This is a genomic window from Xanthomonas sp. AM6 (assembly GCF_025665335.1).
Taxonomy (GTDB): domain Bacteria; phylum Pseudomonadota; class Gammaproteobacteria; order Xanthomonadales; family Xanthomonadaceae; genus Xanthomonas_A.
In genome coordinates, this window is the sequence record NZ_CP106869.1 from 1549812 (window position 1) to 1603715 (window position 53904).

Sequence of the window (53904 nt, forward strand, 5' to 3'; positions counted from 1 at the left end):
AGTGGATCCTCTACACCGCACGGCCGCACAACAGCCGTGCCACCACGCTGCTCGGGTCCGCGCAGAAGCGCGCGGCGTGGGCGGCGCGCGAGCACGGCAGGATCACGCCGGCACCGGCCGGCCCGTAGCGTTCTCGAGCGTCCGGGCGTCGTTGGCGATGAAGGCGGGCCGGCATCGCGTGCGCCTGTCCATGCTGCACGCGCAACATCGGCCGCATGCAAGGCAGGCGTGGCGATGACGCGCGATTGTCTCCATCGCTGAGCGAGCGCGCTCGGCCGCTGGCGCAGAGCGGCGTGCGCACGACGCTGCGTCGCGGTTCTTCGTCGTATCTGGCACGGCTGCAGCGTCGCGCGCGATCGCGTTGCGGACGCCTGTCTTCGTCTGTCGTTGTCTGTCTCCATCTGTCCGTTCGTGTCTGTTTCGCATGTCCTGCAGCGCGATCGTAGCTGCGGATCTAGCTTCCCGATTTGAGCGATTGCGCCCTGCGCCGGCTCGGGCGAAGACTGCGCCCGGCCCCACGCCCCGTGCCATCGCCCGTCGCATCCCGCGCCGGGCGCACGCACTTATCGCTGCAAGATGGGAGAGTCTGATGAACATCCAGCCACTCAAGGGCACGCTCGCGCTTGCCCTGGTTTTCTGCGCAGCCCCGGCCGTCGCCGGCCCGGTCGGCTACGGCGCCGCCACCACTGGCGGCGGCAACGCGATCCCGATCAACGTCGCCACGATGGAGGCGATGCAGGCCGCGATCGACAACCATTCCGGCAGCGGCGGCCTGGTGCTGAACTACACCGGCCAATTCAACTTCGCCAGCATCGGCGACGTCTGCGCGCAGTGGCAGCTGCCGGCCAGGACCGTGCAGATCAAGAACAAGAGCAACATCACCATCCAGGGCGCCAACGGCTCGTCGGCGAACTTCGGCCTGTGGGTGGTGGGCAATGCGCACAACATCATCATCCGCAACATGACCATCGGCCTGCTGCGCGGCGGCGAGGACGCCGATTCGATCTCGCTGGAGGGCAATTCCACCGGCGAGCCGTCCAACATCTGGGTCGACCACAACACCTTGTTCGCCTCGCTGACCAAGTGCGCCGGCGCCGGCGACGCCTCCTTCGACGGCGGCATCGACATGAAGAAGGGCGTCCACCACGTCACCGTGTCGTACAACTACGTGCACGACTACCAGAAGGTCGCGCTCAACGGCTACAGCGACAACGACACCAAGAACGCCGCCGCGCGCACGACCTATCACCACAACCGCTTCGAGAACGTGGAATCGCGATTGCCGCTGCAACGCCGCGGGCTGAGCCACATCTACAACAACTACTTCAACAACGTGCTCACCTCCGGCATCAACGTGCGCATGGGCGGGGTGGCGCTGATCGAGGCCAATTACTTCGAGAACGCCAAGAACCCGGTGACCTCGCGGGACAGCACCGCGATCGGCTACTGGGACCTGGTCAACAACCATGTCGGCAGCGGCATCACCTGGACCGTGCCCGAGAGCACCAGCAAGCCCTACGCCAACGCCACCACCTGGATCTCGTCGAAGGTGTTCCCCGAGCCGTTGGGCTACCTGTACACCGCGATCCCGGCCGCGCAGGTCAAGGCCAAGGTGATCGCGACGGCCGGCGCCGGCACCAATCTGGCCGAGTAGCGCACCCGTCCACCCTGGGGGCGTTCCGGGCAACCGGGGCGCCTGCGTGCGCAGCGTTCGCCGCGGACTCGCACGCCACCATCGGGATGCGCTTTCCAAGCCGCGGCCTGCGCACTTGAGCCGGGCGCATGGATCTCCCAGAATGGGCCATCGACGGCGGAAGGAGCCACGTCCCATGTCCGACGCCAGCTCCATCGCACTGCGCGTGCGCTGCCGCGTCGTAGGCGCTGCAGGCCTGCGAATGCCGATGCGCCGATTGCGCCGCGCCGCCTTGCTGATCCTTTCTCTCGTCTCGACCGCAGGATGCGTCATGGCCGATCCGCCGCTTTCCAAAGAGCAATTCGCGCAGCATGTCGCCACGTTGCTGGGCGGCAGGGACGCCGTGGAGGTGCCTGCCTCGGCGCTCACCGCATTCCCGTGGCAGCGCCTGTGTTTCGAGCGCGACGACGCGCTGCTGCTGAAGTTCACCGTGGACGGCGACGAGCGCGTGCTGTCGCTGCCCTACGAGGAGTTCTTCGTCGACGAAGGCCACGTGCAGGATTCGCTGGAGGATGCCTGCCTTGGCCCGGGTGACCGGATCCTGGTCAGGAAGAAGTACCCCGGGTACGCCGGCCCGGTGGAATTCCAGAAGAGCCGCCAGGGAGGCTAGCCATGGTGGACATCACCGACCCGAAAGGCGCCAAGCGGGAGATCGAGCAGGAAGCTTATCGGTACTACGAACAGTTGAGCGGCACGCCGCTGGCCAGGCGGCCCGACGGCAGCTTCGCCGCGCAAGGCCACAACGACGCGCTCGATGCGTTCCGCCACGCCTATACCAGCGGCCGCGTCACCCAGAGCGCCGGCGGCATGCAGTGGGTCGCGCGCCATTTCGGCAACGACGCGGAGATCGGCGCGGCGCATCCCAACGATCCGTACGAACACCGCATGGACCTGTGGAACAACGAGGCCGGCCGCCGCCTCGGCGATGCCGCCGCCGACGCTCCCGACCTGGCCCAGCGTGCCTACGCGGCGCTGCGCAACGGCGAGCTGGCCACCGGCCTGTCCGATCCGCGCCTGCGCCAGCTGTATCCGGAAGATCCGCGCCTGCAGCTGGCGCAGGGCGACCCGCAGCGCGACCTGGTCACCGGCAGCGACGTGGACCGCATCAACCGCGACGTCTCGCGGTTGCAGGATCAGGCGCAGGATCGGTTCCCGCCCGGGCATCAGGATCGCGCGTATTTCGACGCCTTGCGCGCGCAACTGCCCGCCCAGGTCTCCGATACCAAGGTCGCGCAGGCGATGCTGGCGGCCAAGTCCGAGGGCATCGAGCGCGACCAGTTCGGCGCGGCGACGCTGCACAACGACCAGATCTTCATCAGCGGCAGGACCCCGGGCTTCCGTGCACAGGTGGATGCGAATGCACCGGCGCCGGACATGCGCGAGACCGTCTATCAGACCGACCAGCACAACCTGGTGCGGGCGTACGACGAGCAGAACCGTGCGCAGGCGCAATCCCACCCGTCGTACGCGGGGCCGGCCGGGCCTTAGCACGTCGCGTGGGCGCCGGGCGGCGACGTTCCGCCATGGCGTCGCGCAGTGCAGCGGGCTTCGCCCTGGCCTGCCGCGGCGATGCCGGCGGGCGTAGCTGCTGCTTTTGCCTCTCCAGCGCCGCCGAGGCCCTGATGGCATGCGGGCGCCGCCTGGGAATGCCTGGGCGCTACCGGCACGCCGACGCGAACGTCGCGGCCGGCGCCGGAGCGCTGCGATTTTGGCTATATTTGCCGCGGGGACGCCGGCAGGGGGCGGGCGTCGCAGATCAAGGGACGATCGTGGAAATCAAGCAACGCCGTTTTTCGAACCGTATCGGCTATGTCTTCGGCGACGACGAATTGCACTATTCGGTGCAGGACGGCTCCGGCAGCCGCAGTTTCTCGGTGGGCTACGGCGACATCGGCCGCGACCGCCAGACGCTGACCGAGCGCAACCAGTGGCTGCGCAATGCCGGCATGCTGTGGGGCGTGTTGGGGCTGGTGCTGACGGTGATGGCCTCCTTGAAAGCCCATGCGTTCACGCCTTCCTTCTGGCTGTGGATCGGCATGATGTGCTATGCCGCCTATCATCTCGTGGTGACCCATTACCTGATCATTCCGACCGGGAAGGGCGATCTGCTGGTGATCAGGAATGCGGACGGCGAGCGCATCGTCGCGCAGATCGAACAGCGCCGCGCCGACTACCTGCGGCGCGAGTACGACGTCATGCTCGCCGAAGAGCATCCCGAGCAGCGCCGCAACCGCTTCAAATGGCTGCATCGCGAAGGCGTGCTGAGCAGCGAGGAGCTGGAGCAGCGCCTGCAGCAGGTGGATGCCCGCGATCCGGCGCTGCTGGTGGTGCAACAGGTCCTGTCGGGAAACCAGCTGCACTGAGCCGGCGCCGCCGCCGATGCGGCCGCCCGTGCCGCGACGCCGATGCATGCATCTGGCAGCGTTCGCGTACCTGCAGCGTTGGCACGCCTTTGCGGCGGCCCATGGCACACGCGGCGACGGATCGCGTGTTCGCGGTTTTTCGCATCCGCGCGGCTGGGCCCGAACGAAAACGCCGCGGCCGTCGCCGGCCGCGGCGCTGGTGCAGGTGCAGGTGAGCCGGGTTACTGCGGCGCGCTCGGCGCCTTGGTGCGCGGGAGCACGTACGAGGTGATGTACTCGCCATTGGAGCCGTAGACCACGACGATCATCTGGTTGGCGTCCTGGTAGACCACGGTGGCGCTGCACGGGCAGCTCGCGGCGGCGGTGACCATGCCGAGCGGGCGGTCCTTCTCGTCGTTGACGGCGATCAGCTGCTCTTCGGCGGCCAGGCCGATCGGCAGGCGCGATTCGGCGCCCGGGGTGATCGCGAGTACCGTGATCACCTCGTCCTTCGACGAGTTGATCTGGGCGAATTTCAGCCCGGACTTCTCGAACGTATAGACCTTGAACAGCGGCGACAGGCTGACGTTCTTCTTGCCGGCCGGAACGCGCTCGCCCATGCCCTGGACGACGTCGTTCGCTTCGAGCTTCTGCCCGGCGGCATGGGTCTGCGCCGCCGCGAACGCGGCGGCCAGGACGGCCAGGGTCAACAGGGGTTTGAACATGGGTGTCTCTCCTTGTCTGGATTGTCTGGATGCAGCGGACCGTTGCGCCAGGGGCCGGGCGGCAGCCGTGGTCCTTTCCGGCCGGGCCGCTCGGTGCAGGCCGTCTCCCGGCCTGCCATCACGCGTGCGGGTGGAGGGGTCGCAGCGCGACCGGGGCAACGCCATGCGCGGCGGTGCGGCGGTCGTCGGGACGGGCTTCCAATTCGACGCAAGTTCAGTATTTCTGACGTTAGTATCGCTGTCAATATCCAAAATCAAAGACTTAGCGGCACAGAGGCCAAGAATTTCTTGTTTTGTATCTCCGTACCTCCTGTCGTCCGCTACGCCGGGCATGGCGGCGGCTTGGCGATGCGTGGTCTGCAGGCGGAGCAGGGGAGGCGAGGACGTAGCCAGGCCTCGCACGTCCGGGGCGTGATGCGCTCGCTGCGCGACGCTGGCTCGCGATGGGGCAGGGCACTGGCCACGCGCTCGAGGCCGTGCCGTCGACGCGCACGCGGTGTCGTTGCATCGCCGGCGGCCGGCAGGCGGCGCGATCGGCCGCGAATCGCGCCCGGCGTGGCCCGTCCGCCCGTGCCGACAAACGGCGGACGCGCACGCCGCCACCGCGCACGGTATCGTGTCGGGATTCCTGCTCTCGACCATCCCGATGCCGCATCCGTCCCTGCCTCCCGGTCCCGCCGCCACGTCCGCCACGCCCGCGCTGCGCCATGCGCTGAAACCGCGGCAACTGATCATGATGGGCCTGGGCAGCGCGATCGGCGCCGGGCTGTTCCTGGGGTCGGGCGTGGGCGTGCATGCGGCCGGGCCGGCGGTGCTGATTTCCTACCTGGTCGCCGGCGCGCTGGTGATCATCGTGATGAACGCGCTGGGCGAAATGGCCGCGGCCAAGCCGGCCAGCGGCGCGTTCTCGGTGTATGCCGCCGACGCGATGGGCGCCACCGCCGGGGCCACGGTGGGCTGGCTGTGGTGGCTGCAGCTGGTGATCGTGATCGCCGCCGAGGCGGTGGGCGCGGCCGGCCTGCTGGCCACGGTGTGGCCGGCGCTGCCGGTGCCGCTGGTCGCGGTGGTGTTCATGGCCGCGTTCACCGCGATCAACCTGCTGGGCGTGCGCAATTTCGGCGAATTCGAGTTCTGGTTCGCGATCCTCAAGGTGGTGGCGATCGTCGGCTTCATCCTGATCGGCGTGGCGCTGCTCGCCGGGTGGCTGCCGAACGTGGCCGCGCCGGGCTGGTCCAACATCACCGGCAACGGCGGTTTCGCGCCCAAGGGCATCGCCGGTATCGGTGCGGCGCTGCTGGTGGTGGTGTTCGCGTTCGGCGGCACCGAGATCGTGGCGGTGGCCGCGGCCGAGACCGCCGATCCGGAGCGCAGCATCGCGCGCGCGATCCGCACCGTGGCCTGGCGCATCCTGGTGTTCTACATCGGCTCGCTGAGCGTGATCATCGCGGTGGTGCCGTGGCAGAGCGAGGCGCTGAGTTCGCCGTTCGCCGCGGTGCTGCAGACCGCGCGGATCCCCGGCGCGGCCACCGGCATCACCCTGATCGCGGTGATCGCGCTGCTGTCAGCGCTCAACGCCAACCTGTACGGCGCCTCGCGGATGATCTTTTCGCTGGCGCAGCGCGGCGAGGCGCCGCGCGCGCTGGCCTTCACCAGCCGCCAGCAGGTGCCGCTGCTGGCGGTGCTGGCCAGCGTGCTGTTCGGTTTCGTCGCCGCGGTGCTGGAATTCCTGTATCCGAACCGGGTGCTGCCGGTGCTGCTGAACATCGTCGGCGCGACCTGCTTGCTGGTGTGGACGATCTCGCTGCTGTCGCAGCTGATCCTGCGCGCGCGCGCCGACCGCGCCGGCACCCGCTTGCCGTTCCGCATGCGCGGCTATCCGGTGCTGACCGTGCTGGCGCTGGCGATCCTGGCGCTGATCTTCGGCCTGCTGGTGGCCTCGGCCGACACCCGCGCGCAGTTCCTGTCGATGGCCGCGCTGACCGCGGCCATCGCGCTGGTCAGCGGCGTGGCGCGGCGGCTGCGCGGCTAGGGCAGGGCAGGGAACCCGCTTTCTGTAGGAGCGGCTTCAGCCGCGACCGGAAGGCGGGGAAATACGATCAGGCCAGCAGGACGCCGGGTTTTTTGCGAGAACGGAAAGCACCTGGCTCCGTTCGTCGCGGCTGAAGCCGCTCCTGCAGAAAAGCGGTGGGGCCGCTCAGCCCAGCAGCAGGCGCGCGCCCAGCGCGCACAGCAGGGCGGGCGGCATCACCAGCGCGCCGACCTTCAGGAAGCGCCAGAAGCCCACGTCCTCGCCTTCGCGGCGGATCGCGGTCAGCCACAGGATGGTGGCCAGCGAGCCGGTGATCGACAGGTTCGGCCCCAGGTCCACGCCGATCAGCAGCGCGTCGACGACCAGTTGCGGCGGATGCGCCTGGGCGACGGTGGTGCTGGCGATCAGCCCGGCCGGCAGGTTGTTCATCAGGTTGGAGGCGAAGGCCAACAGGGCGCCCGACGCGCCGGCGGTCGCCACCGGCGACTGCGCGGCGGCATCGGCCAGCTCCTGCGCGAGCAAGCCGATGATGCCGGTGCGCTGCAGCGCCTCGACCAGCACGAACAGCCCGGCCACCAGCGGCAGCACCGCCCACGACACCGCCCTGGCCAGCGGCAGCGGCGATCGCCGGCCGCCCAGGCATACCGCCGCCAGCGTGGCCAGGCCGGCCAGGCAGGTGGGCAGGCCCAGGTCCAGGCCCAGCGCGGAGACGCCGACCAGCAGCGCCGCGGTGGCGAGGATGCCGGCCAGCGCGAAGGCGCCGCCGCGGCGCAGCGGCACCGTGTCCACGCGCTCGGCGCAGCGCCCGCGCAGGTCTTTGCGCTCGGCCCAGTACAGCATGCCGAAGGTGACGCCGATCGCCAGCAGCGACGGCAGCGCGAACGCCGCCATCCACGCGCCCAGCGTCGGCATGGTGCCGCCGTACAGCACCAGGTTGGCGGGATTGGAGATCGGCAGCACGAAGCTGGCGGCGTTGGCGATCAGCGCGCAGGCGAACAGCAGTGGCAGCGGCTTGGCCCCGGCCTTGCGCGCGGCGGCGTACACCGCCGGGGTCAGTACCACCGCGGTGGCGTCGTTGGACAGGAACGCGGTGACCACGATGCCGACCCCGAACACCAGCGCGAACAGGCGCCGCGGCGAGCCCTTGGCCAGGTTCACCGCATGCATCGCCACCCAGTCGAACAGGCCTTCGGCGCGCGCGGTTTCCGACAGCAGCATCATCCCGATCAGGAACAGGTAGACGTCGTAGCCCTTCAGTACCGCACGCCAGGCGTCGATGCCGGGCATCAGCCCGAGCACCATCAGCAGCAGCGCGCCGCCCACCGCCCACAGCGCCTCGGGCAGCTTGAACGGCCGCGCGATCACTCCGACGGTGGCCAGCGCGCAGATGCTCCAGGTGGCGAGGTTCGCCGCGTGCCCGCTCAGCATGCGCGTGCCGCCGCTGCAACTGGGCAGGGCGCGTGCCCGCTGCGCCGCCGGTGGCCGACGCGGGCGCTATGGCGGTGTGCGGCGGACGCGTGGGGAAGGACGGACATGGCGGCAATCGGCGCGCGCAGCGGCGAGGAGGAGCGGGCCGGCAAGGATAGCAAGCCGCTCGCTGCCGGCCGGGCGTTGGACGCAGCGCGCGGCGTTTGTGCGCGCTGGCATTCAGCGGCGAGGCGGCAACGAAGCGGCGACCGTAGATCCGCGAAAGCGGGTGCCAAGGCATGGTTGCGTCGCGCGCACGCAGCGCATGCGGCGACCGCCCGCATGTTCCTGCCGGACTTCAGAAACAGGCATCAGGTCTGCGGATGCGCTGCCAATACGCGTTGCAGACAGCAATCGCCCCGACCATGCTTTGCCAATCCCCAATCCCCAATCCCCGCCGCTAAGGCACATGCCTGTCGATCCAGCGCTGCAGGAAGTCGCTCAGGCTCAGCTTGGTCGGCGGCGATAGACCGGCGCTGCGGACGAAGCCGGCCGCGGCCTGCGCGAAGTCCTGTTTCGCGCGCCGCGTCGCCTGTTGCGCCGCCGCCTGCTGCTGGCGCAACTGCACGAGGTGCAGCGACGGCCGCCCGGGCGGGGCGAACTTCTGGTCGCGGCGCAACGCATCGGCGGACAGGGTGGTGGCGTGCGCGGCGTGCAGCAGCGCCTGCTTGGCCTGCAGCAACTGCAGCAGCCATTGCCCGGTTTCGCTGAGCCGCCACGGTGCGGCGGGATCGGAGGTGGCGGTCAGCAACGGCGGGACCGCGGTGTCGGCGAGGCTGGCGGCGCTGGCGTCCAGGCGCTGCAGCCGCGCGAGAAAGTCGGCCTGTGCGAAGGCGGCATCGGTTGCCATGGGCGGCCCGGGAAGAAGCGAGGGCGGACTGTACGCGGTTTTGCCGTGCGAGTGGAGGCAGCGCGGCCGCTGGAGCGCACCGCTACCGTTTCTGTGCTGCCTTCGTCTGGCCTGATGCGGGTAGCGTCAGGCGCATTCCGGTGCTGACGTTGTCGCGCGGGGGGACGGTTTCGGTCGCGGCTGAAGCCGCTCCTACAGGGAGTAAAGGACCGAAACCGCCGGTCCGCGGTTCAGCTGCCGCCGGTCGCGGTTTCCGGCGCCGCGTCGGCGGTGTCGCCGCCCCGCTTCTGCGCGAACAGCCACTGCCACATCTTCGGGTCGCGGTAGGTGGCGTCCCAGGCGTTGTGGTTGCCCTGCGGGTATTCGGTGTAGCGCACGTCGGCGTCCAGGTTCTTGAACGCGCGGTAGATCTTGCGGTCGTCGTGCGGCAGCACCACGTCGTCCTGCGCGCCGTGGAAGATCCACACCGGGATCCGCTGCAGGCGTTCGGCCAGCGCGGTGTAGGGGTCGGGCAGCTCCGCCACCGGGGTGACCACCAGGTATTCGCGGTCCTCGTGCGGGGACAGGATCGCGCCGCACACCGGCACCAACGCGGCGAAGCGCTGCGGCTGCTGCAGCGCGATCTCCCAGGTGCCGTAGCCGCCCATCGACATGCCGGTCAGGTAGGTGCGCTGCGGATCGGCGCCGAATTCGGCGCTGGCCGCGTCCAGCGCCTGCAGCGCCATCGTCGCGTTGATCCCGTTCCATTCCTGGTCTTCCGGCACCTGCGGCATCACCACCAGCGCCGGGAAGTCGGCCAGGTGGCGGCGCAGGTACGGGCCCACGCCGGCATCGGCCTGCTGCTTGCCGTCGCTGCCGCGCTCGCCGGAGCCGTGCAGGAACAGCACCACCGGCAGCGGCCCCTGGCGGTGCGGCGGCGCCGGCACGAACACCTGGTAGCGGTACAGGCGCCCGTCGACAGTCAGCTGGCGCGACACGAAATGGCCGCTGGCCGGGTCGCTGGGCAGGCTGCTGCAGCCGACCATCGACAGGCACAGCAGGAGCAGCAACGAACGCATGGACATGGGCGGCCCTCGGCGGTGGGAACCCTCAGTATCGGCGTCCCGGCGCTTGCGCGTAAGAGCGCGGCGCCGCCGCGGCCGGGGCCGGACATGCGCCAGTCAGGCGCAGGCCTGGCGATGTTCGGCCTGGCGTGCGGTGACAGGCGCAGGAACGGCTGGTGCACGTGGTCTTCGGCGATGCCGGTGTTGCGTGCGCCCGGCAAGCGCCGGCGGGCAGGCCAGCAAGGGGACGGGAATCCGCGCGCCGCTGAGGTCGCAGCGGCGACGCGGCAGCCGCGCCGAGCGAGCCCCGCGCGTGGACCTACAGCAGCACCAGCGTCGCCAGGCCGAGGAAGCTGAGGAAGCCCATCACGTCGGTCACGGTGGTCAGGATCACCCCGCCGGCCAGCGCCGGATCGAAGCCCAGGCGCTTGAGCGTCAGCGGCACCAGCACCCCGCCGAGCGCGGCGGTGAGCAGGTTGATGGTCAGCGCCGAGCCGATCACCAGCGACAGCAGCGGCTGGCCGAACCACGCCCACACGATCAGGCCCAGGCCGATGCCCAGCGCCAGGCCGTTGATCAGCGCCACCGCCAGTTCCTTGCGCAGCAGCACGGTGACGTTGGACGCACCGATCTGGCCCAGCGCCAGGCCGCGCACCATCAGCGCCAGCACCTGGGTGCCGGCGTTGCCGCCCATGCCGGCCACGATCGGCATCAGCGCGGCCAACGCCACCAGCTTGGCGATGGTGCCCTCGAACTGGCTGACCACGCTGGAGGCGATGAACGCGGTGCCCAGGTTGATGGTCAGCCACAGCAGGCGGCGCCGGAACGCGCGCCGCACCGGGCTGAACATGTCCTCGTCCTCGTCCAGGCCGGCGGCGCTGAACGCCTGGTGCTCGGCCTGCTCGCGGATGATGTCGACCACGTCGTCGATGGTGATGCGGCCGAGCAGGATGTTGTTGTCGTCCACCACTGGCGCGGAGATCCAGTCGTGGTCGGAGAACTGCCGCGCGACCTCCTCGGCGCCTTCGCCGACGTCGATGGCCGGCTGCTCGTCGTCGATCAGCCGGTTGATCGGGGTCGAATCCTCGTGCGTCACCAGCGCGGCCAGCGAGACCCGGCCCAGGTACTGGTGGCGGCGGCTGACCACGAACAGGTGGTCGGTGTGGTCGGGCAGTTCGCCGCGCAGGCGCAGGTAGCGCAGCACCACGTCGACGTTGACGTCGGCGCGCACGGTGACCACGTCCGGGTTCATCAGGCGCCCGGCGCTGTCCTCGGGATAGGACAGCACCTGTTCCAGGCGCTCGCGGTTCTCGCGGTCCATCGACTTGAGCACCTCGTCGATGACCGTGTCGGGCAGGTCCTCGACCAGGTTGGCCAGGTCGTCGATGTCCAGGTCTTCGACCGCGGCGACGATCTCGTCCGGGTCCATGTCCGCGAGCAGGCTCTCGCGCACTTCCTCGCCGACGTGCAGCAGCACCTCGCCGTCGTCTTCCGGGTCGACCAGGCCCCACACCACCACGCGCTTGCCCGGCGGCAGCGACTCGAGCAGGTTGCCGATCTCGGCCGGCGCCAGCGTATTGACCAGCCGCCGCACCGGGCCCAGGCGCCCGCTGTCCAGCGCATCGGACAGCAAACGCAGCTGCCGCGCGGTCTTGTCGTGGCGGACGGCATCGGCCATGCGCTGCTCCTGTGGGTAGAGGGCCGCGCTCCGAAGGACGCGGTCGGTCAGATGTTCATCGCAACATTATCGCCTGCATGTTGCGGGAAGCACAGCGGGCCGGGATTGGGGATTGGGGATTTGCAACGGCGTGGCGCGGCGGCGACACCGCGGCGGGCGCGTGGCGAAAAAAGCGCCAGGCCCGAAATCGGCGTCCGTTCCCTGCAGGAGGGGCACTCATCCCGCGCCATTGCCGCCAACGCGTCGGGGCTGAAGCCCCTCCACCTGGCGCGCAGCTGCGGACCCCGAATCCCGGCTTTCAACAGGAGCGATGGGACCAGGAAGCGCGGGAGTCAGGGCAGGGCGCCACACCGCGCGCAGGCGGCACCGGCGGCCGCGCACGCTCTTGTTCTTGCGAATCCCGAATCCCGAATCCCGAATCCCGGCTCACCCCAACCAGCGCTCGATGCCCTTGCGGTCGCGCGCCTGCAGCAGCTTGGCGCCGCGCAGGCGCAGCGCCTGCAGGTCGGTGTCGCGGATCACCCGGCGCACTTCCAGCATCGTCGCCGGGTGCAGGCTGAATTCGCGCAGGCCCAGCGCTAGCAGGATCGGGGTCAGCGCCGGGTCGCCGGCGATCTCGCCGCACACCGCCACCGGCTTGGCATGGGCCTGGCCGGTGGCGATCACCTGCGCGATCAGCCGCAGCACCGCCGGGTGCAGCGGCGAATACAGTTCGCCCAGCGCCTCGTTGTTGCGGTCGGCGGCGAGCAGGTACTGCACCAGGTCGTTGGTGCCGATGGACAGGAAGTCGATCGCGTCGATGAAGGTGTCCAGCGCGATCGCCGCGGCCGGCACCTCGATCATCGCGCCGACCTGCACCTGCTCGGCGATGGCGTGGCCTTCGCGGCGCAGCTGCGCGGCGATGCGCTTGAGATGCCGGCGCATCGCCATGATCTCCTCGCGCGCGCTGACCATCGGCAGCAGCACCCGCACCGGGCCGTAGCCGGAAGCGCGCAGGAGCGCGCGCAGCTGCGTGTCCGAGACCCTGGGCCGGGCCAGCGACAGGCGCACGCCACGCAGGCCCAGCGCCGGGTTCTGCTCGTTGCTCATGGTCAGGCCGGTGCGGTCGGCCTTGTCCGCGCCCAGGTCCAGGGTGCGGATCGTCACCGGCCGCCCGCTCATGCCCAGCACCGCGTCGCGATAGGTGCGGAACTGCTCTTCCTCGTCGGGCAACGCGTCGCGCTGCAGGAACAGGAATTCGGTGCGGTACAGGCCCAGGCCGTCGGCGCCCAGCGCATGCGCGCGGGCCACGTCCTCGCGCGACTCGGCGTTGGCCAGCAGCACGATGTCCTCGCCGTCGCGGGTGCGGCTGGGCTTGGAGCGCAGCTTGCCGAGCCCGCGCTGCAGCCGGGCCTGGTCGCGCACGCGGGTGCGGTAGTCGTGCAGGTCCTCGGGCGTGGGCTCGACGATCACCGCGCCCTGCACGCCGTCGACGATCAGCACGTCGCCGTCGTTGATCTTCTGCAGCGCGTCGGCGACGCCGACCACCAGCGGCAGGTGCAGGCTGCGCGCCAGGATCGCGCTGTGCGACAGCGCGCTGCCGGCGCTGGTGACGATGCCGACCACGCCCTGCGCCTGCAGCTGCGCCAGCTCCGACGGCGCCACGTTCTCGCACACCAGGATCTCGCCGGCCAGGCCGGCGCTGTCGGGCTGGCGCTTCTGCAGGAACGCGTGGATGCGCCCGATCACATGGTCCAGGTCGTCCATGCGGCTTTTCAGGTAGGCGTCTTCCATCGCGTCGAACACGGTCGCCAGGCGGTCGCGCTGCAGGCGCAGCGCGTAGTCGGCGCTGTAGCGGCCGGTGCGGATCAGTTCGTCCAGGCCGTGCAGCAGTTCCGGGTCGTCGAGCAGCAGCGCGTGCAGGTCGAGGAACTCGCCGACCTCCTTGGCCAGGGCGCCGTGCAGGCGCTGGCGCAGGCCGTGCATCTCCTCGCGCGCGGCGTTCACCGCCAGGTGCAGGCGTTCCAGTTCCTCGGGCACCTGCGCCGCGCCGATGCGCTGCTCGGCCACGTCCAGCGCATGCGGCAGGCGCACGCGCGCGCGGCCCAGCGCGTTGCCGCGCGAGGCGCCATGGCCGGCGATGCGCAGGCTCACCGCGCGCACCCGCGGCGGCGCGGCGTCGTGGCGCGCGGCGGCCGGCGCCGCATGCTCAGCTGTCCTCGTCGAAGCGCCGCTCGAACAGGCCGACCACGGCCTCCAGCGCGTCGGCTTCGTCGGCGCCGTCCACGCGCACGGTCACCGGCGTGCCCTGCGCGGCGGCCAGCAGCATCACGCCCATGATGCTCTTGGCGTTGACCTCGCGGCCCTTGGCCGCCAGCGTGGCGTTGCAACGGAACGAGGACAGCGTCTGCACCAGCTTGGCGGTCGCGCGCGCATGCAGGCCCAGGCGGTTGGATACGATGAGTTCGCGTTCAAGCATCGTCGATCACCACTCCGTTGCGCGAGCCAGCCGCCGCGGTCGCGGGCAACTGGTCCAGCCCCTGCTCGGGGTAGTTCATGATCCGCAGCAGCATCGGCAGGCTCAGCGCGGACACGCGCCGCACCGGGGTGCCCAGGCGCGCCAGCCTGGTCGCCAGGTTGCTCGGGCTGGCGCCGTACAGGTCGGTGACGACCAGCACGCCGTCGCCGTTATCGACCCGCCGCAACGCCGCCGACGCCTGCGGCAGCAGCGCGTCCAGGTCGGCATCGAGCGGCACTTCGAACGCTTCGGTCTTCAGCGGCAATTGCCGCAACAATCCGGTCGCCACGCTCAACAGCGACGCGCCGACACCGGGATGAGTAATCAGGAGAATGCCACAGGCCATGGACGAACGTTAACAGGTCGGGCAGGGCGCAGGGAATGGCTGGAAGGCCGGGATTGGGGATTCGCAAACGCCAGAGCAACGGCCGCAGCCGCTCCGCTTTTGCCAATCCCCAATCCCTAATCCCGGCCCCTCAGTCCTGCTCCCGGTGGAACGTCGCCACCTCCGGCCAGCCCTGCTCGCGCGCGTGGCGTGCCAGGCGTTCGGCCAGGTACACCGAGCGGTGCTTGCCGCCGGTGCAGCCGAAGGCGATGGTGACGTAGCTGCGGGTGTCGTTGCGCAGCCGCGGCAGCCAGGTGTCGAGGAAGCCGACGATCTGTGCGGTGTACTGCTGCACTTCCGGTTGCGCGTCCAGGTAGTCGCGCACGCCGCCGTCGCGGCCGGTCAGCGGGCGCAGTTCCGGGTCCCAGTGCGGGTTGGGCAATACCCGCGCGTCGAACACAAAGTCGGCTTCGGCCGGCACGCCGCGCCTGTAGGCGAAGGACTCGAACAGCAGCGACAGGCTGTTCTCGTGGGTCAGCGCGAACTCGGTGGTCACCCGCCGGCGCAGCTGGTGCACGTTGAGCGCGCTGGTGTCGATCACCGCGTCGGCCTCGCGGCGCAGCGGCTCGGTGAGCGCGCGCTCGCGTTCGATCGCCTCGGGCAGCGACAGGCCCAGGTGCGACAGCGGGTGGCGGCGGCGGGTGTCGGCGTAGCGCTTGATCAGCGCCTCGTCGGTGGCGTCGAAGAACAGCAGCCGCGCGTCCAGGCCGAACTGCGCCACCGCCTCGCGCCAGCGCGACAGCTGCGCCAGGTCGCTGTGGCGGTTGCGCACGTCGATGCCCACCGCCAGCTTGCTGGGGCCGACGTCGTCGCGCACCAGGCTCTTGACGAAGGCCGGCAGCAGTTCCACCGGCAGGTTGTCGACGCAGTAGTAGTCCAGGTCCTCGAAGGTCTTCAGCGCCACCGACTTGCCGGAGCCGGACAGGCCGCTGACGATCACCAGGGTGGAGGTGTTCGCCACCGCGTTCATGGGCTGCGCCGCTCGAGCAGGTTGCTGTGGCGGGCGATGAACATCGCCGCCGGGTCGATGCCCTTGGTGCGCAGGATGTGCAGGCGCGTGGCGGCCTCGGTCAGCACCGCCAGGTTGCGCCCGGGCATCACCGGCAGGGTGATCAGCGGCACGTCCAGGTCCAGCACGTGGCGGGTGCCGGAATCGCCGGTCAGGCGCTCGTAGCCATGCGGGGTCGGTTCGGTCATGGGCCGGGTCAGGTGCACGATCAGGCGAAGATACTTGTTCTTCTTTACAGCGGTGTCGCCGAACATGTCGCGCACGTTGAGCACGCCCAGGCCGCGCACTTCCAGCAGGTCCTGCAGCAGTTCCGGGCAGGTGCCGTCGAGCACGTCGGGGGCGATCTGGGTGAATTCGGGGGCGTCGTCGGCGACCAGGCGGTGGCCGCGGCTGAGCAGTTCCAGCGCCAGCTCGCTCTTGCCGGAGCCGGCCTCGCCGGTGATCAGCACGCCGATCGAATAGATCTCCATGAACACCCCGTGCAGGATCACCCGCGGCGCCAGCGTGCGCGCCAGGTGATAGGAGAGGTGGTTGAGCAGTTCGTGGCCGCGCTTGGGCGAGACCCACAGCGGCGTGTCGGATTCGTCGGCGGCCGCGCGCAGGTCTTCCGGGCACGACTGGTTCTTGGTGATCACCAGCGCCAGCGGCCGCACCTGCACGATCTTCTCGATGGTCTCCCAGCGCTGGCGCGAATCCAGCGAATCCAGCCAGGCCAGTTCCTCGGTGCCGAGGATCTGCACCTTGTTCGGGTAGATGGTGTTGAGATAGCCGGCCAGCGACGGGCGCCGCGACACCGCGTTGCCGGCCTCCAGTTCGCGGTGCTCGCCCTTCTGCCCGGCCAGCCAGCGCAGGCCGAGCCGGTCGCGCTGCTGGTCGAACAGTTCGCGCGCGGTGATGCTGGTGTTCATGCGGCGCTGGCCTGCGGCGCGCCGCCGAGCAGGTCGTGCAGCGCGGCGGCGTCGGGGGCGCGGCGCAGCGCGTCGCGGAAGCCCTCGTCGGAGAACTGTTCGGCCAGTTCCGACAGCAGCATCAGGTGCTGGTGGGTGTAGTGCGCCGGCACCGCCATCGCGAAGATCAGGTCCACCTGCGCGCCGTGGCCGTCGAAGTCGATCGGCTGGTCCAGCCGCAGCAGGGCGCCGCGCGGGGCGTCGAGGTGGGGAGCGCGGCCGTGCGGGATGGCGATGCCATGGCCGATGGCGGTGCTGCCGAGCTGCTCGCGCTCGCGCAGGCTGGCGAACAGTTCGTCGAAACCGGCCTGCGGACAGGCCAGCAGGCCGGCGGCGGTGCGCAGCAGGGTGTCGCGATCGGCGGCCGGCAGCACCTGGGTGCGGACGGCCGCCATCAGATCGGTCAAGGGCATGGCGGGACCAACGTGTGCAGGATCACACGATATTGTCGCGCACCTCGGCGGCGTGGTGGTCCTGTTTCTTTTCCTTGTGCTTGATGATCAGCCGGTCGAGCTTGTCGGCGAGCAGGTCGATCGCCGCGTACATGGTCTGCGCGCTGGCATCGGCGTGCAGGGTGCGGCCGGGAACGTTGACGGTGGCCTCGACGTGGTGGTCGGGCTTGCGCAGCGCCAACTGGGCGCGGACCTCGATGGTTTCCTCGTAATGCCGCTTCAGCCGCTGCAGCTTGGTCTCCACGTACTCGCGCAAGGCGGGGGTGACTTCGATCTGCTGGCCGTAGGTCTCGATACGCATCGGATACTCCTTGGTTCGGGATTCACCTATGAACCATTGCCGCTGCCGCCGACGCTCAACCGATGCGGACGCGTTCGTGGGAAGCGGAAATGTTCATGGCCTCACGATACTTCGCAACCGTGCGCCGCGCCACCGGCACGCCGGCGCTCTTCAGCAGGTCGGCCAGCTTGGCGTCAGAAAGCGGCTTGCGCGGGTTCTCCGCGTCGATCAGGCGCCGGATCATCGCCTGAATGGCGGTGCTGGAGGCCTCGCCGCCGCTGTCGGTGTCGATGCCGGAGGCGAAGAAGGCGCGCAGCGGGATGGTGCCGCGCGGGGTGCGCACGTATTTGCGGGCGATGGCGCGGGAGATGGTGCTCTCATGCAGGCCCAGTTCGCCGGCGATCTCGCGCAGGGTCAGCGGGCGCAGCGCCTGTTCGCCGAACTCCAGGAAGCCGGCCTGCTGGCGCAGCAGGCAGCGGGTCACCTTGAGCAGGGTCTCGCCGCGCGCCTCCAGGCTCTTCAGCAGCCAGCGCGCTTCCTGCAGCTGGCCGCGCAGGTAGCCGGCGTCGCTCTCGCCGCATTGGCGGATCAGCTGTTCGTAGCCGCGGTGGATGGTGACCCTGGGCCGCGCGTGGCCGGCCAGCGCCGCATGCCAGACGCCGCGCTGGCGCCAGATCACGCAGTCCGGCACCACGTAGGTGTCGGCGCCCAGTTCGCCGATCTGCTTGCCCGGGCGCGGGTCCAGCGAGCGCAGCAGGGCGACCGCGGTCTCCACCGCGGAGGCCGGACGCTTGAGTTCGTGGGCGATGCCGGCGATGCCGCTGCGCGGCAGCTTCTCCAGCGGGCCGTTGGCGATGATGCGCGCCAGTTCCAGCCCGGCGGTGTCCTCCGGCAGCACGTCCAGCTGCAGGTTCAGGCATTCGCCCAGCGTGCGCGCGGCGATGCCGACCGGGTCGAAGCGCTGGATCTGGTGCAGCACGGTGCCGATTTCCTCTTCGTCGGCGACGATGTCCGGCTGCAGCGTCTCGGCGATCGCGGCCAGCGGTTCGCGCAGGTAGCCATCGTCGTCGAGCGCGTCGATCAGCGCCGCGCCGATACTGCGGTCGCGCGGCGACAGGTGCGACAGGTGCAGCTGCCACAGCAGGTGGTCGATCAGCGTGTCCGGCTCGGCCACGCGCTCGGCGGCGCTGCCCATGTCGTCGTCGTCGTCGAAGGAGCCGCCGCTGCCGCTGCTCCAGGCCGGTTCGGCGTCGGACCAGTCGTCGCCGTCGTGCTGCGGCACGTTGTCCAGGGTGTCGCCGGCCGGCGGTGCGAGCTCGGCCTCGCCTTCGTCGCGGCCGGCGCCGGCCACGTCGAGCGTGGGCGCGGCGTCCTCGGCCCATTCCAGCAGCGGATTGCTCTCCACCGCCTCGGCGATCTCCACTTCCAGTTCGGCGCTGGACATCTGCAACAGCTTGATCGCCTGACGCAACTGCGGCGTCATGACCAGATGCTGTCCCAGCGATGTCTGCAGCCGTGCTTTCATGCCTGTACCGGACGGGAAAGGGCGTGGCGGGACGCCCGCGCGGTCACAGCCTGAAGGTTTCCCCGAGGTAGACGCGGCGCACGTCGCTGTTGGCCAGCAGCGCCTCCGGCGCCCCCTGCGCCAACACGCCGCCTTCGTTGAGGATATACGCCCGGTCGCAGATTCCCAAGGTTTCGCGCACGTTGTGGTCGGTGATCAGCACGCCGATGCCGCGTTGCTTGAGGTGGGTGACGATGCGCTGGATCTCGCCGACCGAGATCGGGTCCACGCCGGCGAACGGTTCGTCCAGCAGCATCAGCCGCGGCTTGGCCGCCAGCGCGCGGGCGATCTCGCAGCGGCGACGCTCGCCGCCGGACAGGCTGGCACCGAGCTGCTCGGCGACGTGGCCGATCTGCAGTTCGTCCAGCAGCGAGGCCAGTTCGCGTTCCTGGCCGGCCGCGTCCAGGTCCTCGCGCAGTTCCAGCACCAGGCGGATGTTGTCGGCCACGCTGAGCTTGCGGAATACCGACGGCTCCTGCGGCAGGTAGCCGACGCCGAGCTTGGCGCGCTTGTACATCGGCAGCGCGGTGATGTCGTTGCCGTCGAGCACGATGCGCCCGGCGTCGGCCTCGACCAGGCCGACGATCATGTAGAAGCAGGTGGTCTTGCCGGCGCCGTTGGGGCCGAGCAGGCCGACCACTTCGCCCGCCTCCAGGGTCAGGCCGAAGTCGCGCACGACCTCGCGCTGCTTGTAGCGCTTGCGCAGGCCCTCGGCGAGCAGCATCACTGGCCTCCTTGCTTGGCCGGGGTGGCGGGCTTGGCCGGCGTGGTCGCCGCCGGCTTGGCGGCGGGCTTGCTCGCCGGCTTGGCGCCAGCGGCCGGGGCGCCGGCCGGGGCCGGGTTCTTCGGCTGGATCACAGTGTGCACGCGGGTGCCGTCGCCGCCGCCCTGCATGTTGCCGGTCTTGGTGTTGTAGACCATGCGCTGCCCGGCGTTGGTGCCCTTGGGCGAGGTCATGCGGTAGTTGCCGGTGAGGATCACGGTATCGGTCGAGACGGTGTAGTCGATATTGTCGGCGACCCCGTCCATCGGCGAGCCGTCGTCCATCTCCTGCTTCAATGTCGCTTGCTTGCCGTTGAACACCACGCGATCGATCTCGCCGTTCTTGCGGAACAAGTCGGCAGTGTTGGCGTGGATCTCCAGCGTGCCCTGGATGATGACGACATTGCCGGTGAAGCGGCACTTGCCGTTGTCGTCGGTCAGATTGCAGTCCTGCGCATCGGACTTGATGTCCATCGGCTGGTTGCGGTCGGACGACTTGGCCATCGCCACGGCGGGTAGCAGCAGGGCGAGCAGCGCGAGCTTAGCGGGCAGCGTTGGGTTCATAGCGGGTCTTGACCTGGGAAAGGAGCTTGTACTGCCGGGACTTCAAGTCGACCTCGAAGCCCACGCCGGACTGCATCATACCGGGCCGGGTCATGGTGACCGTTTCGGCGGTGCGCGCGGTGCTGGTCTTCGGGAACACGTCCAGGCTCTGGGTGCGGAAGGTGGTGGGCGGGATGCTGGGGACCTTGGGGCTGTCGCCGGCGACGTCGCCGCGCAGACGCAGCTCCTCGCCGTTGGCGCTGACCCAGCCGGTCTTGCTGCGCATCTCCCAGTGCTGGCCGTTGGCGTCGGGCAGCAGGAACAGCGGGGTCTCGATCGCCATGGTCTGGTCGGCGCGGCTGCGCTCCATCTGCGGCGCGCGCAGGGTCATCGATTCCTTGCCCTGCTTGTCCAGGGTGACGATCTGGAAATCGTGCGCGATGTAGTCCGAACGGGCTTCCTCGTCCGCGGCCGGCGCCGGCTTGCCGCGCTGGTGCCAGGCCGTCCAGCCGCTGACCAGCGCCGCGACCAGCAGCAGGCCGCCGAGCCAGGTGCGCCAGTTCATGCGCCATGCTCCTGCAGCAGCGCGGCGACGTGGCCCTGCGCGGCCAGCAGCACGTCGCACAGCTCGCGCGCGGCGCCTTCGCCGCCGCGGGCGCGGGTCAGCCAGTGCACGTGCTCGGCGGTCCACGGGTGCGCGTTGGCCGGGGCCACCGCCAGGCCGACCACGCGCAGCGGCGCCAGGTCGGGCAGGTCGTCGCCCATGAAACACACCTGCTCCAGGCTCAGCCCGCGCTCGTCGCACAGCGCCTGCACCCCGGCGCGCTTGTCCTTGACTCCGATCTGCACCAGCAGGCCCAGTTCCTGGCCACGCTTCTCCGCGGCCAGGCTCGGCCGCGCGGTGATCAGCGCCACGTCGATGCCGTGCCGGCGCAACTGCACCAGGCCCTGGCCGTCGAGCACGTTGAACGCCTTGCTCTCGTTGCCGTCGCGGTCGTAGTACAGGCGGCCGTCGGTCAGCGTGCCGTCCACGTCGAAGCACGCCAGGCGGATCCGGGCGGCGCGGTCGATCAGGTCGGCAGGGAGGTCGGCCAGCGGGGAGTAGGGCATCGTTCTCGATATCGGGGCGGGGAGGCCGGCTTTCCAGCGGCCAGGGCCAGCGGCGCAGGGCGCCGGCGGGCGGTGAACAGGTTCAGACGGTTAAACCACTCTGGCGCGCAACAGGTCGTGAATGTTGAGCGCGCCGACCGCGCGGCCGTCGCCGTCGACCACGATCAGGCCGTTGATCTTGTGGGTTTCCATCAGCCGCGCGGCCTCGGCGGCGAGCTGGTCGGCGCCGATGGTGCGCGGCTGCCGGGTCATCACGTCGGCGATGCGGGTCTGGCGCACGTCCAGCGGGCTGTCCAGGGTGCGGCGCAGGTCGCCGTCGGTGAACAGGCCGAGCAGGCGGTCGTCGCGGTCGACGATCGCGGTCATGCCCAGGCGCTTGCGGCTCATCTCCACCAGCGCCTCGCTGAGGCTGGCGTCCTCGTGCACCTTCGGCAACTCCTCGCCGCCGTGCATCACGTCGGTGATGTGCAGCAGCAGGCGCCGGCCGAGGCTGCCGGCCGGGTGCGAGCGGGCGAAGTCGTCGGCGGTGAAGCCGCGCGCGTCCAGCAGCGCCACCGCCAGCGCGTCGCCCAGCGCCAGCGAGGCGGTGGTGCTGGAGGTCGGCGCCAGGTCCAGCGGGCAGGCCTCGGCCGGCACGCTGACGTCCAGGTGCAGGTCGGCCTCGCGCGCCAGGGTGGACTGGGCGCGGCCGGTCATCGCGATCACCGCGTTGCCCTGGCGCTTGAGCACCGGCAGCAGCATCAGGATCTCGTCCGATTCGCCGGAATAGGACAGCGCCAGGACCACGTCGGCGTCGGTGATCATGCCCAGGTCGCCGTGCCCGGCCTCGCCCGGGTGCACGTAGAACGCCGGGGTGCCGGTGGAGGCGAGGGTGGCGGCGATCTTGCGCGCCACGTGCCCGGACTTGCCCATGCCGGTGGCGACCACCCGCCCGCGCGAACCCAGGATCAGCCGGCAGGCGGCGGCGAACTCGGCGCCGATGCGCGCGCCGACCGCGCCCAGCGCGGCCTGCTCGATCGCGACCACGCGGCGGCCGCTGGCGACCAGGCTGGCGTCGTCGAGCGCGGCGGGGGACAGGGGCGATACAGCCATGCGGATGCCGGTCGGAGGGTAGAATGGCCGACCATTTTATTAGGAAAGCCCGTTGGACGCCGAAACCATCCGTAAACTGATCGAGGCCGGCCTGCCTGGCGCGCGCGTGCAGGTGCAGGGCGAGGACGGCGTGCACTTCGAGGCCACCGTGGTCAGCGAGGCCTTCGCCGGCAAGCTGCCGCTGGCCCGCCACCGCATGGTCTACGCGACGCTGGGCGAGCTGATGGGCGGGGCGATCCACGCGCTGGCGCTGACCACGCTGACCCCCGACCAGGCCGGCTGAGCCGCTGCGTTCCTCTTCTTTTCGACTCCCAATCCCCCGAGACCCATGGCCAAAATCGTAGTGACCGGCGGCAACGCGCTGCACGGTGAAGTGAACATTTCCGGCGCCAAGAACGCGGTGCTGCCGATCCTGTGCGCCACGCTGCTGGCCGACGCGCCGGTGGAGATCACCAACGTGCCGCAGCTGCACGACGTGATCACCACGGTGAAGCTGCTCGGCGAGCTGGGCGCGGAAGTCACCATCGACGAGGGCACCCTGGCGCGCGGCAGCGCGATCACCGTCGATCCGCGCAAGGTCGACCAGCACGTCGCCCCGTACGAGCTGGTGCGCACCATGCGCGCCTCGATCCTGGTGCTGGGCCCGCTGCTGGCCAAGTTCGGCGCGGCCGAAGTGTCGCTGCCCGGTGGCTGCGCGATCGGCTCGCGGCCGGTGGACCAGCACATCAAGGGCCTGCAGGCGCTGGGCGCGGAGATCAGCGTCGAGAACGGCTACATCAAGGCGACCAGCAACGGCCGGCTCAAGGGCGGCCGCTACGTGTTCGACATGGTCAGCGTCACCGGCACCGAGAACGTGCTGATGGCCGCGACCCTGGCCGACGGCACCACGGTGCTGGAGAACGCGGCGATGGAGCCGGAAGTCACCGACCTGGCCGACTGCCTGATCGCGCTCGGCGCGAGGATCGAAGGCGCCGGCACCTCGCGCATCGTGGTGCACGGCGTGGAGCGCCTGTCCGGCGGCCGCCACGCGGTGCTGCCGGACCGCATCGAGACCGGCACCTTCCTGGTCGCCGCGGCGATGACCGGCGGCAGCGTCACCGTGCGCCGCGCGCGCGCCGACACGCTCGACGCGGTGCTGGACAAGCTGGCCGAGGCCGGCGCCACGATCGAGACCGGCGCCGACTGGATCCGCCTGGACATGCATGGCAAGCGCCCGCGCGCGGTCAGCCTGACCACCGCGCCGTACCCGGCGTTCCCCACCGACATGCAGGCGCAGTTCATGGCGCTCAACTGCGTGGCCGACGGCGTGGGCGTGATCAACGAGACGATCTTCGAGAACCGCTTCATGCACGTCAACGAACTGCTGCGCCTGGGCGCGGACATCCAGGTCGAGGGCCACACCGCGATCGTGCGCGGCAGCGAGCGGCTCAGCGGCGCGCCGGTGATGGCCACCGACCTGCGCGCCTCGGCCTCGCTGATCCTGGCCGGGCTGGTCGCCGCCGGCGACACCACCATCGACCGCATCTACCACCTGGACCGGGGGTACGAGAACATCGAGGAGAAGCTGGGGGCGCTGGGCGCGTCGATCCGGCGCATCGCATGATCCTCAGCGGCCGCTTCAGCCGCCGGCGCAAAGTGCTGCTGGCGGTGGTGGTCCTGGTGCTGGCCTGGGTCGGCTACGCCTGGTACGCCGGCATCGCCATCACCCAGGGCATCGAACAGCGCGACATGGACTGGAACGGCGACGGCCAGGTCAGCCGCGCCGAGATCGCGCAGGCGTTCTACGCGGTCGGCGTGACCCGCACCCAGGACGGCCCGCGCCAGTGCAGCACCTTCTACTGGCGCAACAGCGGCGCGCAGATCCGGGTGGATTGCCGCACCACGTTCGCGCCGGCCGCCGAGGCCAAGAAACCGGCTGCCGACGCGAAGAAATAGCCTGGCGCGCTCGCTGCGGACTGCGCTGGCAGGGAGGTGGGCGCTCGCTGCGCGCGGGACGCCTGGCCCTGGCCACGCGCTGCCGGGAATGGCGGCAGCAACGCATGCCGCTGGCGAGCGGGCAGCAAAAAGGGCGGACCGGCCGGTCCGCCCTTTTTCGATGGCGCATCGCGCAGCGCGGCCGCTGCGCGATGCCGCGATCAGCGCAGCGACTTGATGGTCAGGTCCAGCGCGTCCTGGCCGTTCTCGCGCTGCAGGATGCGCACCGGCACCGGCATGTCCGGCACGATCCAGGCGATGATCTCCTTGGAGCCGTCGCTGCGGCTGACCTTGGTCGCCTGCTCGGTCTTGCCGTTGACGGTGATCGCTTCCTTGCCGGCCACCTTGTAGGACATCGGCTTGGCGCGGCCCTCGTCGACCATGCGGTAGCTGGGGGTCTTGCCGGCGTTGACGTCGCGCGCGATCGCCAGGTTGATCAGCAGCGCGTCCATGTCGCCGGGCTGCAGCTTGATCGGGCCGCGGCGGTCGGCCTTGACGTCGCCGGACCAGGTCGCCTGCGCCTTGCTCCAATCGTAGTTGGCGGTCACCGCCTTCTTCTTGATCAGGAACAGCGAGCGGTCGTCGCTGCTGAGCGGGCGCAACTGGCCGCCCTTTTCCTCGAACACCGTGCTCTGGCTCAGGTCGGCGACCTGGTTCTTGATCGACAGGCTGTAGCGCCAGCGGTTGCTGCCTTCGCTGGCCAGGGTCATCAGGCCGTTGGCCTGCATGCCCATGTAGCTGGCCTGGTAGTCCGCCTTGAACGGCTCCAGCGCCAGCGCCGGCAGGCTGGCCATGACCAGCAGGGCGGCGGCGAGGGCGGACAGGGGGCGGGCGATGCGTGTCATGGTCAGACTCCTTGGTATTCGGTCAGGCGCAGGTCGATGCGGTCTTCGCCGTCTTCGCGCTGCAGGATGCGCACCGGCGTCGGCACACCGTTGGCGATCCACAGGATGGTCTCATTCTTGCCGCCGTTGGTGCGCGAGACGCGCAGCGCGTCGTAGCTGATATCGCCGACCTGCACCGTCTCGGTCTGCTCGGCGGCGTGGTAGACGTGCTCGCGGACCCGGCCGACGTCGACGAAGCGGTAGCTCATGGTCTTGCCCGGCTGCGCGTCGCGCATGATCGACAGGTTGATCAGCAGCGCGCTCTGGTCGCCGGGCTGCAGCGGAATCGGCTGCTGGCGGTCCTTCTTCAGGTCGCCGTCCCAGCGCGCCACGCCCTGCGCCCAGTCGTAGACGCCGGTGACCTTCTTGCCGAAGAACACGGCCTTCTTCACCGTGCTCTGGCTCTGCGGCACGTAGCGCCCGTCCTGGGTGCGGAACACCGTGCTCTGCTCGATGTTCAGGCCGAGGATGCTGGCGAAGCCGCTGCGGCCCTGCACGCCCAGGTCCACGCGCCATTCGTCGCCGCCGCTGTGGCTGACCTGCATGCGTGCATCGCCCGCTTCCTTGCCCTTGTACAGGGCCTGGTAGGTGGCCACGAACGGCTGCAGCGGCGGCGGCGTCCAGGCTTCGGCCTGCAGGGCCGGTGCGGCCGGGGCGGGCGCGGGCGCCGCAGCCGTCGTCGGAGGGGCGGGCGCCGGCGCGGGCGCCTGCGCCAGCACGCCGACGGTCGGCGCCAGCAGGCCGAGGCTGGCCACGGCGAGAACAGCGAACTGACGCGAAAGGGGCTTCATGGGATCGGCTGCGAGGAAGGGGATGGGGCGCGAAGGCGCCGCAGCGGGAAGGGGACGCGGCGCATTCAGGGAATCAGCATGCCTTGGCAATCTAGGCGCAGCGGACTAAACCGGCACTGACCGTCCAGCCAGACCCTGTCGTCCCGTTCAGCCAGACGCCCGGCCGCGGCCAGCTGCAGCACCGCGCACAGCAACTGGTGCTCGCGCGGCAGCAGGCGCAGCGCCAGGTCCTGCGGGCAGTCGCCGGCCTGCACCGGCACCCGCACCTGCGCGATCACCGCGCCGGCGTCCAGCGCCGGCACCACGAAATGCACGCTGGCGCCGTGTTCGGCGTCGCCGGCCGCGATCGCCTGCGCATGCGTGTGCAGGCCGCGGTACTTGGGCAGCAGCGAGGGGTGGATATTGAGCAGGCGGCCGGCGAAGCGCTGCACGAAGCCGTCGCCGAGGATGCGCATGTAGCCGGCGCAGACGATCCAGTCCGGCTGCACCGCGGCCACCGCGTCGCCCAGCGCCCGGTCGAACGCGGCGCGGTCGGGAAATCCGCCCGGCGCGGCCGACCAGCGCTGCGCCGGCGCCACCTTGGCCAGCGCCGGCGCCTGCGCGCGGTCGCTGAACACGCCGACCACCTGCGCGTCCAGCGTACCGGCGGCGATCGCGTCGAGCAGCGCCTGCAGGTTGGAGCCGCGGCCGGAGACCAGCACCGCAAGACGGATCGTCATCGGCTACGCCTTCCGGAACAGGGCGATGGCGGCCGGGCGCTGCAGCACCAGCAGGGTCCAGACGCCCAGTGCCGTGCCCAGCGGGAAACCCAGGCAGGTCACCATGGCGGTGGCGTTGCACAGCAGCAGCCGGCGGCGCTGGCGCAGCGCACGCGCGGTCAGCACCTTCAGGATCAGCGAGACCAGCCCGAACGCCAGCAGCATCGACAGCAGCACGATCGCGAACACGCCGCCCTGGGCCTGGTCGGGGCTCTGGCCGAGCGCGTTGAGCTCGGCCTCGCGATGCACGCCGAAGGCCAGGAAGCCGCCGACCAGGAGCAGCATCAGGCACTGCAGCCCGGCCATCACGGCGTACAGCGTCGCCAGGGTGCTCAGCTCGGACTCGGCACGCAGGGTGTCGGCGTGGGCGATGTCCGCAACGGGAAGGGGTGGGGGCAGTGCCATCGTCGGTCTTCTAGTGCGGGGAAGGGGGCAGGCGCCCGGCGCGCCGCCACGGCCACGCGCTGGCGCAGCCCAGGGTGGCCAGCAGCATGTCCATGTGCGCATCCCACGGGTCGCCCTGCTGGCCGTTGTAGGACTCGGCCTGCTCGGGCGACAGCAGCAACGCGATCAGCCACTCCAGCCATTCGTAGAGCAGGCTGGCGCACATGATCGCCATCGTCGCCAGCACGAACGCCTGCCGCGCCGACAGCGCAGGCCAGCGCTGCCGGGCGTAGTCGCGCAGCGCCGGCGCGAAGCACAGCCCGAACAGCAGGTGGATCAGGCGGTCGGTGTGGTTGCGCTGCCAGCCGAACGCGGCGTTCGGCGACCAGCCGCCGGTCAGCGCGCGCAGCCACTGGTCGTAGGGCACGTTGGAATACAGCCAGTGCGCGGCGACGTTGTGCACGTTGATGAACGCGCAGATCGCGGCGAAGTGCGCGTTGCGCAGCGGCCAGCGGCGGTCGTGCCAGACCAGCCAGGCGAGGCCCAGCACCGCCAGCGAGCTGTGCATGGCCTGTTCGGCCGGCCACAGCGGGTGCACCCAGCTGGCGGCGAACACCGCCAGGGTCAGCGCCAGCCAGGCGCGCTTGGCCGCCGCCATGCGGCTCAGCCGATGTGCACGCGTTCGCCGGCGCCGGCCGCCACCACCGCGCCGATCTGCCAATGCGCCAGGCCCAGCGTGTCCAGGCTGCGCTCCAGCGCGGCGACCTGGTCGGGCGCGGCCACCAGCACGAAGCCGATGCCGCAGTTGAAGGTGCGCCACATCTCGCTGTCGGCGACCGCGCCTTCGCGCTGCAGCCACTCGAACACCGGCGGCAGGGTCCAGGCGCTGGCGCGGATGTCCAGGCCCAGGCCGTCGGGGATCACGCGGATGATGTTCTCGGTCAGGCCGCCGCCGGTGATGTGCGCCATCGCGTGGATGCCGTCGGCATGTGCGCCGCGCAGCAGCGACAGGATCGGCTTGACGTACAGCGCGGTCGGCGCCATCAGCGCGTCGGCCAGGCTGCCGCCGCCGACCTGCAGGTCGGCCGGGCGCCCGGCGCGGTCGTAGATGCGGCGGATCAGCGAGTAGCCGTTGGAGTGCGGGCCGGAGGAGGCGATGCCGATCAGCACGTCGCCCTGGCGCACCTTGGCGCCGTCCAGCAGCTGCGACTTCTCCACCGCGCCGACGGTGAAGCCGGCCAGGTCGTACTCGCCCGGCGGGTACATGTCGGGCATTTCCGCGGTCTCGCCGCCGATCAGCGCGCAGCCGGCCAGTTCGCAGCCGCGGGCGATGCCGCCGACCACCGCCACCGTGGTCTCCACGTCGAGCTTGCCGGTGGCGAAATAGTCCAGGAAGAACAGCGGTTCGGCGCCCTGCACCAGCACGTCGTTGACGCACATGCCGACCAGGTCGATGCCGATGCTGTCGTGCCGGCCCAGCTGTTGCGCCAGCTTCAGCTTGGTGCCGACGCCGTCGGTGCCGGACACCAGCACCGGTTCGCGGTACTTGCCGGACAGGTCGAACAGCGCGCCGAACCCGCCCAGCCCGCCCATCACCTCGGGGCGGAAACTGCGCTTGACCAGGGGTTTGATGCGTTCGACCACGGCATTGCCGGCATCGATGTCGACGCCGGCGTCGCGGTAGGTCAACGGGGCGGCGGCGGGGGGCTGGGAAGTGGTCACGGGCGGCGGCGTCGGCGGAAAGACGGCGATTTTAACAGGCCACGTTGGCGCTACGGCCGCATTCGGGCAACAATTCGCCTCGGATACGCCGAGCAATGGAACCTTCGATGCGCCGCAGCCTTGCCTTACTCCTGTCTTTCGCGTTGTGCCTCCCCGCTGCGGCCGCCCTGGCCCAGGCCGGATTGCGCACCGAAGGCGACGTTGCCGGTGCGCAAGGTCCCTACGACGCCGAGGTGCCGGTCAACAGCCAGGGCGAGGGCGACCGCAACGGCGCCCTGGCGCGCGCGCTGGCCGCGGTGCTGGGCAAGATCTCCGGCGACCGCGCGGTGATGGCGCGCCCGGGGGTGCCGCAGGCGCTGCGCAACGCCAAGAACTTCGTCGACAGCTACGACTACCGCCAGGACCAGGGCACCTCGCCGAGCGGCGCGCCGACCTTCCGCACCGTCCTGGTCGCGCGCTTCCGGCAGAGCGACGTCGACGGCCTGGCCGCGGCGCTGGGCCTGCCGCTGTGGCCGCAGCCGCGGCCCAAGCCGGTGCTGTGGCTGGCGATCGACGACGGCAGCGGCCCGCGCCTGGTCGGCGTGCAGCAGTCCAATGCCGCGCGCAGCCTGCTGGACCGCGCGATCGAGCGCGGCTACCGGCTCGGCCTGCCCACCGGCAGCGCTGCCGAGCAGGCCCTGGTCGGCGCGATCTGGCGCCAGGACACCGCCGCGGTGGCCAACGCCTCGTCCCGCTACAGCCCGCCGATGCAGCTGATCGGCAAGCTGTACCGTGGCAAGTCCGGCGGCTGGACCGCCGACTGGGTGTTCGTCGACGGCGGCAAGACCCTGTCCAGCTGGTCGGTCAGCGACGCCGACGCGCGCCGGGCCATGGCCGCCGGCGCCGACGGCGCCGCCGATGCACTGGTCAAGCGCTACGCCAAGGCGGCCAGCGCCGGCCCGGCCGGCGTCTACCGGGTGCTGATCACCGGCATCCGCAGCGCCGACGACTACCTGCGCGTATCGGCGGTGCTGCAGAACACCTCGGTGGTGCGGCGCATCGTGCCGGTCCAGGCCAGCGGCGACCGCCTGGAGCTGGACCTGGACCTGCTCAGCGGCGTGTCCGGGCTCAACCGCATGCTCGGCGCCGACAGCCCGCTGCAGCCGGTGACCGCGCCGACCGAGGGCGGCCCGATCATCCTCAACACCGAGCGCACGGAGTACCGGCTCAAATGACGCTGTCCCCGGAAGCGGAAATCGCGCTGTTCCTGCGCCGCCTGAAATGGACCGCGGTGATCCTGGGCGCGCTGTGGGTGGTGGCGCTGCTGGCGCCGATCCTGACCCCGTTCGTGCTGGCGCTGCTGCTGGGCTGGCTCGGCGACCCGCTGGTCGACCGCCTGGAGCGCGCCGGCCGTTCGCGCAACATGGCGGTGACGCTGGTGTTCGTGCTGATGCTGCTGTTGTTGGTGCTGGCGCTGCTGATCCTGGTGCCGATGCTGGAACGGCAGATCGTCACCTTCATCGAGGTGCTGCCGCAGGCGCGCGACTGGTTCACCGGCACCGCGATCCCGTGGGCCGAGCAGAAGACCGGGCTGCAGCTGATGGCCTGGCTGGACCCGGAGCGGCTGATCGAATGGATCCGCGGCCACTGGCAGCAGGCCGGCGGCGTCGCCGCGACCTTCTTCGGCTACCTGTCGCGCTCGGGCTTCGCGATGGTGACCTGGGTGGTGAACCTGGTGCTGCTGCCGATCCTGACCTTCTACTTCCTGCGCGATTGGGACATCCTGGTCGAGCGCGTGGCCGCGACCATCCCGCGCAACCACGTGGCCACCGTCGGCCGCCTGGCGCGGCAGTCCAACGACGTGCTGGGCGCGTTCATCCGCGGCCAGTTCCTGGTGATGCTGGCGCTGGGCGTGATCTACGCCGGCGGGCTGAGCCTGATCGGGCTCAACCTGGGCCTGCTGATCGGCATCATCGCCGGCCTGATCAGCTTCATCCCGTACCTGGGCGCGACCACCGGCATCCTGCTGGCGATCCTGGCGGCGCTGGTGCAGGCCAAGGGCTTCGACCTGCAGCTGCTGATCCTGGTCGGCGTGGTGTTCACCGTCGGCCAGCTGCTGGAGAGCTACGTGCTGACCCCGCGCATCGTCGGCGACAAGATCGGCCTGCACCCGGTGGCGGTGATCTTCGCGGTGATGGCCGGCGGCCAGCTGTTCGGCTTCCTCGGCATGCTGCTGGCGCTGCCGGTGGCGGCGGTGGCCAACGTGCTGCTGCACTACCTGCACGAGCAGTACCGGCAGAGCGAACTGTATGCCGGGGACAAGCCGACGATCCTGCTGGAGAGCGGCGCCGAACGGCCGTCGGTGATCGAACTGCCGCCGCGAGGCCCCGAGCAGCCGTGAGCGTGCCGCAGCTGCCGCTGGCGTTGCGCTCTCCGCCGGAGCAGCGCCTGGACCGCTATGTCGGCGCGCCGGCGGGCTTGCTGGCGCAGCTGCAGGCCGTCGCCGACGGCCGCGACGTCGACTGGATCTACCTGTCCGGCCCGGCCGGCACCGGCAAGACCCACCTGGCGCTGGCGCTGTGCGCGGCGGCCGAGCAGGCCGGGCGCAGCGCCGCCTACCTGCCGCTGCAGGCCGCCGCCGGACGCCTGCGCGATGCGCTGGAAGCGCTGGAAGGGCGCGACTTGGTCGCGCTGGACGGGCTGGAGGCGATCGCCGGGCAGCGCGAGGACGAAGTGGCGCTGTTCGATTTCCACAACCGCGCGCGCAGCGCCGGGGTGACCCTGCTGTACACCGCGCAGGCGATGCCCGACGGCCTGGCGCTGAGCCTGCCCGACCTGCGCTCGCGGCTGGCGCAGTGCACGCGCATCGCCCTGTCGCCGCTGGACGACACCGGCCGCGCCGCGGTGTTGCGCGAGCGCGCGCAACGCCGCGGCCTGGTGCTGGAGGATGCGGCGATCGACTGGCTGCTGACCCACGCCGGCCGCGACCTGGCCGGCCTGGTCGCGCTGCTGGAGCGGCTGGACCGAGAATCGCTGGCGGCGCAGCGGCGGGTGACGGTGCCGTTCTTGCGGCGGGTGTTGGGAGAGCCGGGATTGGGGAATCGGGATTCGGGATTCGGCAAAGGCTGAGCGCGCCGGGGAACGCCTGCTGTGGCTTGCGCCAGGTTTTCCCAAGCCGAATTCGATCGTCCGCCTCGCGCATCGAGCGCAAACGGGCCACTGCAACTCAGCTGTTGCCGAATCCCGAATCCCGAATCCCGAATCTCAGCTCCGCATCCAACTCCGCCAGCCGCTGCGGCGTCCCCACGTCGGTCCAGCGCCCGCGATGGTGCAGGCCGTGGATGCGGCCGGCGGCCATGTGCGCGCGCAGGATCGGCGCCAGCGCGAAGCGCGGCGGCGCGGCGTGGGGCGCGATCGGCGGGTCGAACGCCGCCTGCCAGCCGTCCAGCAGTTCCGGGCGATAGACGCCCACGCCGGCGTAGGTCAGCAGCGCGGCGCCGTCGCTGCGCAGCGTGGCGTCGGCGTGCAGCGCGAAATCGCCGTGCGCGGCGTAGGCCGGCGGATCGACCATCACCAGTTGCGCCAGCCCGGCCGGGTCCGGCGCCAGCCGCGCGAAATCGAAATCGGTCCAGATGTCGCCGTTGACCAGCAGGAACGGCGCCGGCCCGAGCAGCGGCAAGGCGTGCAGCATGCCGCCGCCGGTCTCCAGCGGCGTGGCGCCCTCGTAGGAATAGGCGATGCGCAGGCCGAACGCGCTGCCGTCGCCGAGCGCCTGCGGGAACTGCTCGGCCAGCCACGAGGTATTGACCACCACCTCGCGCACGCCCAGCGCGGCGAGCTTGCGTAGGTGCCAGACGATCAGCGGCGTGCCGCCCACCGCCAGCAGTGGCTTGGGCGTGCGTTCGGTCAGCGGCCGCATGCGCTCGCCGAAGCCGGCGGCGAAGATCAGCGCCTTCATGCGGCCGCGGCCGCGCGTTGCGCCAGCGCCGGCTTGATCCGCGTGTGCAGCAACTGCGCCAGCGGCTGCAGCGCCGGATGCCGCGGCAGCACCTCGTCGAGGTAATCGATGAAGCGCGGCACGTTGTCCAGGTACCAGGCCTTGCCGTCGCGGTAGTTCAGCCGCGCGAAGATGCCCAGGTTCTTCAGGTGGCGCTGCACGCCCATCCAGTCGGCGTCGCGCAGGAACTGCGCCAGCGGCGGTACCGCGATCCCGGCCTGCAGCGCGCGCGCGTGGTAGCGCGCCAGCCACGCGTCGACCCGCGCCAGCGGCCAGCTCACCGTGGTGTCCTTGAACAGGCTGACCGGATCGTAGGCGACCGGGCCGAGCACGCAGTCCTGGAAGTCCAGCACCGCCGGGCCGTCGGCCACCGGCATCAGGTTGCGCGGCATGAAGTCGCGGTGCACCAGCACCCGCGGCTGCGCCAGCGCGTTGTCCATCAGCCGGCGTTGCACCAGTTCCAGCGCCTCCAGGTCGGCGCAGTCCAGTTCCAGGCCCAGGTGCCGGCGCAGGAACCACTCTTCGAACAAACCGGCATCGCGCTGCAGCAGCGCCTCGCCGAACACACCCAGCTCCGGCGGCGGCGCGATCGCCTGCAGCCGCAGCAGTTGCCCGAGCGCGGCGTCGAAATGCGCATCGGCCGAGGTGGCGTCCAGGCTCTGCGCCAGGGTCGGCCCGCCCAGGTCCTCCAGCAGCAGGAAGCCGGCCTCCACGTCCTGCGCCAGGATCGCCGGCACGCGCACGCCGCCGTGCTGCAGCAGCGCGTGCATGCGCAGCCATGGCCGCACGTCCTCCAGGCCCGGCGGCGAATCCATCAGCACGCGGCTGCGGCCGGTGCCGTGGCTGCGCCAGTAGCTGCGCCAGCCGGCGTCGACGGATGCGCGCTGCAGCGTCGCCTGCGCGTCGTCCAGCGCGGCGCGCGCCCACGCCAGGCGCTGCGCCGCGCGCGGCTCGGGGGCATCGGGAAGGTCGGAACTGGAACTCATCGGCGCGCCGTGGCGGACAGTGGCCGCACAGCGTAAACGCGCGGCGCCGGCGTGGCGAGCCGCGCGCCGGACCTCAGCGCTTGCCGAGGAACAGCCGCAGCAGCGCGAGCAGGGCGATGGCGCCGAGCAGCGCACCGAGGAAGCCGGCCGGTTCGCCGCGGCTGTACCAGCCCATGTAGTGGCCGAACCAGCCGGCCACCAGCGCGCCGGCGATGCCGAGCAGGACGGTGAACAGGCAGCCGGAGCGGCCGCCGCTCGGACCCAGCAGGCGCGCCAGCAGGCCGACCACGAAGCCGACCAAGATGACGTACAGCCAGCTGTCGCTGCCGAACAGGTTGTGCATGGAGGCGTCCCGGAGCGTGGAAGTGAAGCCGATCGTGCCAGATTCGGCCGCGGCGCGGCGTCCACGCCGCGGCGGCCGGCGGCGGCCTTAAGCGGCCGTGCAGGCGCGGCACTCGTCTCCCGCTACAAGGCACCTGGCGCGGATCGGCGACGGCGCGAGGTCGCGGCCGCCGTCGCCGGCGGCCGCCACGCGCTCAGCAGCAGCCGTGCGCGCCGTGCTGCTCGCCGCCGGCCACCGCGGCGCTGCCGGTGGTCTCGCCGCGCACGCTGGCCGCGTGGTGTTCGGCGATCACCTTCGCCACGCAGGCGGTGACCCGCTTGCCCATCGGGATGTGCAGGAACTCGTTCGGGCCGTGCGCATTGGAATGCGGGCCGAGCACGCCGGTGATCATGAACTGCGCGCCGGGGAACTTCTCGCCGAGCATGCCCATGAACGGGATCGAGCCGCCTTCGCCCATGTACATCGCCGGCTTGCCGAACGCCGCCTGCGAGGCGGCCTCGATCGCTTCGGTCAGCCATGGCGACTGCGCCGGCGCGTTCCATCCCGAGGACGACTTCTCCAGCGCCAGCGACACGTCGGCGCCGTACGGCGGATCGCGCAGCAGCACGTCCTTCAGCAGCTCGCCGGCGCGCTTGCCGTCCAGCGTCGGCGGCAGCCGCAGCGACAGCTTCACCGCGGTCTGCGGGCGCAGCACGTTGCCGGCCGAGGCCAGCGGCGGCAGGCCGTCGGCGCCGGTCACCGACAGGGCCGGGCGCCAGGTGCGGTTGAGCACCAGCTCGCTCAGGTCCTCGTGCATCGGGCGCATCCCGGGCAGGAACGGGAACTTGCTGTAGACCTCGTCGCCCAGCACCTCGGCCACCTTGCGCGCCTGCGCCAGGCGCTCCTCGGGAATCTCCGCGTACAGGCCCTCGACCTTGATCTTGCCGGTGGCCTCGTCCTCCAGCCGCGACAGCAGCTCGCGCAGCACGCGGAAGCTGGACGGGACCACGCCGGACGCGTCGCCCGAATGCACGCCTTCGCTGAGCACCTTGACGCTGAAGTTGCCGCCGGCCAGGCCGCGCAGCGAGGTGGTGCACCACAGCTGCTCGTAGTTGCCGCAGCCCGAATCCAGGCACACCACCAGCGACGGCTTGCCGATGCGTTCGGCCAGGTGGTCGACGTAGGCGGGCAGGTCGTAGCTGCCCGATTCCTCGCACGCCTCGATCAGGATCACGCAGCGCGCGTGCGCGACGCCCTGGTCCTGCAGCGCCAGGATCGCGGCCAGCGAACCGAACAGCGCGTAGCCGTCGTCGGCGCCGCCGCGGCCGTACAGGCGGTCGCCCTTGAGCACCGGGGTCCACGGGCCCAGGTCGGCGTCCCAGCCGGTCATCTCCGGCTGCTTGTCCAGGTGCCCGTACAGCAGCACCGTGTCCGCGCCGGTCTCGGCGCCGGTGGCCGGCACCTCCAGGTAGATCAGCGGCGTGCGCCCTTCCAGCTGCACCACCTCGACCTGCAGGCCGGGGATCGCCTGCGCGCGCGCCCAGCGCTCCATCAGCCGCACCGCATCGTCCATGTAGCCGTGCGCGACCCAATCGGCGTCGAACATCGGCGATTTGTTGGGGATGCGGATGTAATCGACCAGTTGCGGGACGATGTCGTCGTCCCACTTCTCGCTCAGGAAACGGTCGATCTTGGCACTGTCCATCAAGGAACTCCGAATGTCGCAAAAGAGATGGCGGCCATTCTACGCCGCGGCCGCCGTGTAGGGTTTTTCCTACACGGGGACGCGCCGTTTACCTGCTGTTTGGGAAGGGCGTTGGCGATAGGCTGTACCCATGTGGCGAGCGATGCTTTCGACACCGGCAGGAGAGGCCGGTGACGTCCCCATCCAAGTCACAAGGAGTGTTGCCATGCAGTCTTTTATCGTGGTCCTGAAGTCTCTGGTCCTGGCGTTGCTGCTGACCGGTTCCGCGTTCGCCGCGGACAAGGTCAACGTCAACTCCGCTAGCGCAGCGGAAATCGACCGGGTGTTGCTGAACGTGGGTGCCTCCAAGGCACAGGCGATCGTCGACTACCGACAGGCACACGGACCCTTCAAAAGCGCCGAGGACCTGGCGCTGGTGAAGGGAATCGGACTCAAGACGGTCGAACGGAACCACGACCGGATCGAAGTGGGAGCCACGAAGGCGACCACGCCGACGGCGGCCAGGACGGCAGCCGCCAAGCCGGTGGAAAGGCGTTAAAGGGATTTGAGAGCTAAACGGAGTTACGGCAGTAAAGGGATTTAAAGGGAAAAGATACGGCTGGCGCAGGATGCGCGGTCGCGACCTCGCTGAGCAGGACGCGCAGGGGGGAGGCAGGAAGCCGACAAGGACGTACATCGTCGCCCGGTGTTGCACAGTGACGTGCAGCCGGGCGACGTTTTTTGTGGGCGACGGTTTTGTGCGCAGCCGGGCGGCGCTCCCGGTTGGTGCCTTCGCGCACAGCCATCTGGTGCGATCGCGCCGTTCCGGGGTGCCTCCACCGGCGCTGGTTGCGCAAGGTTAGCGGAGAGCGCGCCCGCCACTGGCGTCGGCCCGAAATCGCCAAGGCCGGGCGCGATTCCCGGTCCGCCAACCGCGGCATGCGCTGCCGCGGCTGCAGATGGCGTTGGCGTTCGGCCTCTCGCCTTGGACGCGGTCCCGCGTCGATACGACCCAAGCGGTACGGCGGCCCATCGCCCAAGCCGGAACGGCGCGGCGCTGTCATGCCGCTGCGTCCGGCCTGCCGCGATCGGGCAGAATGCGCCGATGGACTGGTGCACGCTTCCTTCGCGGGTGATCCCCGCCAACGACTACCGCCGCGAGCGCTGGCGCAACGGACTGGGCTGGACCCGCGAGATCCTGCGCCTGCCGCAGCCCGACGGCGACGACTGGCTGCTGCGCCTGTCGATCGCCGAGATCGAGCAGGACGCGGCCTTTTCCAGCTTTCCCGGCATCGAGCGGGAACTGGTGCTGCTGCGCGGCGCCGGGCTGCGCCTGCGCTTCGACGACGGTGCCGTGCATCTGCTGGAGCCGCTGTACGCGCGGCTGCGCTTCGCCGGCGAACGCCTGCTGCGCGGCGAACTGCTCGACGGCCCCACCCACGACTTCAACCTGATGTGGCGCCGCGACCGCCTGCACACGCAGCTGCTGCACCGGCCGCTGGTCGGGCCGATGCTGTTCTTCGCCGAGCCGGGAATCAGTTGGGTCGTTCATCTTCTGGCAGGCCAGGCGCAGTTCGACGCGGACTGCGGATTGCCGCCGCTGGCCGCCGGCGACAGCGCCTGGTTGGCCGCCGGCGCCAGGCAGCGCTTCGCTTTGAGCGGCGGCGGCGAGCTGCTGGCGATCCGCATCGAGCCGCTGCCGGCGCCCGCCGACTGAGCCGCCGGCGGCGCGCGCGCGACGCTTGCAGCGTCGCCGCCGAGCGCGTCCAATGCGCGAACGCGGCTATCCCGGAGCCGTGGACCGGAACGAACAGGTGGCCTCGGACAACAGCAGGTGGTTGGCGAACGTATTGGTGGTGGACGACGACGCGGCCTTGCGCGACCGGATTCGCGATTATCTGGCCCGTTTCAACTTGCAGACGCACGATGCCGACAGCGGCGCGCAGCTGTATGCGCAGCTGGCGGCCGATCGCTACGACGCGGTGCTGCTCAATGCCGGTCTCGGCGGCGGCGAAGGGCTGACCCTGTGCCGGCAACTGCGCGACCGCGGCGGCATCGCGATCGTGATGATGGCCGACCAGGCCGAGCCGGTGGACCGGGTGATCGGCCTGGACCTGGGCGCGGACGACTACCTGAGCCGGCCGCTGGACCTGCGCGAACTGGTCGCGCGGCTCAACGCGGTGCTGCGCCGTACCCGCGCCGCGCAGGCGCCGCCGGCGCAGGACGGCGCCTGGCAGGTCGACGCCTACCGGCACCAGGCGGTGGCGCCGGATGGCCGCGCGATCCCGTTGTCGCCCAGCGAACTGCGGCTGATGGCGGTGTTCCTCGAGCAGCCTGGCAACGTGCTCAGCCGCGAGGACCTGCGCGCGGCGATCGGCGACGGCGACGGCAGCGTTCCCCAGGGCGGACGCGGCATCGACCTGCAGGTGTCGCGGCTGCGGCAGAAGCTGGGCGACGACCCGCTGGTGCCGCAGTGGATCCGCACCGTGCGCGGCAAGGGCTACCTGTTCGAACCGCACCGGCTGGGCATGCCCGCCGCTCGCTGAGCCTGCGCCGTGCCGCACGCTGGACAGGCGCGGATGGCGGGGGCGTTGGTTTGCGCGCGGGGTCTCGCTGCGGCTGCGGTCGATCCGCTACCGCTTGCGGCGCGTCGCTCATGGCTGGGCTGGTGGTCGGGCGCGCCCGACATGGCACCGATCGCCCCAGGCACGCGCCCGCACGTCTCCGCAAACCGATGTCTCGCATCGCGCCGCCGCATTGGCCGCAGCTGCAGTGGGATTTGGATCGCGCGTTTCAGTGTTGATGCAAAGCTGATAGCCGACTGACAAACCCCGTCCCCACATCGCCTGCGTCGGGGCGCCGCGTCGGCGTCGCCGGTACCGGATTTTGTGGCACCGCTCGCGACCGGTAGCGAACGCTGCTTGCCGCGTCGCGCGGTGCGTGCGAATGCCGGGGCCGCACGCAAGCGCTGCGTGTCGCTGCCGCGGCTCAGTACACGTCGCGCCGATAGCGCCCTTCCAGCAGCAGGGTTTCCTTGCCCAGCCGACCCAGCACCTCCTCGAGCACCGCGTCCACGCCCGGGGCCATGCCGCGCAGGCTGCCGCAGACGTAGATCGCCGCGCCCTGCGCCACCCATTCGCGCAGGTCTGGCGCGGCCGCGCGCAGGGCGTCCTGCACGTAGCGGTGCGCGCCGGCGTCGCGCGAGAACACCGCGTCCAGCCGCTGCAGCGCGCCGTGCGCCAGCCACGCGCGCAGTTCCTCGCCGTAGTGGTCGTCGTGCGCGGCGTGGCGTTCGCCGTACAGCAGCCAGGTGCGGGTCGCGCCGGCGTCGATGCGTGCGCGCAGGTGCGCGCGCAGCCCGGCGATGCCGGTGCCGTTGCCGATCAGGATCAGCGGCCGCGCCGGATCGGCCGGCGGATGGAAGTTCGGGTTCGGGCGCAGCCGCAGGGCGATCTCGGCGCCGATCGGCGCTTCGTCGCACAGCCAGCCGCTGCCCAGGCCGGGCGTGCCGTCGGCGCGTAGCGCGCGGCGCAGCAGCAGGCGCAGCGCGCCGTCGCTGGGCAGCGACGCGATCGAGTATTCGCGGTGCGGCAACGGCTGCAGCTGCGCGGCCAGCGCCGCGGGCGCGGTGCCGGCGGCCTGCGCCGGATCCGGCAGGTGACTGCGCGCCAGCAGCGCGGCCAGCGTCGTCGGTGCCTGTCCGGGGCGTTGCAGCGTCGCCGTGCCCTCCATGCCGCTGGCCTGCAGCCAGGCCTGCACCGCGGCCGCGCCATGGCAGGGGCCGACTTCGGCCAGGTCGCCGGCCTGCCAGGCCGGAAGCGGGCCGTCCGCGGGCAGCAACGCCAGTTCGAACACCGCGCCGCCGACGCTGCCCGGATTGCACAGGCGCCGCTGCTGCAGGCGCCAGCGCTGGTAGGCCGGCGGGCTCCAGTCGGGTTGCTCGCTGCCGCCGGCGAGCTGCCCGAGCAGTTGCTGCCAGTGGCGCAGCGCGGCGTCGTCGGCGTTGTCCACGTCGATGCGGTCGAACAGCGGATGCGCGCCGTGCCGGCGCAACCAGGCATCGAGCCGGCGGCCGAACGCGCAGAACTGGTCGTAGCGGCGATCGCCCAGCGCCAGCACCGCGTAGCGCAGCTGCGGCAGGGCCTGCGGCTGCGCCATCGTCTTGCGCAGGAACGGCAGCGCGTGGTCGGGCGGGTCGCCTTCGCCGCTGGTGCTGACCACGAACAGCGCCTGGCTGGCGCCGGCCAGGTCGGCCGCGGCGACGTTGTGCAACGGCAGCAGCCGCACCGGCTGGCCGGCCGCGCGCAATGCCGCGGCGCTGCGCAGCGCCACCTGCTGGGCGAAGCCGGTCTGGCTGGCCCAGGCCAGCAGCAGCGGCGCGTCGGCCTGCCTGCCGCCGCCTCGCGCGCCGCGGCGGCCGCGCCACCACAGCCACAGGCAGGCCGCGGCGTAGGCGGCGGTCGCCGATGCCGCGCAGACGATGCGTTGCGGCGACGGCATGCCGCTCCACCATGGCTGCGGATGCAGCCGCAGCAGCGCATAGCCGATCGCGCCCAGCAGCGCGAACGTCGCCAGGTGCCCGGCGAGGTTCCAGTTGCGTTGCGAGCGGGGCCGGCTCATGCGTCGAGCAGGGCGGCGAAGGCGCCGCTGAGCCGCTCCTGCACGCGTTCGCCGTCGCGCAGCAGGAAGCGCGCCGCCAAGCCTTCGCGCTCGGCGCAGGCCAGGCCGGCGTCGGCGCCGAGCACGCTCAGCGCGGTGGCCCAGGCGTCGGCGCGCATCGCGTCGGCGGCGACCACGCTGACCGCCGCCAGCGTCGCCGCGATCGGCCTGCCGCTGCGCGGATCCAGGGTGTGGCTGTAGCGCTGGCCGTCCTGTTCGAAGCGGTGCCAGCGGTCGCCGGAGGTGGCGACCGCACGCCCGTCCAGCGCCAGCACCCGCGGCGGCGTCGCGGCCTGCGCGTCCTCGTCCGGCGCCGACTCGACCAGCACCCGCCACGGTTGCCCATCGGGCTTGCGGCCGTAGCCGTAGAGTTCGCCGCCGACCTCGACCAGCGCGCTGCTCACGCCCTGCGCCCACAGTGCGCGCACGGCCAGGTCCACGCCATAGCCCTTGGCGATCGCCGAAAAATCCAGGCGCAGGCCGCCGGGTTGGCGCAAGGCGCCGCCGGCCTCGTCCACTACCAGCTGCCGCCAGTCGCCGGCGGCGCGCGCCTGGCGCAGCGCCTCGGCGTCGGGCACGCGGCGGCTGCCGGCGCCGGCGCCGAAGCCCCACAGGCCCAACACCGCGCCGACGGTGGGATCGAACGCGCCGTCGCTGCGCCGGGCGACGTCCAGCGCGCACCGCAGCACCTCGGCGAAGGCCGCCGGCAGCGCATGCACGCTGCCGGCCGCGGCGCGGTTGTAGCGGCTGATGTCCGAGTCCGCTTCCCAGGTGCTCATCTGCGCGACCACCTTGTCCAGCTGCGCCTGGATCGCCGCGTGCAGCGGATGCAGGTCGCGGCGGCGGCGCAGCACCAGCTTCGCACTCCAGGTGGTGCCCATGCTCTGCCCGCCGAGCGTGGCGATCTCGGTGTCGGCGTCGGCCTGCATTGCGGACGGCGTGTTCATGCCGCCAGCGACCGCCGCGCGCGGCGGGTGCGGGCGGCGTCGTCCGCTGTACGCCAATGGCTCACTGCGGCAGCACTTCCAGCGTCGCCACGTAGCTGAGCCGGCGCTGCTTGGCCTGCGGCAGCGAGGTCTTGGCGTCCTCGCTGGTGCTCTGCAGCCAGTACATGCCCGCTTCCGGCCAGGTCACGCTGAAGCCGCCCTGCGCGTCGGTGGTGAGCTTCAGTTCGTCCTGCGCGTTGCGGTAGCGGGTGCCGCCGCGCACGATCTCCACCGTCAGTCCCGGCGCCGGCTTGCCGTCGATCTGCAGTTTGAAGCTGGCCTTCTCGCCGGCGAACAGGTCGTTGGGATGGGTCACCGGCACCAGTTCCAGGCCGCGGCCGCTGGGCTTGAGCGCGGTCTGGCTGGGCGCGCCGTTGGTGACGAAGGTCTCCACCCGGCCCAGCGACTGCGATACCTGCAGGTCCTTGGCGTCCTTGGGCACTTCGCTGGCGAAGCTGGCGGCGTTGCCGCGCCAGCGCTTGCGCTTGCCGTTCTCGTCCCAGTTGGCGAACAGGCCGTCGTTGACCAGGGCCAGGCGGTAGGTGCCGGTCTGCGCCAGTTCCAGGTCGAACACGCTGCGGTACTTGCCGGTGGCCGGGTTCTGCGGCTGCACCGCGCTGCCGTCGGGCGCGGTGATGGCCAGGGTGTCCAGGCGCAGCGGCACATGGTTGAAGTAGAACAGGTCGTTGGACACCGCCGCATCGACGGTGATCCACGGCCGCTCGCCGGCGAGCACGGTCTGCGAGGGTTGCAGCCAGGCCTTGTGGGCGAGGGCGGAGAACGGCAGGACCGCGGCGATGGCCAATGCCAGCACGAAAGAACGCTTCATGGACTTGCTCCTTGCGGGAAAGAGGGGGCGGAATTACGGCTTGGCGGTCAGGCGCACCGCGCCCAGTTCGCTGCTGCCCTGTGCGCTGCCGGTCTCGCCGGCCTTGGCCGGCCAGGCGAACGGGATCTTCAGCAGCTCGCGGCCGCCGACTTCGCGCGCGGCCTCGACCACCAGCGTGTACTGGCCCGGCGCCAGGCCCTTGAGCTGCTGCGCGTCGGTGAACGCCAGCGCGTGCTTGCCGGCCGGGCGGGTCGGGCCGCTGACGCCGTCCACCGGCATCTGCAGCGTGCGCCCGCTGCGCCGCCACCACTGGCGCAGGTCCGGCAGCCACTTGGTGCCGTGGCCTTCGGCGGTGTCCTTGGACTGGTACCAGACCGCCAGGTTGCGCGCGACCTGCTGGTCGGCGCCTTCCACCCAGATCGCGACGTAGGGGCGGTGGTATTCGGCGACGTTGAGCTTGGGGATCTCCACGTCCAGTTCCAGCGTGGCCGCATACGCGGGCATCGACAGCAGGCCGCTGAGGGCGATGGTCAGGGTGACGCGCATGCGAGGCTCCATGGTGGTGAAAGGCGTGGATCGGGAAAGTCGGTGGATCGGATCAGTGGATCAGCAGCAACGCGATCAGCAGCGGGATCAGCAGCCCCAGCCCGACCAGCGGCCAGGTCATGCGTCGCTGCCGCGCATGCAGCTGCAGCAGGAACAGGCCGGTGATGCAGAACACCAGGCAGGCCACCGCGAACAGGTCGATGAACCAGCCCCAGGCCGGGCCGGCGTTGCGGCCCTTGTGCAGGTCGTTGAAATAGGAGATCCAGCCGCGCTCGGTGCGTTCGTACTCGACCGCGCCGCTGCCGCGGTCGATGCTCAGCCAGGCGTCGCTGCCGGGGCCGGGCAGCGCCAGGTACACCTCCTCGGCCGACCATTCGGCCGGGCGCCGGCCCAGGCTCAGTTCCAGTTCGCGCTCCAGCCAGGCCGCCACCGGCCGCGGCAGCGGCGCATCGCCCTCGGCCTGGCCGCCGAGCCGCTGCAGCAGCGCCGGCGGCAGCTGCGCGGTGCGGTTGAGCACCTGCGGCTTGGCCTCGATGCGCGCGGCGTGGTTGAGGGTCAGCCCGGTGGCGGCGAACAGCAGCATGCCGATCAGGCACAGCGCCGAGCTGATCCAGTGCCACTGGTGCAGCGTGCGCAGCCAGAAGCCGCGGCGCTGCTGCGCCGTGGCCAGGTCGGGAGAGGAGGAGTCGGACAACGCGGCAGTCGAGTGGAGTGGGCGGGATGCATTCTACATAGATGAGAATTAGTCGCAATTGCGCGCAGCGGCCGCGGCCGCATGCGCCGCCCGGGAACCGTTCGGGCCGCCCCGTCAACGCAGCGGCGCGGCGCGCGTTGACCGCCGGCGTCAGGTTTCGGACCAGTCGCGCAACAGGTTGTGGTAGACGTTGCTCAGCCGCAGCAGTGCGGCGGCGTCGGCCTTGGCCGCGGTCAGCGCCTGGATCGAGGTGTCCAGTTCGAACAGCAGCTGCCGGCGGCTGGCGTCGCGCACCAGGCTCTGCACCCAGAAGAACGAGGCCAGCCGCGCGCCGCGGGTGACCGGCAGCACGCGGTGCAGGCTGCTGGACGGATACAGGATCAGGTCGCCGGCCGGCAGCTTCACCTCGTGCTCGCCGTAGGTGTCGCTGATGACCAGTTCGCCGCCGTCGTAGTCCTCCGGCGCGGACAGGAACAGGGTGCAGGACAGGTCGGTGCGCAGGGTCAGCGCCGGCTGCGTGGCGCTGGCGGGCAGGGTCATCACCGAGCCGTCGACGTGGAAGCCGTATTCGCCGCCGCCTTCGTAGCGGTTGAAGCGCGGCGGGACCGTGCGCAGCGGCAGCGCCGCGGCGAAATACAGCGGGCTGCGCGCCAGCGCGTTGAGCACCGCCTGGCCGAGTTCGTGCTTGAGCGGCGAGGCGTCGGGCAGTTGCAGGTTGCGCTTGACCTGCGCGCCCTGCGCGCCGACGGTCTCGCGGCCGTCGGTCCAGTCGGCGCCGGCTAGCGCCTGGCGGAAGCGCGCGACTTCGTCGGCGCTGAGGATATTGGGGACGTGCAGCAGCATGGGGCGCTCCGGCGGCGGCCGCCTTCCGGAAGGCGGCCGCCGCGCGTCGGTGGGCGAAGCCGCGGTCAGAACTTGATGTTGGCCGTCAGCATCGCCGAGCGCGGCGCGCCGGGCGTGTAGCGGAAGCCGCTCTTGTTGATGGCCGCGACGTAGTCCTTGTCGAACACGTTGTACACGTTCAGGCGCAGATCGAAGTGATCGTTGATCGGATAGGTCAGCACCGCGTCCCACACGGTATACGACTTGACGAACGCCGGCGTGCCGACCGCGCCGTCGGTGCCGCGCTTCATCTCGCCGGAGTAGCGCGCGCCGCCGCCAACGGTCAGGCCGAACGGCAGGGTGTAGGTGGTCCACGCGGTGAACGCGCTGTCCGGCGTGTAGGCCAGGTCCGTGCTGCCGTCCTGCGAGACCTTGGCGCCTTCGATCACCTGCGCGTCCAGCTTGGTGTAGCCGGTGGAGACCGCCCAGTTGTCGCTGAGCTTGCCGACCGCCGACAGCTCCACGCCCTTCACCCGCTTCTTGCCGGTCTGGTAGTAGAGCCCGTCGCTGCCCTGCGCGATTTCGTTGCTGACGTCGGTCTGGAACAGCGCCATGGTCACGAACAGGCCGTCGTCCAGGAAGTTCCACTTGGTGCCGATCTCGGCGGTCTTGGCCTTCTGCGGGTCGAAGCGCGGGTTGTTGGCGTTGTTGGCCGAGGCGCTCAGCTCCAGCGCGCTGCCGCCGGGAGGCTGCTGCGAGATCGCGTAGTTGGCGTACAGGCTGACGTTCTCGGCCGCCTTGTAGACCGCGCCGAGCTTCCAGCTGAACAGCGTGTCGGAAATGTCCGCGTCCACGCCGACCGCGGTAGTGCAGGGCACCGCGGTGGAGGTGGCGGTGGTGCAGGTCAGGCTGTTGAAGTCGGTCTTGTAATGGTCCGCGCGCACCCCGGCGGTGACCAGGAAGCTGTCGCCGAACTTCAGCGTGTCGAAGGCGTAGGCCGAGAACGTGGTGGTGGTGCCCTTGCTGTGCGCGCCGTTGCGCGCGGTGGCCAGTGGCGTGGTGTTCCAGTCCGGGGCGTAGACGTTGGCCGGGTTGGCGGCCAGCCACGCGGTACGGTCGACGATGTTGTGGCCCCAGCTCTCCAGTTCCTCGCGCGTGGCTTCCACGCCGGTGCTGAGGTTGTGCTGCACCGCGCCGGTGGCGAAGTCCACGCGCAGGTTCAGCTGGTCGGTGACGATGGTGTACTGCTGGTCCTTGAAGGTGGGCAGGCTGCGCGCCACGGTCCAGGTCGAGGTGTCGGCGGGGTTGGGCGTGCGCAGGTTGGCGGTGTTGGGCATGAACGCGAACAGCAGGTAGTCCTGTTCGTTGCGGCCCCAGCGCGCAGTGTTGGTCAGCTTGACCGTGTCGGAGAAGTCGTGCTCGAAGCGGAAGGTCGCCATCTTCGCGGTCACGTCGTCGTGGTCGTAGCGGGTGCCGTAGAAGTTCTCGCGGTCCACGCGCGGGGCGGCGGACAGCCACGGACGCGCGGGATCGGGCGAGGAGTAGCCGGGCAGGCCGATGGTCGGCACGCCGCCGTCGGGCACGTTGTCCTGCTTCACGTACAGCAGGTCGAGGAAGTAGCGGGTGTCGCTGCCCAGGCCGAACGCCAGCGACGTGGCCAGGCCCCAGCGCTTGTTGTTGACGTGGTCGCGGCCGATCGCGTCGCTGTCCTGGCCCATCACGTTGACCCGCAACGCGCTGCTGGCGCCCAGGGTCTGGTTCCAGTCGGCAGTCACGCGCCGCTGGTCGTCGCTGCCGCCGGACAGCGCGCCGCTGACCGCGTCGGTCAGGGTCGCTTCCTTGCTCACCAGGTTGATCGCGCCGGTCGGCGCGCTGCGGCCGTTGTCGGTGCCGGCCGGGCCCTTGGCGACTTCGATCTGCTCGATGTTGAACACGTCGCGCGAGATCGAGCCCAGGTCGCGCACGCCGTCGACGAAGATGCTGCTGGAGCTGTCGAAGCCGCGCATGTAGATCGCATCGCCGGTGGTGGTGTTGCCGTTCTCGCCGACGTAGAAGGTGCCCACGCCGGGGCTGTTGCGCAGCGCCTCGGTCAGCGTGGTGGCGCCCTGCTCGTTGAACAGGTCCTTGCTGATCACGTTGATCGTCTGCGGGGTGTCGATCAGCGGCTGGGTGAACTTGGGCGAGGCCGGCGCCTCCACCAGGTAGCGCTTGGCGCGCTGCACTTCGACGTCGACCTTGTCGAGGGTGGTGGGCTGGTCGGCGGCCGCGGCATCGGCGGCGAGCGTGGGCGGGGACAGCAGGCTCAGGCCGCTCAGCAGCGCGGCGGCGGTGAGGGTCTGGGCGGACACCTGGCGGGAAACGGCGTGCTTGCGGCTCTTGATCGGGAAGGTCATGGACGGTTCGGCTATGCAGGATGAAAGGGCGGTCCGCAGCGCACGCAGCCGCGCCCCGGAGGGCAGGCCGTACGCAGGATCGGGGGTGGCCAGAGGGCTGGCTGCCGCTGGCCGCTTGACGCGGACATCCGGTCTATTTCCGCGCAAATGCGAATTGTTTGCAATACCTTTCGTGGTATTGCGACGCATGGCGGCACGTGCCGGCATCGCCGGCAACTGCCGCGCGGGGCTTTCCGCCGTTCATAACGCGCTGAAAAGAAAGGAGATTGTGTCGCCTGGCGCGCGCCCGGTCAGTCGCGGTCGTCGCGGGTCCAGATCCCGCCGTGCTCGGACTTCACCGGGAACTTGGGCACCGGACTGTAGGCCGGTGCGCACAGCGGGCGGCCGTCGCGCACGTCGAAGCGAGCACCGTGCAGCACGCATTCGATGCTGCCTTCGGCGGCATCGAAGCTGCCGGGGGACAGCTCGTAGTCCTCGTGGCTGCAGCGGTCCTCCAGCGCGTAGTAGGCGCCGTCGAAGTTGAACACCACGATCGGCGTGGCGGTGACCTCGTCCCAGACCGTGGCGGTCTCGCCCGGCAGCAGCGCGCCGTCGGCGCAGACGAAGGTCCAGGTCTCGCTCATGCGGCGCTGCCCAGCGGTTTCTCCAGTACCTCGAAGCGCAGGTCGTCGCGCTTGGGCGCGCCGAAGCGTTCGTCGCCGTAGGGGAAGGGCTTCTTGATCCCGGTGCGGCGGTAGCCGCGGCGCTCGTAGAACGCGATCAGCTCCTCGCGCACGTCGATCACCGTCATCTGCATCGCCGGCAACCGCCATTCCTGCCAGGCGATGCGCTCGGCCTCGGCCAGCACGGTCTTGCCCAGGCCGCCGCCCTGCGCCTGCGGCTGCACCGAGAACATGCCGAAATAGCCGGTGCCGCCATCGTCGGCGACGTGCGCGCAGGCGATCAGTTCGCCGTCGCGCTCGGCCAGCAGCACCACGCTGCGCGGGCGCAGGATGTCGGCGCGCAACACCTCGCGGTCGATGCGGTTGCCGTCGAGCAGATCGGCCTCGGTGGTCCAGCCGACGCGGCTGCTGTCCCCACGGTAGGCCGAGGTGACCAGCGCCGCGATGGCCTCGATGTCGGCGACGGTGGCGGTGCGGAAGGTGAGGGTGTGCATGGGGCGATTTTAAGCCTGGCGGCCGGGATTCGGGAGTGGGGATTCGGGATTGGCCAAGGCGGCGCTTTTTTACCAATCCCGAATCCCCAATCCCCGCTCCAATCAGCCGAGCAGCTTACGTACCTTCAGCAACGCCGCCACGAAGCGCTCGATCTCGGCATGCGTGTTGTAGAACGCCAGCGAGGCGCGGCAGGTGGCGGCGACGCCGTAGAACTGCAGCAGCGGGTGCGCGCAGTGCTGGCCCGAGCGCACCGCCACGCCTTCCAGGTCGAGCAGGGTGGCCAGGTCGTGCGCGTGTGCGCCCTCGACCAGGAACGACACCACCGCCGCCTTGCCCGGCGCGGTGCCGAAGATGCGCAGCCCGTCGATCTTGCGCAGTTCCTCGGTGAAGTGCGCCAGCAGTTCGGCCTCGCGCGCTTCCACGTGTTCCAGGCCCAGCGCGCTCAGGTAGTCCACCGCCGCGCCCAGGCCGACGAAGCCGGCGATGTTCGGCGTGCCGGCCTCGAACTTGTGCGGCGGCTCGTTGAACACGGTGCCGTCGAAGCTGACTTCCTTGATCATCTCGCCGCCGCCGATGAACGGCGGCATCGCCTGCAGGTGTTCGCGCCGCGCCCACAGCGCGCCGGTGCCGGTGGGGCCGCACATCTTGTGCCCGGTGATGGCGTAGAAGTCGCAGCCGATCGCGGCCACGTCCAGGGCGCGGTGCGGCGCGGCCTGCGAGCCGTCGATGACGCTGACGATGCCGCGCTTGCGCGCCTCGCGGCAGATCTCGCGCACCGGATTGACCGTGCCCAGCACGTTGGAGACGTGGGTCAGCGCCAGCAGCTTCACGTCCGCGGTCATCGCCTTGCGCAGCGCGTCCAGGTCCAGCGCGCCGTCGGCGGTGATCTCTGCGACCTTGATGGTGGCGCCGGTGCGCTGCGCGACCAGCTGCCACGGCACGATGTTGGCGTGGTGCTCCATCCGCGACACCAGGATGCTGTCGCCGGCCTTGAGCCGCGGCAGCGCCCACGAATAGGCCACCAGGTTCAGCGCGAAGGTGGTGCCGCTGCACAGCACCAGTTCATCGGCGCGCACGTTGAGGAAGCGCGCCAGTTTGGCCCGGGCGCCTTCGTAGGCGTCGGTGGCCTCGGTGCCGAGCGCGTGCACCGCGCGGCTGACGTTGGCGTTGTAGCGCCGGTAGAACTCGTCCAGCGCCGCGATCACCTGCAGCGGCTTCTGCCCGGTGTTGGCGTTGTCGAAATAGATCAGCGGCTTGCTGTGCACCTGCCGCATCAGCAGCGGGAAATCGCTGCGGATCTTGTCCCAGTCCGGCGCCTGCGCCGGCGCCGCCTCATGCGTGGCCACGCTGCTCATGCCACGCCCGCGGCGGCCAGCGCCTGGTCCAGGCGCGTGACCAGGAACTCGGCCAGCGGCGCATCCAGCACGCGCAGCGGTTCGCGGCAGAACGCGGCGGTCAGCAACTGCTGCGCGCGTTCGCGCGGCAGCCCGCGCGAGCGCAGGTAGAACAGCGCGTTGGCGTCGAGCTGGCCGACGGTGGCGCCGTGCGCGGCCTTGACCTCGTCGGCGTCGATCACCAGCACCGGCTGGGTGTCGATCTCGGCATCGGCGGACAGCAGCAGGTTCTTGTTGGACAGGTTGGCGTCGCTGCCGTCGGCGCCGGCGCGGATGTGGATGCCGCCATGGAACACGACCCGGCTGCGCGCCGCGGCAACGCCGCGCCACAGCAGCTCGCAGGCGGTGTCGCGGGCGATGTGCTCGATGCCCAGGCGGGTGTCGATCTGGCGGCGGCCGTTGCCCAGCAGTACGCCGTTGGCGATGAGCCGCGCGCTGTCGCCTTCCAGGCGCACGTTGAGCTCGTGCCGCGACAGCGCGCCGCCCAGTTCCAGGTCGATGCGCCGGTACTGCGCGTCGCGCGCCAGCACCGCGTCGGTGCGCAGCAGCGCGGTGACGCCGGCCGCGTCGGCCTGCACCCGCGCGTGCGCCAGCTGCGCGCCGGCAGCCAGGTGCACGTGCGCCAGGGTGTTGCTCAGGTGCGCGGCGTCGCCGGCGTGCAGGTGATGCTCGACCAGCGACAGCGACGCGTCCTGGCGCAGTTCGATCAGATGGCGGTGGTGCCAGGCGTGGTCGCCGGCGCCGGCGGTGGACACGAACACCAGGTGCAGCGGCACCGCGACCTGCACGCCGGCGTCCACGCGCAGCACGCTGCCTTCGTCGGCCAGCGCCGCGTTGAGTTGCGCGAACACCTCGTCGCTGCGCTCGAAGCGGCGGCCGAGGAAGCGCATCGCGTCGTCGCCGCTGCGCAGGATCGCGGACAGGCGTTGCAGTTCGACCCCGGCGGGCAGGCCGGCCAGGTCGGACAGCGCGTCGCTGGCGCGGCCGTTGACGAACACCAGCCGCGGCGCGGGAATGCCGTCGACGATGGCCGCATCCACCGCTGGCGCCGCGTCCGGCGCGGGGCTGAAGCTGCGCCGCTCCAGCGCGCGCAGCGAGGTGTACTTCCACGCCTCGCTGCGCGGGCCGGGCAGGCCTTCGCGCAGCGCCTGTTCCAGCGGCGCGCGGCGTGCGCCGTCGCCACGGAAGGCGGCGGCCAGGGAGTCGAGCAGGGCGCTCATCGGACCGTCGCCTCCGGCGCCACGCGGTCCTTCAACCAGGCGTAGCCGTGCGCTTCCAGCTCCAGCGCCAGTTCCGGGCCGCCGCTCTGCACGATGCGGCCGTCGGCCAGCACGTGCACCACGTCCGGCTTGATGTAGTCGAGCAGGCGCTGGTAGTGGGTGATGACCAGGAACGCGCGCTCGGGCGAGCGCAGCGCATTGACGCCCTCGGCGACGGTCTTCAGCGCGTCGATGTCCAGGCCGCTGTCGGTCTCGTCGAGGATCGCCAGCTTCGGCTCCAGCACCGCCAGCTGGAAGATCTCGTTGCGCTTCTTCTCGCCGCCGGAGAAGCCCTCGTTGACGCCGCGGTGCAGCAGCTCGTCCTTCAGGTGCAGCACGGCCAGCTTCTGCCGCACCAGCTTCAGGAACTGCATCGAATCCAGTTCGGCCTCGCCGCGCGCCTTGCGCTGCGCGTTGAGCGCGGCGCGCAGGAAATAGGTGTTGTTCACGCCGGGGATTTCCACCGGGTACTGGAAGGCCAGGAACACGCCGGCGGCGGCGCGCTCCTCCGGCTCCAGCTCGAGCAGGTCGCGATCCTCGAAGCGCACGCTGCCTGCACTCACCTCGTAGCCGTCGCGGCCGGCGAGGATGTTGCCCAGGGTGGACTTGCCGGCGCCGTTCGGGCCCATGATGGCGTGCACTTCGCCGGGTTTCACCTGCAGCGACAGCCCCTTGAGGATGTCCTTGCCGGCGACGGAAGCGTGGAGGTTTTCGATAGTGAGCATGGGAATTGGGGATCGAGAATGGGGGATAGGTAAAAGCAAGTGCCGCAGTGCGGAAGAATCGGGAAGAGAACCGATTCCCGATTCTCCATTCCCGATTCCCCGCTCGGTGGGCGTCAGCCGACGCTGCCTTCCAGCGACACTTCCAGCAGCTTCTTGGCCTCGACCGCGAACTCCATCGGCAGTTCGCGGAACACCTGCTTGCAGAAGCCGTCGACGATCATCGACACCGCGTTTTCCTGGTCGATGCCGCGGGCGCGGCAGTAGAACAGCTGGTCGTCGCTGATCTTGGAGGTGGTGGCCTCGTGCTCGACCGTGGCGGTGGGGTGCTTGACCTCGATGTACGGGAAGGTGTGCGCGCCGCACTGCTTGCCGATCAGCAGCGAATCGCACTGGGTGTAGTTGCGCGCGCCCTCGGCGCTGCGCTCCACCTTGACCAGGCCGCGGTAGGTGTTCTGCCCGCGGCCGGCGCTGATGCCCTTGCTGACGATCTTGCTCTTGGTGCGCTTGCCGATGTGGATCATCTTGGTGCCGGTGTCGGCCTGCTGGCGGTGGTGGGTCAGCGCCACCGAGTGGAACTCGCCGACCGAGTCGTCGCCGATCAACACGCACGAGGGGTACTTCCAGGTGATCGCCGAGCCGGTCTCGACCTGGGTCCAGGTGATCTTGCTGCGCGCGCCGCGGCATTCGCCGCGCTTGGTCACGAAGTTGTAGATGCCGCCGACGCCGTTCTCGTCGCCCGGGTACCAGTTCTGCACGGTCGAATACTTGATCTCCGCGTCTTCCAGCGCGACCAGTTCGACCACCGCCGCATGCAACTGGTTCTCGTCGCGCATCGGCGCGGTGCAGCCTTCCAGGTAGGACACGTAGGCCTTGTCCTCGCACACGATCAAGGTGCGCTCGAACTGGCCGGTGTGGCCGGCGTTGATGCGGAAATAGGTGCTCAGTTCCATCGGGCAGCGCACGCCCTTGGGAATGAACACGAAGCTGCCGTCGGAGAACACCGCCGAATTGAGCGCGGCGAAGTAGTTGTCGCCGACCGGCACCACGCTGCCCAGGTACTGCTTGACGATCTCCGGATGCTCCTTGATCGCCTCGGACATCGAGCAGAAGATCACGCCCTTCTCGGCCAGTTCCTTGCGGAAGGTGGTGCCGACCGAGACCGAGTCGAACACCGCGTCCACCGCCACGCCGGCCAGCTTGGCGCGCTCGTGCAGCGGCACGCCGAGCTTGTCGTAGGTATCCAGCAGCTCCTGCGGGACCTCGTCCAGCGAGGCGTACTTGGGGCCCTTCGGCGCGGAGTAGTAGCTCAGCGCCTGGAAATCGATCGGCGCGATGTTGAGCTTGGCCCAGTGCGGCATCGGCATCTTCAGCCAGTGCCGATAGGCGGCCAGGCGCCATTCGGTCATCCACTCCGGCTCGTCCTTCTTCACGGACAGGGCGCGCACGACGTCTTCGTTCAAGCCGGGCAGGAACGAATCGGATTCGATGTCGGTGATGAAGCCGGCGTCGTAGCGACGTCCCAGCCGTTCCAGGATTTCAGCGTTTTCGGTGGCCATGGGGGCTGCCTACAGGTCAGGTGGTCGCGAAACGCACGGCGATCGGGCGCCGTTTGGTTTCGCCGGAAGAGGGAAGCGGGTGCAGCATCTGCGCCAGGGTCACGCCGCGCAGCGCGTCGGCGACCACGTCGTTGATCAGCCGCCAGTTGGAGCGCACCCCGCATTTCTGCGCGATGCTGCACTGGCTTTCCTGGTGGCTGCATTCGGTGATCGCCAGCGGGCCTTCCATCGCCTCGACGATCTGGATCAGGGTGATGGCATCGGCCGGCCGCGCCAGCCGGTAACCGCCGTGCACGCCGCGCAGGCCTTCGACCAGTCCGGCCTGGGCCAGCGGCTTGAGCAGCTTGCTGACGGTGGGCGGCTCCAGCCCGGACTGCTCGGCCAGCTCGGTCGCGCTCAGCACCTCGCCGGGACGTGCGGCAAGCACGGTCAGCACGACGGTGGCGTAATCGGTCAACTTGGTGACGCGGAGCATGGGGAAAACGGCCGGATTTCAATGCGGACCGAAATTGTACGCTTTTGCGGCGCCGGCGTCCAAGCCGTGCGTTCATGTTTCCCTGGCGCCGCCAGCGGCACCGTCGCCGGCCGATCGGCAGGGCTTGGGATCGCCGCCGATGTGCGCCAGAATCACCGCTTTCCCGTTCCGGACCGCCGCATGCCCCGCAAGATCGCCGCCCGCAAGTCCCGCATCCATGGCAACGGCGTGTTCGCCGTGCTGCCGCTCAAGAAAGGCGAGCGGGTCATCGAATACAAGGGCCGCCGCCGCACCCATGCCGAAGTGGACCGCGACGAGGCCGGCGACGTCGAGACCGGCCACACCTTCCTGTTCACCCTCAGCGACGACTACGTGATCGACGCCAACTACGAGGGCAACGACGCGCGCTGGATCAACCACAGCTGCGCGCCGAACTGCGAGGCAGTGATCGTCGAGGCCG

The 53904-nt window shown here is 70.5% G+C and carries 58 protein-coding genes (2 of these 58 running past the window's edge); 16 read left to right on the forward strand and 42 right to left on the reverse strand.

All coding sequences use genetic code 11. From position 1 onward, the window contains the following. From OCJ37_RS06335 to OCJ37_RS06355, 5 genes are all read left to right on the forward strand, one after another. Positions 1 to 128: the final stretch of a hypothetical protein gene (locus tag OCJ37_RS06335; protein ID WP_263112828.1), read on the forward strand. Its footprint begins 727 nt before the window's first position; the window shows 128 of its 855 coding nt (coding positions 728-855); its start codon lies beyond the left edge, outside the window; the stop codon is at positions 126 to 128. A 461-nt stretch (positions 129 to 589) separates the two neighbouring features. Further along, positions 590 to 1654, forward strand: a complete 1065-nt coding sequence (locus OCJ37_RS06340; RefSeq protein WP_263112829.1) for a pectate lyase family protein — start codon at positions 590 to 592, stop codon at positions 1652 to 1654. A gap of 175 nt (positions 1655 to 1829) precedes the next feature. Then, on the forward strand, positions 1830 to 2303 hold the full coding sequence (locus OCJ37_RS06345; protein WP_263112830.1) for a hypothetical protein: 474 nt from the start codon (positions 1830 to 1832) through the stop codon (positions 2301 to 2303). Between the two features lie 2 nt (positions 2304 to 2305). Then, the gene (locus OCJ37_RS06350) at positions 2306 to 3181 is read left to right on the forward strand and encodes a DUF6973 domain-containing protein (protein WP_263112831.1); all 876 of its coding nucleotides are present in this window, start codon (positions 2306 to 2308) and stop codon (positions 3179 to 3181) included. A gap of 35 nt (positions 3182 to 3216) precedes the next feature. Continuing rightward, positions 3217 to 4056: a hypothetical protein gene (locus tag OCJ37_RS06355; protein WP_263112832.1), complete on the forward strand. Its 840-nt coding sequence runs from the start codon at positions 3217 to 3219 to the stop codon at positions 4054 to 4056. 221 nt (positions 4057 to 4277) lie between these two features. Here OCJ37_RS06355 and OCJ37_RS06360 read toward each other — a convergent pair whose 3' ends face one another. Next, complete coding sequence (locus OCJ37_RS06360; RefSeq protein ID WP_263112833.1) at positions 4278 to 4760, reverse strand: hypothetical protein; 483 nt, start codon at positions 4758 to 4760, stop codon at positions 4278 to 4280. Between the two features lie 646 nt (positions 4761 to 5406). Between OCJ37_RS06360 and OCJ37_RS06365 the strand changes: the two genes are divergently transcribed. Next, on the forward strand, positions 5407 to 6789 hold the full coding sequence (locus OCJ37_RS06365) for an amino acid permease (RefSeq protein WP_263112834.1): 1383 nt from the start codon (positions 5407 to 5409) through the stop codon (positions 6787 to 6789). 165 nt (positions 6790 to 6954) lie between these two features. Here the strand turns inward: OCJ37_RS06365 and OCJ37_RS06370 are convergent, their stop codons facing one another. From OCJ37_RS06370 to OCJ37_RS06450, 17 genes are all read right to left on the reverse strand, one after another. Next, positions 6955 to 8217 (reverse strand): arsenic transporter, encoded by a 1263-nt coding sequence (locus tag OCJ37_RS06370; protein ID WP_263112835.1) that lies wholly within the window; start codon positions 8215 to 8217, stop codon positions 6955 to 6957. Positions 8218 to 8656: 439 nt separating this feature from the next. Further along, on the reverse strand, positions 8657 to 9106 hold the full coding sequence (locus tag OCJ37_RS06375) for a hypothetical protein (RefSeq protein ID WP_263112836.1): 450 nt from the start codon (positions 9104 to 9106) through the stop codon (positions 8657 to 8659). A 230-nt stretch (positions 9107 to 9336) separates the two neighbouring features. Continuing rightward, a complete protein-coding gene (locus OCJ37_RS06380; protein ID WP_263112837.1) occupies positions 9337 to 10170 on the reverse strand; it encodes a carboxylesterase family protein in 834 nt (277 codons plus the stop codon). Positions 10171 to 10468: 298 nt separating this feature from the next. After that, entirely contained in the window at positions 10469 to 11827 is a 1359-nt protein-coding gene (gene mgtE / locus OCJ37_RS06385) for a magnesium transporter (protein ID WP_263112838.1), read from the reverse strand. A 426-nt stretch (positions 11828 to 12253) separates the two neighbouring features. Next, positions 12254 to 13960 carry a phosphoenolpyruvate--protein phosphotransferase gene (gene ptsP, locus OCJ37_RS06390; RefSeq protein ID WP_263112839.1) on the reverse strand — a complete coding sequence of 569 codons (1707 nt, stop codon included), beginning with the start codon at positions 13958 to 13960 and terminating at the stop codon, positions 12254 to 12256. A gap of 55 nt (positions 13961 to 14015) precedes the next feature. After that, complete coding sequence (locus OCJ37_RS06395) at positions 14016 to 14285, reverse strand: HPr family phosphocarrier protein (RefSeq protein ID WP_009591660.1); 270 nt, start codon at positions 14283 to 14285, stop codon at positions 14016 to 14018. Further along, complete coding sequence (locus tag OCJ37_RS06400) at positions 14278 to 14670, reverse strand: PTS sugar transporter subunit IIA (protein ID WP_263112840.1); 393 nt, start codon at positions 14668 to 14670, stop codon at positions 14278 to 14280. Before OCJ37_RS06400 ends, OCJ37_RS06395 begins: the two co-directional genes overlap by 8 nt. A 130-nt stretch (positions 14671 to 14800) precedes the next feature. Next, on the reverse strand, positions 14801 to 15679 hold the full coding sequence (rapZ, locus tag OCJ37_RS06405; RefSeq protein WP_263112841.1) for an RNase adapter RapZ: 879 nt from the start codon (positions 15677 to 15679) through the stop codon (positions 14801 to 14803). Continuing rightward, entirely contained in the window at positions 15676 to 16626 is a 951-nt protein-coding gene (hprK, locus tag OCJ37_RS06410; protein ID WP_145703465.1) for an HPr(Ser) kinase/phosphatase, read from the reverse strand. The genes rapZ and hprK overlap by 4 nt, the downstream gene beginning before the upstream one ends. Then, positions 16623 to 17078: a PTS sugar transporter subunit IIA gene (locus OCJ37_RS06415; protein WP_263112842.1), complete on the reverse strand. Its 456-nt coding sequence runs from the start codon at positions 17076 to 17078 to the stop codon at positions 16623 to 16625. Before OCJ37_RS06415 ends, hprK begins: the two co-directional genes overlap by 4 nt. A gap of 22 nt (positions 17079 to 17100) precedes the next feature. Next, positions 17101 to 17418, reverse strand: a complete 318-nt coding sequence (raiA, locus tag OCJ37_RS06420; protein ID WP_003478125.1) for a ribosome hibernation-promoting factor, HPF/YfiA family — start codon at positions 17416 to 17418, stop codon at positions 17101 to 17103. A 55-nt stretch (positions 17419 to 17473) separates the two neighbouring features. Beyond that, positions 17474 to 18922 (reverse strand): RNA polymerase factor sigma-54, encoded by a 1449-nt coding sequence (locus OCJ37_RS06425; protein WP_263112843.1) that lies wholly within the window; start codon positions 18920 to 18922, stop codon positions 17474 to 17476. 43 nt (positions 18923 to 18965) lie between these two features. Then, positions 18966 to 19685: an LPS export ABC transporter ATP-binding protein gene (lptB, locus tag OCJ37_RS06430; RefSeq protein ID WP_263112844.1), complete on the reverse strand. Its 720-nt coding sequence runs from the start codon at positions 19683 to 19685 to the stop codon at positions 18966 to 18968. Beyond that, entirely contained in the window at positions 19685 to 20287 is a 603-nt protein-coding gene (lptA, locus tag OCJ37_RS06435; RefSeq protein ID WP_263112845.1) for a lipopolysaccharide transport periplasmic protein LptA, read from the reverse strand. Before lptA ends, lptB begins: the two co-directional genes overlap by 1 nt. Continuing rightward, a complete protein-coding gene (lptC, locus tag OCJ37_RS06440) occupies positions 20265 to 20831 on the reverse strand; it encodes an LPS export ABC transporter periplasmic protein LptC (RefSeq protein WP_263112846.1) in 567 nt (188 codons plus the stop codon). Before lptC ends, lptA begins: the two co-directional genes overlap by 23 nt. Further along, complete coding sequence (locus OCJ37_RS06445) at positions 20828 to 21376, reverse strand: KdsC family phosphatase (RefSeq protein WP_263112847.1); 549 nt, start codon at positions 21374 to 21376, stop codon at positions 20828 to 20830. Before OCJ37_RS06445 ends, lptC begins: the two co-directional genes overlap by 4 nt. A 90-nt stretch (positions 21377 to 21466) precedes the next feature. Beyond that, on the reverse strand, positions 21467 to 22468 hold the full coding sequence (locus OCJ37_RS06450) for a KpsF/GutQ family sugar-phosphate isomerase (protein ID WP_263112848.1): 1002 nt from the start codon (positions 22466 to 22468) through the stop codon (positions 21467 to 21469). A gap of 52 nt (positions 22469 to 22520) precedes the next feature. Between OCJ37_RS06450 and OCJ37_RS06455 the strand changes: the two genes are divergently transcribed. Genes OCJ37_RS06455 through OCJ37_RS06465 form a run of 3 tightly spaced genes read left to right on the forward strand, consistent with a single transcriptional unit; the run spans position 22521 to position 24403 of the window. Next, positions 22521 to 22751: a BolA family protein gene (locus OCJ37_RS06455; protein ID WP_263112849.1), complete on the forward strand. Its 231-nt coding sequence runs from the start codon at positions 22521 to 22523 to the stop codon at positions 22749 to 22751. 45 nt (positions 22752 to 22796) lie between these two features. Beyond that, a complete protein-coding gene (gene murA / locus OCJ37_RS06460; RefSeq protein WP_263112850.1) occupies positions 22797 to 24071 on the forward strand; it encodes a UDP-N-acetylglucosamine 1-carboxyvinyltransferase in 1275 nt (424 codons plus the stop codon). Next, entirely contained in the window at positions 24068 to 24403 is a 336-nt protein-coding gene (locus tag OCJ37_RS06465) for an EF-hand domain-containing protein (RefSeq protein ID WP_263112851.1), read from the forward strand. The genes murA and OCJ37_RS06465 overlap by 4 nt, the downstream gene beginning before the upstream one ends. A 200-nt stretch (positions 24404 to 24603) precedes the next feature. Here OCJ37_RS06465 and OCJ37_RS06470 read toward each other — a convergent pair whose 3' ends face one another. The 6 genes from OCJ37_RS06470 to purM all read right to left on the reverse strand — a co-directional run bounded on the left by OCJ37_RS06470 (position 24604) and on the right by purM (position 28948). Next, a complete protein-coding gene (locus tag OCJ37_RS06470; protein ID WP_263112852.1) occupies positions 24604 to 25287 on the reverse strand; it encodes a DUF3108 domain-containing protein in 684 nt (227 codons plus the stop codon). 2 nt (positions 25288 to 25289) lie between these two features. Further along, positions 25290 to 26117: a DUF3108 domain-containing protein gene (locus OCJ37_RS06475; RefSeq protein ID WP_263112853.1), complete on the reverse strand. Its 828-nt coding sequence runs from the start codon at positions 26115 to 26117 to the stop codon at positions 25290 to 25292. A gap of 65 nt (positions 26118 to 26182) precedes the next feature. Beyond that, complete coding sequence (gene purN / locus OCJ37_RS06480) at positions 26183 to 26836, reverse strand: phosphoribosylglycinamide formyltransferase (protein WP_263112854.1); 654 nt, start codon at positions 26834 to 26836, stop codon at positions 26183 to 26185. A 3-nt stretch (positions 26837 to 26839) separates the two neighbouring features. Beyond that, positions 26840 to 27280, reverse strand: coding sequence for a hypothetical protein (locus OCJ37_RS06485; protein WP_263112855.1), 441 nt, complete (start codon positions 27278 to 27280; stop codon positions 26840 to 26842). A gap of 10 nt (positions 27281 to 27290) precedes the next feature. Beyond that, the gene (locus OCJ37_RS06490) at positions 27291 to 27917 is read right to left on the reverse strand and encodes a DUF2238 domain-containing protein (RefSeq protein ID WP_263112856.1); all 627 of its coding nucleotides are present in this window, start codon (positions 27915 to 27917) and stop codon (positions 27291 to 27293) included. A gap of 5 nt (positions 27918 to 27922) precedes the next feature. After that, positions 27923 to 28948 carry a phosphoribosylformylglycinamidine cyclo-ligase gene (purM, locus tag OCJ37_RS06495; protein ID WP_263113606.1) on the reverse strand — a complete coding sequence of 342 codons (1026 nt, stop codon included), beginning with the start codon at positions 28946 to 28948 and terminating at the stop codon, positions 27923 to 27925. Between the two features lie 128 nt (positions 28949 to 29076). On the opposite strand from purM, the gene OCJ37_RS06500 reads away from it, so the two are divergent. From OCJ37_RS06500 to hda, 3 genes are read left to right on the forward strand one after another with little or no spacing between them, the layout of a single operon-like run. Then, positions 29077 to 30195 carry a DUF2066 domain-containing protein gene (locus OCJ37_RS06500; RefSeq protein WP_263112857.1) on the forward strand — a complete coding sequence of 373 codons (1119 nt, stop codon included), beginning with the start codon at positions 29077 to 29079 and terminating at the stop codon, positions 30193 to 30195. Next, on the forward strand, positions 30192 to 31361 hold the full coding sequence (locus tag OCJ37_RS06505) for an AI-2E family transporter (RefSeq protein ID WP_263112858.1): 1170 nt from the start codon (positions 30192 to 30194) through the stop codon (positions 31359 to 31361). The genes OCJ37_RS06500 and OCJ37_RS06505 overlap by 4 nt, the downstream gene beginning before the upstream one ends. Then, a complete protein-coding gene (hda, locus tag OCJ37_RS06510) occupies positions 31358 to 32089 on the forward strand; it encodes a DnaA regulatory inactivator Hda (RefSeq protein ID WP_263112859.1) in 732 nt (243 codons plus the stop codon). Before OCJ37_RS06505 ends, hda begins: the two co-directional genes overlap by 4 nt. Before the next feature lie 97 nt (positions 32090 to 32186). On the opposite strand, the gene murU is transcribed toward hda, so the two are convergent. The 4 genes from murU to OCJ37_RS06530 form a co-directional block, all read right to left on the reverse strand. Beyond that, positions 32187 to 32918 carry an N-acetylmuramate alpha-1-phosphate uridylyltransferase MurU gene (murU, locus tag OCJ37_RS06515; RefSeq protein ID WP_263112860.1) on the reverse strand — a complete coding sequence of 244 codons (732 nt, stop codon included), beginning with the start codon at positions 32916 to 32918 and terminating at the stop codon, positions 32187 to 32189. Continuing rightward, positions 32915 to 33943, reverse strand: coding sequence for an aminoglycoside phosphotransferase family protein (locus tag OCJ37_RS06520; protein WP_263112861.1), 1029 nt, complete (start codon positions 33941 to 33943; stop codon positions 32915 to 32917). The genes murU and OCJ37_RS06520 overlap by 4 nt, the downstream gene beginning before the upstream one ends. A gap of 73 nt (positions 33944 to 34016) precedes the next feature. Then, the gene (locus OCJ37_RS06525; RefSeq protein ID WP_263112862.1) at positions 34017 to 34286 is read right to left on the reverse strand and encodes a GlsB/YeaQ/YmgE family stress response membrane protein; all 270 of its coding nucleotides are present in this window, start codon (positions 34284 to 34286) and stop codon (positions 34017 to 34019) included. A 193-nt stretch (positions 34287 to 34479) separates the two neighbouring features. Then, a complete protein-coding gene (locus OCJ37_RS06530) occupies positions 34480 to 35970 on the reverse strand; it encodes a M20 family metallopeptidase (RefSeq protein ID WP_263112863.1) in 1491 nt (496 codons plus the stop codon). Positions 35971 to 36100: 130 nt separating this feature from the next. Between OCJ37_RS06530 and OCJ37_RS06535 the strand changes: the two genes are divergently transcribed. From OCJ37_RS06535 to OCJ37_RS06545, 3 genes are all read left to right on the forward strand, one after another. Continuing rightward, positions 36101 to 36508: a ComEA family DNA-binding protein gene (locus tag OCJ37_RS06535; RefSeq protein ID WP_263112864.1), complete on the forward strand. Its 408-nt coding sequence runs from the start codon at positions 36101 to 36103 to the stop codon at positions 36506 to 36508. 546 nt (positions 36509 to 37054) lie between these two features. After that, positions 37055 to 37666 (forward strand): HutD/Ves family protein, encoded by a 612-nt coding sequence (locus OCJ37_RS06540; protein ID WP_263112865.1) that lies wholly within the window; start codon positions 37055 to 37057, stop codon positions 37664 to 37666. A gap of 97 nt (positions 37667 to 37763) precedes the next feature. After that, the gene (locus OCJ37_RS06545) at positions 37764 to 38495 is read left to right on the forward strand and encodes a response regulator transcription factor (protein ID WP_317633227.1); all 732 of its coding nucleotides are present in this window, start codon (positions 37764 to 37766) and stop codon (positions 38493 to 38495) included. A 442-nt stretch (positions 38496 to 38937) separates the two neighbouring features. On the opposite strand, the gene OCJ37_RS06550 is transcribed toward OCJ37_RS06545, so the two are convergent. The 14 genes from OCJ37_RS06550 to OCJ37_RS06615 all read right to left on the reverse strand — a co-directional run bounded on the left by OCJ37_RS06550 (position 38938) and on the right by OCJ37_RS06615 (position 53444). Further along, positions 38938 to 40569 (reverse strand): sulfite reductase subunit alpha, encoded by a 1632-nt coding sequence (locus tag OCJ37_RS06550; protein WP_263112867.1) that lies wholly within the window; start codon positions 40567 to 40569, stop codon positions 38938 to 38940. Beyond that, on the reverse strand, positions 40566 to 41555 hold the full coding sequence (locus tag OCJ37_RS06555; protein ID WP_263112868.1) for an FAD:protein FMN transferase: 990 nt from the start codon (positions 41553 to 41555) through the stop codon (positions 40566 to 40568). Before OCJ37_RS06555 ends, OCJ37_RS06550 begins: the two co-directional genes overlap by 4 nt. A 61-nt stretch (positions 41556 to 41616) precedes the next feature. Beyond that, the gene (locus OCJ37_RS06560; protein ID WP_263112869.1) at positions 41617 to 42423 is read right to left on the reverse strand and encodes a DUF4198 domain-containing protein; all 807 of its coding nucleotides are present in this window, start codon (positions 42421 to 42423) and stop codon (positions 41617 to 41619) included. A gap of 33 nt (positions 42424 to 42456) precedes the next feature. After that, on the reverse strand, positions 42457 to 42969 hold the full coding sequence (locus OCJ37_RS06565) for a DUF2271 domain-containing protein (protein ID WP_263112870.1): 513 nt from the start codon (positions 42967 to 42969) through the stop codon (positions 42457 to 42459). A gap of 52 nt (positions 42970 to 43021) precedes the next feature. Beyond that, positions 43022 to 43663 carry a PepSY-associated TM helix domain-containing protein gene (locus tag OCJ37_RS06570; protein ID WP_263112871.1) on the reverse strand — a complete coding sequence of 214 codons (642 nt, stop codon included), beginning with the start codon at positions 43661 to 43663 and terminating at the stop codon, positions 43022 to 43024. A gap of 150 nt (positions 43664 to 43813) precedes the next feature. After that, positions 43814 to 44506 carry a Fe2+-dependent dioxygenase gene (locus OCJ37_RS06575; protein ID WP_263112872.1) on the reverse strand — a complete coding sequence of 231 codons (693 nt, stop codon included), beginning with the start codon at positions 44504 to 44506 and terminating at the stop codon, positions 43814 to 43816. Positions 44507 to 44571: 65 nt separating this feature from the next. Then, a complete protein-coding gene (locus OCJ37_RS06580; protein WP_263112873.1) occupies positions 44572 to 46878 on the reverse strand; it encodes a catecholate siderophore receptor Fiu in 2307 nt (768 codons plus the stop codon). A 290-nt stretch (positions 46879 to 47168) separates the two neighbouring features. Further along, entirely contained in the window at positions 47169 to 47501 is a 333-nt protein-coding gene (locus OCJ37_RS06585; RefSeq protein ID WP_263112874.1) for a non-heme iron oxygenase ferredoxin subunit, read from the reverse strand. Continuing rightward, positions 47498 to 48034, reverse strand: a complete 537-nt coding sequence (locus OCJ37_RS06590; RefSeq protein WP_263112875.1) for a GNAT family N-acetyltransferase — start codon at positions 48032 to 48034, stop codon at positions 47498 to 47500. Before OCJ37_RS06590 ends, OCJ37_RS06585 begins: the two co-directional genes overlap by 4 nt. Positions 48035 to 48136: 102 nt before the next feature. Next, positions 48137 to 49390 (reverse strand): cysteine desulfurase, encoded by a 1254-nt coding sequence (locus OCJ37_RS06595; RefSeq protein ID WP_263112876.1) that lies wholly within the window; start codon positions 49388 to 49390, stop codon positions 48137 to 48139. Then, positions 49387 to 50649 (reverse strand): Fe-S cluster assembly protein SufD, encoded by a 1263-nt coding sequence (gene sufD / locus OCJ37_RS06600; RefSeq protein ID WP_263112877.1) that lies wholly within the window; start codon positions 50647 to 50649, stop codon positions 49387 to 49389. Before sufD ends, OCJ37_RS06595 begins: the two co-directional genes overlap by 4 nt. Continuing rightward, complete coding sequence (gene sufC / locus OCJ37_RS06605) at positions 50646 to 51413, reverse strand: Fe-S cluster assembly ATPase SufC (protein WP_263112878.1); 768 nt, start codon at positions 51411 to 51413, stop codon at positions 50646 to 50648. Before sufC ends, sufD begins: the two co-directional genes overlap by 4 nt. Positions 51414 to 51526: 113 nt before the next feature. Continuing rightward, the gene (gene sufB, locus OCJ37_RS06610) at positions 51527 to 52969 is read right to left on the reverse strand and encodes a Fe-S cluster assembly protein SufB (protein WP_263112879.1); all 1443 of its coding nucleotides are present in this window, start codon (positions 52967 to 52969) and stop codon (positions 51527 to 51529) included. A gap of 16 nt (positions 52970 to 52985) precedes the next feature. Then, positions 52986 to 53444, reverse strand: coding sequence for an SUF system Fe-S cluster assembly regulator (locus OCJ37_RS06615; RefSeq protein WP_263112880.1), 459 nt, complete (start codon positions 53442 to 53444; stop codon positions 52986 to 52988). Between the two features lie 180 nt (positions 53445 to 53624). Between OCJ37_RS06615 and OCJ37_RS06620 the strand changes: the two genes are divergently transcribed. Next, positions 53625 to 53904 carry the 5' portion of an SET domain-containing protein gene (locus tag OCJ37_RS06620; protein WP_263112881.1) on the forward strand. 188 nt of this gene lie beyond the right edge of the window, so the window shows 280 of its 468 coding nt (coding positions 1-280); it begins with the start codon at positions 53625 to 53627; the stop codon falls past the right edge of the window.

Coding starts and splice junctions, on each gene's coding strand:
- OCJ37_RS06340 (WP_263112829.1), top strand. CDS start 590: ATGAACATCCAGCCACTCAAGGGCACGCTCGCGCTTGCCCTGGTTTTC.
- OCJ37_RS06345 (WP_263112830.1), top strand. CDS start 1,830: ATGTCCGACGCCAGCTCCATCGCACTGCGCGTGCGCTGCCGCGTCGTA.
- OCJ37_RS06350 (WP_263112831.1), top strand. CDS start 2,306: ATGGTGGACATCACCGACCCGAAAGGCGCCAAGCGGGAGATCGAGCAG.
- OCJ37_RS06355 (WP_263112832.1), top strand. CDS start 3,217: ATGGCGTCGCGCAGTGCAGCGGGCTTCGCCCTGGCCTGCCGCGGCGAT.
- OCJ37_RS06360 (WP_263112833.1), bottom strand. CDS start 4,760: ATGTTCAAACCCCTGTTGACCCTGGCCGTCCTGGCCGCCGCGTTCGCG.
- OCJ37_RS06365 (WP_263112834.1), top strand. CDS start 5,407: ATGCCGCATCCGTCCCTGCCTCCCGGTCCCGCCGCCACGTCCGCCACG.
- OCJ37_RS06370 (WP_263112835.1), bottom strand. CDS start 8,217: ATGCTGAGCGGGCACGCGGCGAACCTCGCCACCTGGAGCATCTGCGCG.
- OCJ37_RS06375 (WP_263112836.1), bottom strand. CDS start 9,106: ATGGCAACCGATGCCGCCTTCGCACAGGCCGACTTTCTCGCGCGGCTG.
- OCJ37_RS06380 (WP_263112837.1), bottom strand. CDS start 10,170: ATGTCCATGCGTTCGTTGCTGCTCCTGCTGTGCCTGTCGATGGTCGGC.
- mgtE (WP_263112838.1), bottom strand. CDS start 11,827: ATGGCCGATGCCGTCCGCCACGACAAGACCGCGCGGCAGCTGCGTTTG.
- OCJ37_RS06395 (WP_009591660.1), bottom strand. CDS start 14,285: ATGCTTGAACGCGAACTCATCGTATCCAACCGCCTGGGCCTGCATGCG.
- OCJ37_RS06400 (WP_263112840.1), bottom strand. CDS start 14,670: ATGGCCTGTGGCATTCTCCTGATTACTCATCCCGGTGTCGGCGCGTCG.
- rapZ (WP_263112841.1), bottom strand. CDS start 15,679: ATGAACGCGGTGGCGAACACCTCCACCCTGGTGATCGTCAGCGGCCTG.
- hprK (WP_145703465.1), bottom strand. CDS start 16,626: ATGAACACCAGCATCACCGCGCGCGAACTGTTCGACCAGCAGCGCGAC.
- OCJ37_RS06415 (WP_263112842.1), bottom strand. CDS start 17,078: ATGCCCTTGACCGATCTGATGGCGGCCGTCCGCACCCAGGTGCTGCCG.
- raiA (WP_003478125.1), bottom strand. CDS start 17,418: ATGCGTATCGAGACCTACGGCCAGCAGATCGAAGTCACCCCCGCCTTG.
- OCJ37_RS06425 (WP_263112843.1), bottom strand. CDS start 18,922: ATGAAAGCACGGCTGCAGACATCGCTGGGACAGCATCTGGTCATGACG.
- lptB (WP_263112844.1), bottom strand. CDS start 19,685: ATGCTGCTCGCCGAGGGCCTGCGCAAGCGCTACAAGCAGCGCGAGGTC.
- lptA (WP_263112845.1), bottom strand. CDS start 20,287: ATGAACCCAACGCTGCCCGCTAAGCTCGCGCTGCTCGCCCTGCTGCTA.
- lptC (WP_263112846.1), bottom strand. CDS start 20,831: ATGAACTGGCGCACCTGGCTCGGCGGCCTGCTGCTGGTCGCGGCGCTG.
- OCJ37_RS06445 (WP_263112847.1), bottom strand. CDS start 21,376: ATGCCCTACTCCCCGCTGGCCGACCTCCCTGCCGACCTGATCGACCGC.
- OCJ37_RS06450 (WP_263112848.1), bottom strand. CDS start 22,468: ATGGCTGTATCGCCCCTGTCCCCCGCCGCGCTCGACGACGCCAGCCTG.
- murA (WP_263112850.1), top strand. CDS start 22,797: ATGGCCAAAATCGTAGTGACCGGCGGCAACGCGCTGCACGGTGAAGTG.
- OCJ37_RS06465 (WP_263112851.1), top strand. CDS start 24,068: ATGATCCTCAGCGGCCGCTTCAGCCGCCGGCGCAAAGTGCTGCTGGCG.
- OCJ37_RS06470 (WP_263112852.1), bottom strand. CDS start 25,287: ATGACACGCATCGCCCGCCCCCTGTCCGCCCTCGCCGCCGCCCTGCTG.
- OCJ37_RS06475 (WP_263112853.1), bottom strand. CDS start 26,117: ATGAAGCCCCTTTCGCGTCAGTTCGCTGTTCTCGCCGTGGCCAGCCTC.
- purN (WP_263112854.1), bottom strand. CDS start 26,836: ATGACGATCCGTCTTGCGGTGCTGGTCTCCGGCCGCGGCTCCAACCTG.
- OCJ37_RS06485 (WP_263112855.1), bottom strand. CDS start 27,280: ATGGCACTGCCCCCACCCCTTCCCGTTGCGGACATCGCCCACGCCGAC.
- OCJ37_RS06490 (WP_263112856.1), bottom strand. CDS start 27,917: ATGGCGGCGGCCAAGCGCGCCTGGCTGGCGCTGACCCTGGCGGTGTTC.
- OCJ37_RS06500 (WP_263112857.1), top strand. CDS start 29,077: ATGGAACCTTCGATGCGCCGCAGCCTTGCCTTACTCCTGTCTTTCGCG.
- OCJ37_RS06505 (WP_263112858.1), top strand. CDS start 30,192: ATGACGCTGTCCCCGGAAGCGGAAATCGCGCTGTTCCTGCGCCGCCTG.
- murU (WP_263112860.1), bottom strand. CDS start 32,918: ATGAAGGCGCTGATCTTCGCCGCCGGCTTCGGCGAGCGCATGCGGCCG.
- OCJ37_RS06520 (WP_263112861.1), bottom strand. CDS start 33,943: ATGAGTTCCAGTTCCGACCTTCCCGATGCCCCCGAGCCGCGCGCGGCG.
- OCJ37_RS06525 (WP_263112862.1), bottom strand. CDS start 34,286: ATGCACAACCTGTTCGGCAGCGACAGCTGGCTGTACGTCATCTTGGTC.
- OCJ37_RS06530 (WP_263112863.1), bottom strand. CDS start 35,970: ATGGACAGTGCCAAGATCGACCGTTTCCTGAGCGAGAAGTGGGACGAC.
- OCJ37_RS06535 (WP_263112864.1), top strand. CDS start 36,101: ATGTGGCGAGCGATGCTTTCGACACCGGCAGGAGAGGCCGGTGACGTC.
- OCJ37_RS06540 (WP_263112865.1), top strand. CDS start 37,055: ATGGACTGGTGCACGCTTCCTTCGCGGGTGATCCCCGCCAACGACTAC.
- OCJ37_RS06550 (WP_263112867.1), bottom strand. CDS start 40,569: ATGAGCCGGCCCCGCTCGCAACGCAACTGGAACCTCGCCGGGCACCTG.
- OCJ37_RS06555 (WP_263112868.1), bottom strand. CDS start 41,555: ATGAACACGCCGTCCGCAATGCAGGCCGACGCCGACACCGAGATCGCC.
- OCJ37_RS06560 (WP_263112869.1), bottom strand. CDS start 42,423: ATGAAGCGTTCTTTCGTGCTGGCATTGGCCATCGCCGCGGTCCTGCCG.
- OCJ37_RS06565 (WP_263112870.1), bottom strand. CDS start 42,969: ATGCGCGTCACCCTGACCATCGCCCTCAGCGGCCTGCTGTCGATGCCC.
- OCJ37_RS06575 (WP_263112872.1), bottom strand. CDS start 44,506: ATGCTGCTGCACGTCCCCAATATCCTCAGCGCCGACGAAGTCGCGCGC.
- OCJ37_RS06580 (WP_263112873.1), bottom strand. CDS start 46,878: ATGACCTTCCCGATCAAGAGCCGCAAGCACGCCGTTTCCCGCCAGGTG.
- OCJ37_RS06585 (WP_263112874.1), bottom strand. CDS start 47,501: ATGAGCGAGACCTGGACCTTCGTCTGCGCCGACGGCGCGCTGCTGCCG.
- OCJ37_RS06590 (WP_263112875.1), bottom strand. CDS start 48,034: ATGCACACCCTCACCTTCCGCACCGCCACCGTCGCCGACATCGAGGCC.
- OCJ37_RS06595 (WP_263112876.1), bottom strand. CDS start 49,390: ATGAGCAGCGTGGCCACGCATGAGGCGGCGCCGGCGCAGGCGCCGGAC.
- sufD (WP_263112877.1), bottom strand. CDS start 50,649: ATGAGCGCCCTGCTCGACTCCCTGGCCGCCGCCTTCCGTGGCGACGGC.
- sufC (WP_263112878.1), bottom strand. CDS start 51,413: ATGCTCACTATCGAAAACCTCCACGCTTCCGTCGCCGGCAAGGACATC.
- sufB (WP_263112879.1), bottom strand. CDS start 52,969: ATGGCCACCGAAAACGCTGAAATCCTGGAACGGCTGGGACGTCGCTAC.
- OCJ37_RS06615 (WP_263112880.1), bottom strand. CDS start 53,444: ATGCTCCGCGTCACCAAGTTGACCGATTACGCCACCGTCGTGCTGACC.